At 48.7% G+C, this 57,671-nt stretch carries 57 protein-coding genes (1 of these 57 running past the window's edge); 52 read left to right on the top strand and 5 right to left on the bottom strand.

The features are described 5' to 3' along the window. The 9 genes from DXC51_RS17985 to DXC51_RS17945 all read left to right on the top strand — a co-directional run. On the top strand, positions 1-528 hold the 3' end of the coding sequence (locus DXC51_RS17985; protein ID WP_181970132.1) for an aminoacetone oxidase family FAD-binding enzyme. Its footprint begins 786 nt before the window's first position; only the last 528 of its 1,314 coding nucleotides appear in the window; its start codon lies beyond the left edge, outside the window; its stop codon occupies positions 526-528. Between the two features lie 38 nt (positions 529-566). Continuing rightward, positions 567-2,177 (top strand): NAD(P)/FAD-dependent oxidoreductase, encoded by a 1,611-nt coding sequence (locus tag DXC51_RS17980; RefSeq protein WP_117545085.1) that lies wholly within the window; start codon positions 567-569, stop codon positions 2,175-2,177. 36 nt (positions 2,178-2,213) lie between these two features. Next, complete coding sequence (proB, locus tag DXC51_RS17975) at positions 2,214-3,074, top strand: glutamate 5-kinase (protein ID WP_025490090.1); 861 nt, start codon at positions 2,214-2,216, stop codon at positions 3,072-3,074. A 97-nt stretch (positions 3,075-3,171) separates the two neighbouring features. Further along, complete coding sequence (locus DXC51_RS17970; protein WP_021633874.1) at positions 3,172-3,396, top strand: DUF896 domain-containing protein; 225 nt, start codon at positions 3,172-3,174, stop codon at positions 3,394-3,396. After that, positions 3,386-3,958 carry a 5-formyltetrahydrofolate cyclo-ligase gene (locus tag DXC51_RS17965; protein ID WP_181970131.1) on the top strand — a complete coding sequence of 191 codons (573 nt, stop codon included), beginning with the start codon at positions 3,386-3,388 and terminating at the stop codon, positions 3,956-3,958. The genes DXC51_RS17970 and DXC51_RS17965 overlap by 11 nt, the downstream gene beginning before the upstream one ends. Positions 3,959-4,135: 177 nt before the next feature. Next, a complete protein-coding gene (locus DXC51_RS17960; protein ID WP_117545117.1) occupies positions 4,136-5,377 on the top strand; it encodes a glutamate-5-semialdehyde dehydrogenase in 1,242 nt (413 codons plus the stop codon). Between the two features lie 15 nt (positions 5,378-5,392). Beyond that, the gene (pepT, locus tag DXC51_RS17955; RefSeq protein WP_117545083.1) at positions 5,393-6,634 is read left to right on the top strand and encodes a peptidase T; all 1,242 of its coding nucleotides are present in this window, start codon (positions 5,393-5,395) and stop codon (positions 6,632-6,634) included. 12 nt (positions 6,635-6,646) lie between these two features. Beyond that, positions 6,647-8,128, top strand: a complete 1,482-nt coding sequence (gene miaB / locus DXC51_RS17950) for a tRNA (N6-isopentenyl adenosine(37)-C2)-methylthiotransferase MiaB (protein WP_025490086.1) — start codon at positions 6,647-6,649, stop codon at positions 8,126-8,128. Continuing rightward, a complete protein-coding gene (locus tag DXC51_RS17945) occupies positions 8,113-8,439 on the top strand; it encodes a hypothetical protein (RefSeq protein ID WP_021633879.1) in 327 nt (108 codons plus the stop codon). Before miaB ends, DXC51_RS17945 begins: the two co-directional genes overlap by 16 nt. Positions 8,440-8,632: 193 nt before the next feature. Here the strand turns inward: DXC51_RS17945 and DXC51_RS17940 are convergent, their stop codons facing one another. Both DXC51_RS17940 and DXC51_RS17935 read right to left on the bottom strand, forming a co-directional pair. After that, positions 8,633-9,124: a DUF4190 domain-containing protein gene (locus DXC51_RS17940; protein WP_117545082.1), complete on the bottom strand. Its 492-nt coding sequence runs from the start codon at positions 9,122-9,124 to the stop codon at positions 8,633-8,635. Positions 9,125-9,207: 83 nt separating this feature from the next. Then, positions 9,208-9,666, bottom strand: coding sequence for a hypothetical protein (locus DXC51_RS17935; RefSeq protein ID WP_021633881.1), 459 nt, complete (start codon positions 9,664-9,666; stop codon positions 9,208-9,210). 146 nt (positions 9,667-9,812) lie between these two features. On the opposite strand from DXC51_RS17935, the gene DXC51_RS17930 reads away from it, so the two are divergent. The 29 genes from DXC51_RS17930 (at position 9,813) to DXC51_RS17785 (ending at position 41,197) form a co-directional block, all read left to right on the top strand. Further along, positions 9,813-11,123: a sensor histidine kinase gene (locus DXC51_RS17930; protein WP_117545081.1), complete on the top strand. Its 1,311-nt coding sequence runs from the start codon at positions 9,813-9,815 to the stop codon at positions 11,121-11,123. Positions 11,124-11,172: 49 nt separating this feature from the next. Beyond that, the gene (locus DXC51_RS17925; RefSeq protein ID WP_181970130.1) at positions 11,173-11,913 is read left to right on the top strand and encodes a LytR/AlgR family response regulator transcription factor; all 741 of its coding nucleotides are present in this window, start codon (positions 11,173-11,175) and stop codon (positions 11,911-11,913) included. A 723-nt stretch (positions 11,914-12,636) separates the two neighbouring features. Next, positions 12,637-15,285 carry a DNA mismatch repair protein MutS gene (gene mutS / locus DXC51_RS17915; protein WP_117545078.1) on the top strand — a complete coding sequence of 883 codons (2,649 nt, stop codon included), beginning with the start codon at positions 12,637-12,639 and terminating at the stop codon, positions 15,283-15,285. Positions 15,286-15,357: 72 nt separating this feature from the next. Further along, positions 15,358-17,517, top strand: coding sequence for a DNA mismatch repair endonuclease MutL (gene mutL / locus DXC51_RS17910; RefSeq protein ID WP_117545077.1), 2,160 nt, complete (start codon positions 15,358-15,360; stop codon positions 17,515-17,517). 24 nt (positions 17,518-17,541) lie between these two features. Continuing rightward, positions 17,542-18,501: a tRNA (adenosine(37)-N6)-dimethylallyltransferase MiaA gene (gene miaA / locus DXC51_RS17905; protein WP_117545076.1), complete on the top strand. Its 960-nt coding sequence runs from the start codon at positions 17,542-17,544 to the stop codon at positions 18,499-18,501. A gap of 158 nt (positions 18,502-18,659) precedes the next feature. Next, positions 18,660-19,955 (top strand): methionine gamma-lyase family protein, encoded by a 1,296-nt coding sequence (locus DXC51_RS17900; protein WP_117545075.1) that lies wholly within the window; start codon positions 18,660-18,662, stop codon positions 19,953-19,955. A 148-nt stretch (positions 19,956-20,103) separates the two neighbouring features. After that, complete coding sequence (locus DXC51_RS17895) at positions 20,104-20,343, top strand: DUF4321 domain-containing protein (RefSeq protein ID WP_025490080.1); 240 nt, start codon at positions 20,104-20,106, stop codon at positions 20,341-20,343. A gap of 90 nt (positions 20,344-20,433) precedes the next feature. Continuing rightward, entirely contained in the window at positions 20,434-21,135 is a 702-nt protein-coding gene (gene radC / locus DXC51_RS17890; protein WP_021633892.1) for a RadC family protein, read from the top strand. A 17-nt stretch (positions 21,136-21,152) separates the two neighbouring features. After that, entirely contained in the window at positions 21,153-22,163 is a 1,011-nt protein-coding gene (gene mreB / locus DXC51_RS17885) for a rod shape-determining protein (RefSeq protein ID WP_021633893.1), read from the top strand. Further along, positions 22,160-23,038: a rod shape-determining protein MreC gene (mreC, locus tag DXC51_RS17880; RefSeq protein WP_021633894.1), complete on the top strand. Its 879-nt coding sequence runs from the start codon at positions 22,160-22,162 to the stop codon at positions 23,036-23,038. The genes mreB and mreC overlap by 4 nt, the downstream gene beginning before the upstream one ends. A 14-nt stretch (positions 23,039-23,052) precedes the next feature. Further along, the gene (gene mreD / locus DXC51_RS17875; RefSeq protein ID WP_021633895.1) at positions 23,053-23,562 is read left to right on the top strand and encodes a rod shape-determining protein MreD; all 510 of its coding nucleotides are present in this window, start codon (positions 23,053-23,055) and stop codon (positions 23,560-23,562) included. Beyond that, positions 23,563-26,445, top strand: coding sequence for a penicillin-binding transpeptidase domain-containing protein (locus DXC51_RS17870; RefSeq protein ID WP_117545074.1), 2,883 nt, complete (start codon positions 23,563-23,565; stop codon positions 26,443-26,445). Between the two features lie 98 nt (positions 26,446-26,543). Then, positions 26,544-27,248 carry a septum site-determining protein MinC gene (locus DXC51_RS17865; RefSeq protein WP_025490078.1) on the top strand — a complete coding sequence of 235 codons (705 nt, stop codon included), beginning with the start codon at positions 26,544-26,546 and terminating at the stop codon, positions 27,246-27,248. Between the two features lie 46 nt (positions 27,249-27,294). Continuing rightward, on the top strand, positions 27,295-28,104 hold the full coding sequence (gene minD / locus DXC51_RS17860) for a septum site-determining protein MinD (protein WP_025490077.1): 810 nt from the start codon (positions 27,295-27,297) through the stop codon (positions 28,102-28,104). Then, positions 28,101-28,364, top strand: a complete 264-nt coding sequence (gene minE, locus DXC51_RS17855) for a cell division topological specificity factor MinE (RefSeq protein WP_021633899.1) — start codon at positions 28,101-28,103, stop codon at positions 28,362-28,364. The genes minD and minE overlap by 4 nt, the downstream gene beginning before the upstream one ends. A 52-nt stretch (positions 28,365-28,416) precedes the next feature. Then, positions 28,417-29,529, top strand: coding sequence for an FtsW/RodA/SpoVE family cell cycle protein (locus DXC51_RS17850; RefSeq protein ID WP_021633900.1), 1,113 nt, complete (start codon positions 28,417-28,419; stop codon positions 29,527-29,529). Positions 29,530-29,546: 17 nt separating this feature from the next. Then, the gene (locus tag DXC51_RS17845; RefSeq protein ID WP_021633901.1) at positions 29,547-29,942 is read left to right on the top strand and encodes a methylglyoxal synthase; all 396 of its coding nucleotides are present in this window, start codon (positions 29,547-29,549) and stop codon (positions 29,940-29,942) included. After that, positions 29,926-30,933: a D-alanyl-D-alanine carboxypeptidase family protein gene (locus DXC51_RS17840; RefSeq protein WP_021633902.1), complete on the top strand. Its 1,008-nt coding sequence runs from the start codon at positions 29,926-29,928 to the stop codon at positions 30,931-30,933. The genes DXC51_RS17845 and DXC51_RS17840 overlap by 17 nt, the downstream gene beginning before the upstream one ends. Positions 30,934-31,023: 90 nt before the next feature. Then, on the top strand, positions 31,024-31,446 hold the full coding sequence (locus tag DXC51_RS17835; protein ID WP_021633903.1) for a hypothetical protein: 423 nt from the start codon (positions 31,024-31,026) through the stop codon (positions 31,444-31,446). Positions 31,447-31,576: 130 nt separating this feature from the next. Then, positions 31,577-32,968, top strand: coding sequence for a biotin/lipoyl attachment domain-containing protein (locus DXC51_RS17830; protein WP_025490075.1), 1,392 nt, complete (start codon positions 31,577-31,579; stop codon positions 32,966-32,968). Positions 32,969-32,990: 22 nt separating this feature from the next. Then, a complete protein-coding gene (locus DXC51_RS17825) occupies positions 32,991-33,689 on the top strand; it encodes a YggS family pyridoxal phosphate-dependent enzyme (RefSeq protein WP_021633905.1) in 699 nt (232 codons plus the stop codon). Between the two features lie 35 nt (positions 33,690-33,724). Next, positions 33,725-34,231: a cell division protein SepF gene (locus DXC51_RS17820; RefSeq protein ID WP_021633906.1), complete on the top strand. Its 507-nt coding sequence runs from the start codon at positions 33,725-33,727 to the stop codon at positions 34,229-34,231. A 103-nt stretch (positions 34,232-34,334) separates the two neighbouring features. Next, positions 34,335-35,444, top strand: a complete 1,110-nt coding sequence (gene aroB / locus DXC51_RS17815; RefSeq protein WP_117531460.1) for a 3-dehydroquinate synthase — start codon at positions 34,335-34,337, stop codon at positions 35,442-35,444. Next, positions 35,437-35,958 (top strand): signal peptidase II, encoded by a 522-nt coding sequence (lspA, locus tag DXC51_RS17810; protein ID WP_035320607.1) that lies wholly within the window; start codon positions 35,437-35,439, stop codon positions 35,956-35,958. Before aroB ends, lspA begins: the two co-directional genes overlap by 8 nt. 14 nt (positions 35,959-35,972) lie before the next feature. Then, the gene (locus DXC51_RS17805) at positions 35,973-36,890 is read left to right on the top strand and encodes an RluA family pseudouridine synthase (RefSeq protein ID WP_025490073.1); all 918 of its coding nucleotides are present in this window, start codon (positions 35,973-35,975) and stop codon (positions 36,888-36,890) included. Positions 36,891-37,117: 227 nt separating this feature from the next. Then, complete coding sequence (locus DXC51_RS17800; RefSeq protein ID WP_025490072.1) at positions 37,118-37,765, top strand: DUF8052 family protein; 648 nt, start codon at positions 37,118-37,120, stop codon at positions 37,763-37,765. A 98-nt stretch (positions 37,766-37,863) separates the two neighbouring features. Then, the gene (locus DXC51_RS17795; RefSeq protein ID WP_021633911.1) at positions 37,864-39,552 is read left to right on the top strand and encodes a carbon starvation CstA family protein; all 1,689 of its coding nucleotides are present in this window, start codon (positions 37,864-37,866) and stop codon (positions 39,550-39,552) included. 180 nt (positions 39,553-39,732) lie between these two features. Next, positions 39,733-40,374, top strand: coding sequence for a cytidylate kinase-like family protein (locus DXC51_RS17790; RefSeq protein WP_025490071.1), 642 nt, complete (start codon positions 39,733-39,735; stop codon positions 40,372-40,374). A 130-nt stretch (positions 40,375-40,504) separates the two neighbouring features. After that, positions 40,505-41,197, top strand: a complete 693-nt coding sequence (locus DXC51_RS17785) for a response regulator transcription factor (protein ID WP_025490070.1) — start codon at positions 40,505-40,507, stop codon at positions 41,195-41,197. A 6-nt stretch (positions 41,198-41,203) separates the two neighbouring features. Here the strand turns inward: DXC51_RS17785 and DXC51_RS17780 are convergent, their stop codons facing one another. Further along, complete coding sequence (locus tag DXC51_RS17780; protein ID WP_049942383.1) at positions 41,204-42,157, bottom strand: sensor histidine kinase; 954 nt, start codon at positions 42,155-42,157, stop codon at positions 41,204-41,206. Between the two features lie 280 nt (positions 42,158-42,437). Between DXC51_RS17780 and DXC51_RS17775 the strand changes: the two genes are divergently transcribed. The 8 genes from DXC51_RS17775 to DXC51_RS17735 all read left to right on the top strand — a co-directional run bounded on the left by DXC51_RS17775 (position 42,438) and on the right by DXC51_RS17735 (position 48,916). Then, entirely contained in the window at positions 42,438-43,361 is a 924-nt protein-coding gene (locus DXC51_RS17775) for an ABC transporter ATP-binding protein (protein WP_025490068.1), read from the top strand. Beyond that, positions 43,345-44,148 carry an ABC transporter permease gene (locus DXC51_RS17770; protein WP_081745446.1) on the top strand — a complete coding sequence of 268 codons (804 nt, stop codon included), beginning with the start codon at positions 43,345-43,347 and terminating at the stop codon, positions 44,146-44,148. Before DXC51_RS17775 ends, DXC51_RS17770 begins: the two co-directional genes overlap by 17 nt. Positions 44,149-44,152: 4 nt before the next feature. Further along, positions 44,153-44,920: an ABC transporter permease gene (locus DXC51_RS17765; protein ID WP_025490066.1), complete on the top strand. Its 768-nt coding sequence runs from the start codon at positions 44,153-44,155 to the stop codon at positions 44,918-44,920. Between the two features lie 284 nt (positions 44,921-45,204). After that, the gene (locus DXC51_RS17755) at positions 45,205-45,522 is read left to right on the top strand and encodes a DUF3837 domain-containing protein (protein WP_117545073.1); all 318 of its coding nucleotides are present in this window, start codon (positions 45,205-45,207) and stop codon (positions 45,520-45,522) included. Between the two features lie 53 nt (positions 45,523-45,575). Then, complete coding sequence (locus DXC51_RS17750; RefSeq protein WP_025490063.1) at positions 45,576-46,577, top strand: asparaginase; 1,002 nt, start codon at positions 45,576-45,578, stop codon at positions 46,575-46,577. 93 nt (positions 46,578-46,670) lie between these two features. Then, positions 46,671-46,904 (top strand): hypothetical protein, encoded by a 234-nt coding sequence (locus tag DXC51_RS17745; protein ID WP_021633921.1) that lies wholly within the window; start codon positions 46,671-46,673, stop codon positions 46,902-46,904. A 211-nt stretch (positions 46,905-47,115) separates the two neighbouring features. Continuing rightward, positions 47,116-47,481 (top strand): YccF domain-containing protein, encoded by a 366-nt coding sequence (locus DXC51_RS17740; protein ID WP_025490062.1) that lies wholly within the window; start codon positions 47,116-47,118, stop codon positions 47,479-47,481. 16 nt (positions 47,482-47,497) lie between these two features. Then, positions 47,498-48,916, top strand: coding sequence for an MATE family efflux transporter (locus DXC51_RS17735; protein WP_117531453.1), 1,419 nt, complete (start codon positions 47,498-47,500; stop codon positions 48,914-48,916). 124 nt (positions 48,917-49,040) lie between these two features. Here the strand turns inward: DXC51_RS17735 and DXC51_RS17730 are convergent, their stop codons facing one another. Then, complete coding sequence (locus DXC51_RS17730; protein ID WP_021633924.1) at positions 49,041-50,222, bottom strand: VanW family protein; 1,182 nt, start codon at positions 50,220-50,222, stop codon at positions 49,041-49,043. A 236-nt stretch (positions 50,223-50,458) separates the two neighbouring features. Between DXC51_RS17730 and DXC51_RS17725 the strand changes: the two genes are divergently transcribed. Continuing rightward, entirely contained in the window at positions 50,459-51,178 is a 720-nt protein-coding gene (locus tag DXC51_RS17725; protein WP_051358289.1) for a response regulator transcription factor, read from the top strand. Further along, the gene (locus DXC51_RS17720) at positions 51,175-52,218 is read left to right on the top strand and encodes a sensor histidine kinase (protein WP_021633926.1); all 1,044 of its coding nucleotides are present in this window, start codon (positions 51,175-51,177) and stop codon (positions 52,216-52,218) included. The genes DXC51_RS17725 and DXC51_RS17720 overlap by 4 nt, the downstream gene beginning before the upstream one ends. A gap of 48 nt (positions 52,219-52,266) precedes the next feature. Here the strand turns inward: DXC51_RS17720 and DXC51_RS17715 are convergent, their stop codons facing one another. After that, on the bottom strand, positions 52,267-53,151 hold the full coding sequence (locus DXC51_RS17715) for an AraC family transcriptional regulator (protein WP_021633927.1): 885 nt from the start codon (positions 53,149-53,151) through the stop codon (positions 52,267-52,269). A 579-nt stretch (positions 53,152-53,730) separates the two neighbouring features. Between DXC51_RS17715 and DXC51_RS17710 the strand changes: the two genes are divergently transcribed. The 4 genes from DXC51_RS17710 to DXC51_RS29810 all read left to right on the top strand — a co-directional run. Continuing rightward, complete coding sequence (locus tag DXC51_RS17710) at positions 53,731-55,428, top strand: type 2 periplasmic-binding domain-containing protein (protein ID WP_025490057.1); 1,698 nt, start codon at positions 53,731-53,733, stop codon at positions 55,426-55,428. Between the two features lie 87 nt (positions 55,429-55,515). Further along, positions 55,516-56,466 carry an ABC transporter permease gene (locus DXC51_RS17705; RefSeq protein ID WP_243003223.1) on the top strand — a complete coding sequence of 317 codons (951 nt, stop codon included), beginning with the start codon at positions 55,516-55,518 and terminating at the stop codon, positions 56,464-56,466. 11 nt (positions 56,467-56,477) lie between these two features. Then, positions 56,478-57,395 (top strand): carbohydrate ABC transporter permease, encoded by a 918-nt coding sequence (locus tag DXC51_RS17700; RefSeq protein ID WP_025490055.1) that lies wholly within the window; start codon positions 56,478-56,480, stop codon positions 57,393-57,395. A gap of 51 nt (positions 57,396-57,446) precedes the next feature. Next, the coding region (locus DXC51_RS29810; protein WP_207660866.1) for a hypothetical protein at positions 57,447-57,671 on the top strand (225 nt) is incomplete at its 3' end.

Here is a 57,671-nt window from a genome sequence, read left to right as displayed (position 1 = left end):
GCTGCCGCGCTGGATGCCGGAAGGCAGGTGAAGGCAACCATCGATTTCCTGCCGGGATTCCGGGATAATGAGGCCCTGTGGCAGGAGCTGGTGGAAGAAAAATGCACGTCCTGCCGTCAAAGGAGTATGGAGGTGCTGTTTGGCGGCCTGGTGAATAAGAAGATTATCCAGACGGCGGTAAAGCTTTGCGGGCTTTCTATGGGAGACAGGGCGGAACGCAAAAATCTTCCTGCCATAAGGAAGGTTTTTGCGCTGCTCAGAAGCTTTGAAGTGCAGGTGACGGATACGAATCCTTTTGCCAATGCCCAGGTATGTGCGGGCGGCGTACCTCTGACGGAGGTGGACGGGCATCTGGAATCACGCATATGCCCCGGCCTTTATCTGGCGGGAGAGCTTTTGGATGCGGACGGAAGGTGCGGCGGCTACAATCTTCAGTGGGCATGGACCACAGGTTACATAGCGGGGAAAGATGCGGTTCTGTCACTGGGGAAACCAGCCGGCCAACGGAAAAAAGGAAAAAGAGAGTAACAGATTAAAAAAGCTGTTGCAGCAAAGGGAAAAACGGAATGATTCGAATACAACAGATGAAGTTAAAGCCGGGACACGCCCCGGAGGCCGTGGAGGAAAAGGCCGCCAGGATACTGCGCATCCCTGCGGGACAGATTGCCTCCTGCAGCGTGGCGAAGCAATCCATAGATGCCAGGAAGAAACCGGAAATATGGTATTCTTACGTGGTGGATATCACTCTGAAAAGCGGGGATGAGGATAAGGTTATCAGGAAATGCCGGAATGCTGATGTAACCCGGTTTACCCCTGTGGCTTACCATTTTCCCGGGCCGGGAACTGAAAAAATGCAGCACCGGCCGCTTATTATCGGTATGGGGCCGGCGGGGCTTTTCTGCGGCTATATGCTTGCCAGGGCGGGATACCGCCCCATCCTTTTAGAACGGGGCAGCGACGTGCAGACCCGTTCCAGGGATGTGGAAGCATTCTGGGCAGGCGGTCCATGCAGGCCGGATTCCAATGTGCAGTTCGGTGAAGGCGGTGCGGGAACCTTTTCCGACGGCAAGCTGAATACGCTTGTTAAGGATAAAGAGGGCAGAAGCGGCGAGGTCCTGCGGATTTTTGTGGAGCATGGCGCGCCTTCCGGTATTTTGTATGAAAACAAACCGCATATCGGCACGGATATTCTGTCCCAGGTGGTCAGGAATATGCGGGAGCAGATCCTTTCCTGGGGCGGTGATGTCCATTTTAACACCAAAGTGACCGAGCTGCTTTTGGATAAGGGCAGGGTCACCGGCGTAAAATGTGCCGGAGGACAGGTTTTCCCGGCGGAGCAGGTAGTGCTGGCCATCGGCCACAGCGCCAGGGATACCTTTGAAATGCTGGATCAGAAAAAGATACCCATGGAGGCCAAGGCATTTGCCGTGGGACTCCGAGTGGAGCATCCCCAGTCGCTTATCAATCTGTCCCAGTATGCCTGTGAATGGCCGGAGCACCTTCCTCCGGCCTCCTATAAGCTGACGGCCCGGACGTCCGAAAACAGGGGAGCCTATTCCTTCTGTATGTGTCCGGGCGGCTACGTGGTCAATGCCGCAAGCGAGGAGAAGCGGCTGGCGGTAAACGGCATGAGCTACAGCAGCAGGGATGGCAGAAATGCGAATTCCGCGATCATTGTTTCTGTAACACCGGAGGATTTCGGAGCCGAAGGGCCTCTTGCGGGCATCGCCTTTCAGCGCCGGCTGGAAGAAAAAGCATGGGAGCTGGGCGGCGGGAAAATCCCGGTACAGCGTTATCGGGATTTTGCGGACAGAAGCGGGGAAGCGAAGCGGGAAAAACATGTGGCGGCGGATTTTATGCCCTGCATCAAAGGGGAATATACTTTTGCCGATTTAAAACCTCTGTTTTCACCCTCCATCAGGAAAGCTTTTCTGGAGGGAATGGAAGCCTTTGACAGGATCATTCCCGGCTTTGCGGATGATGCGGTCTGCCTTTCCGGCGTGGAAAGCAGAACCTCGTCGCCTGTGCGTATTCACAGGGAGGCTGATTTTCAGTCGCAGGTCAGGGGGCTTTATCCCTGCGGAGAGGGTGCGGGATATGCGGGAGGCATTACTTCCGCCGCTATGGACGGCATGAAGATCGCAGAAGCTATTGCGAAATGCTATGAAATTATATAAAATGCTTTTTAGAGCATATGTACGGAGGATAAAATGATGGAGCAGTATCGTGAAAGGCTTAAGGATAAAAAAAGAATTGTTGTGAAAATAGGCTCTTCGTCCCTTCAGCATCCTGAGACAGGAGATCTGGACTATATTAAGCTGGAGGTTCTTGTAAGGGAGCTTTGCAATCTGAAAAACCAGGGCAAGGATGTGGTTCTTGTTACCTCCGGGGCCATTGCCCAGGGGAAAAAGGTAATGCATCTGAGGGAGGAGGACATCAACGAGCACAACCGGATTGCCATCAAGCAGGCCTGTGCCGCTATCGGCCAGTCGAGGCTGATGATGACCTATGAGCGTATTTTTTCCGAATATAACCAGGTAACCGCCCAGATTCTGATGACTAAAAATACGATAGTGGACGACCTGAACCGTTACAATGCCCACAATACCTTTTCCCAGCTGCTGCAAATGGGTGTTATCCCGGTGGTAAATGAAAATGATACGGTTGCCACCTATGAGCTGGAAATGGATAACGATACACTTTCCGCCATTGTGGCTGCCCTGATTGATGCGGATCTGCTGATTCTCCTTTCCGATATAGACGGGCTGTATACGGATGATCCCAGGAAAAACCCGGATGCCGAATTCGTGGAGATCGTGGAGGAGCTGAGCGATGCCTATATGGATATGGGGAAGGGAAGCACGGGAAGCAGCGTGGGCACCGGCGGCATGAATACCAAGCTAACCGCCGCCAAAATAGCCACCAAGGCAGGAGCGGATATGCTGATCGCGAACAGCAAGGATATTCGCATCATACACCGTCTCATGGACGGCAGGAATTACGGAACTTTGTTTGTGGCAAATAAGGACGAGGATTTTGACCTCCCCGGATTTGTAAGCAGGCTGAAAAAATAAGGACTGTGGCAGTTCGGACAGGGTCTGCGCATTTACTGCGCTGATCGTACGAAATGTATCGGCCAAAACAGGCTATACGGAAAGGAAAACGGCAGAAATGAGCGAACCGCTTACCATGGATGAGAAAATAAAACGAATCAACGAGCTGTATCATAAATCCCAGGCAGAGGGGCTGAGCGCTGAGGAAAAGGATGAACAGGCGCGGCTGCGTAAGGAATATATCAACAGTGTGAAGGCGAACCTGCGTTCCCAGCTGAATAATATCAATATTCAGAACGAGGATGGCTCCGTCATTAATCTGGGGAAAGAACATGCGGAGTAAAAAAGAATGCCGGAAGGAAGCGCTTGCCAGGCGTGCCCTGATGAGCGCCAAAGAGCGTGAGGCCGCCGGCAGACGGATCACAGACTTTCTCAGGGACAGTGAGGAATACCAACTGGCGGAAAAAATTCTGGTTTATGCTTCTTACCGGGATGAGGTGCCTACCTATGATTTGATAGAAGGCGCGCTGCGGGAGGGCAAACAGGTTTTTTGCCCGAAAATTGAAGGCCAGGCGGGAGCCAGAACAATGTCTTTTTACCGGATTATGGATCCGGAGGAGCTTCAGGACGGCTTTCAGGGAATCCCGGAGCCTGTGGTATTGCAGGGAAGGCATTATGAGACGGGAAAAAATTCCCGGGATTTGATCCTCATGCCCGGCACTGCTTTTGACAGGCAAAGGCGGCGGCTCGGATATGGAGGCGGTTTTTATGACCGGTTCTGCCGGAGGGCGCAGGGCGCGGTAAGAATTGCGCTCTGTTTTGACTGCCAGCTGCTGGAAGAGCTGCCCGAGGAGGAAACAGATATAAGGCCGGAACGGATCGTGACGGAATCGGGCTGGATATAGAATAAAACAGGCCGGATATAGAAAAAACGGACTGGATATAAAAAAACTGGCCGGATACAGTCATGCCGGATAAAGAAGAGGAATAGGCCGGGAGATGACACAGGGAGGGCGTGCCGCAGCGGCATGCTGATTTATGAGGTACCGCAGGCCTGCCTGCGGTATTCAGGAGGTATGGTTATGAATCTGACGGAAATGGGAAAAGCGGCGGCAGCTGCGAAATATGAAGTGCAGAAAATGAGCGCGTCTGCGAAAAATGCGGCCTTGCTGGCAGTGGCGGACGCCCTTACAGGAAACTGCGGAAGAATTCTGGAAGCCAACGGGCGGGATGTGAGCCGGGCACAGGAGAACGGAATGCATCCGGGCATGGTGGATCGCCTGCGGCTGACAGAAGCCAGGGTGGAAGCCATGGCGGAAGGGCTGCGCCAGATAGCCGGGCTCCCAGATCCGCTGGGAGAGGTACTGGATCGGTTTACCCGTCCCAACGGTCTGGAAATCGAGAAACGCCGGGTGCCGCTGGGAGTCATTGGAATCATTTATGAATCCCGTCCCAATGTGACGGCGGATGCCTTCGGCCTTTGCTTTAAGGCGGGGAATGCCTGTATCCTCAAGGGCGGGAAGGATGCCATTGATTCCAACACCGCCATTGCGGAAAGCATCCGCGCATCTCTTGCAGAATGCGGCGCCTGCGCCGATGCCATCCAGCTGATTACCGATACGGACAGGGAAACAACGGAGCGGTTCATGAAGCTGAACGGCTATGTGGATGTACTCATTCCCAGAGGCGGCGCGGGACTGATCCGGGCGGTGGTGGAAAACAGCACGATACCCGTGATTGAAACCGGCACAGGCAACTGTCATATCTACGTGGATGAATATGCCGATATCCAAAAAGCAATCCCTATCATCATAAATGCCAAGACACAGCGTATCGGTGTCTGCAATGCCTGTGAGTCCCTGGTGATTCACGAAAATATCCGGGAGAAGGTCCTGCCGGCCCTGGCGGAAGCCCTCAGAAGCGCATCCGTGGAAATCCGGGGGGACGAAAGGACACTGCGCAGTATCCCCGACGCGTCTGCGGCTGACGAAGAGGACTACGGAAAGGAATACCTGGACTATATTCTTTCTGTGAAAACAGTGGACAGCCTGGACGAGGCCATTACCCATATCAACCGTTACAATACGGGACATTCCGATTCCATTATCACGGAGAATGCCGACAATGCACAACGGTTTCTGAATGAAGTGGATTCCGCCTGCGTTTACGCCAATGCATCCACCCGGTTTACGGACGGCTTTGAATTCGGCTTCGGCGCGGAAATCGGAATCAGCACCCAGAAGCTGCATGCCAGAGGCCCTATGGGCCTAAAGGAACTGACTACCTATAAATACGTCATCCGCGGAAACGGACAGATCAGATAACAAAGGAGAAATTATATGAGCAAGGTTGTAGATAAATTTTTAACCTATGTAAAAATCGATACCCAGTCAGACGAAGAAAGCACCACCTTCCCAAGCACGGAAAAGCAGAAGGATCTGGCGCGCCTCCTGGTGAAGGAGCTTACTGAAATGGGCGCTGCAGATGTAAAAATGGATGAAAAATACGGCTATGTATATGCGACCATCCCCTCCACGCTGAAGGACAAAGAGAAAAAAGTGCCTGTAATCGGCTTTATTGCCCATATGGATACCTCTCCGGCGGTAAGCGGAAAGGATGTAAAGCCAAGAATTGTAGAGAACTACGATGGCAGGGATATCCTGTTGAATCAGGAAAAGGGAATTATCCTCCCTGTAAAGGAAAACCCTGAGCTTCAGGACTATGTGGGGAAGAGCTTAATCGTAACGGACGGAACCACACTGCTGGGCGCGGATGACAAGGCGGGAGTCGCGGAAATCATGACCATGGCCGAAACCCTGCTTAAGTCTCCTGAAATAGAACACGGCACCATCCGCATCGCTTTTACGCCGGATGAAGAAGTGGGAAGCGGCGTGGATTATTTTGATGTGCCGGGCTTCGGCGCGGATTTCGCCTATACAGTGGACGGCGGTGCACTGGGCGAACTGGAATATGAGAATTTCAATGCCGCAGGCGCCAGGCTTCACGTACACGGCTACAGCGTACACCCGGGCAGCGCCAAGAATAAGATGCTCAACGCCATTCTCCTGGCCCAGGAATTCCAGAATCTTCTTCCTGTGCATGAGAATCCCGCTTCCACGGAAGGATATGAGGGCTTTTATCATCTGGAGAAATTCAGCGGCGTTGTGGAAAGCGCGGTGGCGGATTACATCATCCGCGATCATTCCCGGGAAAAATTTGAGCAGAAGAAGGCGTATTTCAAAGATGCTGCGGCTTTGATGAACTTAAAGTACGGCAGGGAAGTCCTGACAGTGGAAATGACGGACAGCTACTATAATATGAAAGAAAAGATATACCCGGAAAATGCCCATCTCATTGATACGGCTGTGAAGGCGATGGAAATGGCGGAGGTGACTCCTGTAATTTCTCCCATCCGCGGCGGTACGGACGGCGCGAGGCTTTCCTTTATGGGGCTTCCCTGCCCGAATCTGTGCACAGGGGGCATGAATTACCACGGCAGATTTGAATATGTGTGCATCGAATCCATGGAAAAATGTGTGGAGATTATCCTGAACATTATTTCCCTGTATGCCGGCTGTTAAAGAGGAGCAAGGATGAAAATCGAAGAAATAAACGCTTTACTGGAAGATATTGACTTAAACGGACAGCCTCCTTCAGAGGAACCCGCCAGACAGTATTATTACCTGAAAAAATGCCGTAGCTATGTGGAAGCGGAGGAAAAGAAGCTGGGCAGGAAGCTGACGGCCTGTGTCACTACCTTTGGCTGCCAGATGAATGCCCGGGATTCGGAGAAGCTTTCCGGTATTCTGGAGCAGGCGGGTTATGTGCTTACGGACAGCGAGGAGGCTGATTTTGACATATACAATACCTGTACGGTGCGCGATAATGCGGACCAGCGGGTATACGGCAGGCTGGGTCATTTAAACAGTCTGAAAAAGAAAAATCCCCATATGAAGGTAGCTCTGTGCGGCTGCATGATGCAGGAGCCGGGAACCATTGAGAAAATCAGGAAAAGCTACCGTTTTGTGGATCTGGTATTCGGCACCCATAATATTTTCAAATTCGCGGAGCTTCTGGCTTCTGTATTCGAACAGAAGGCCATGATCGTCGATATCTGGGAGGGGACGGATAAAATCGTGGAGGATCTTCCGGTAGAAAGAAAATATCCTTTCAAGTCCGGGATCAACATTATGTTTGGCTGCAATAATTTCTGCAGCTACTGTATCGTTCCCTATGTAAGGGGGCGTGAAAGAAGCCGCAGCCCCAAAGATATTATCCGGGAAATAGAAGCTCTGGCGGCGGACGGCGTGGTGGAAATCATGCTGCTGGGCCAGAATGTGAATTCCTACGGAAAGAATCTGGAGGAGCCAATGAGCTTTGCCGGACTTCTGCGGGAGGTGGAAAAAATCGAAGGAATAGAGCGTATCCGCTTCATGACCTCCCATCCCAAGGATTTATCCGATGAACTGATAGAGGTGATGGCTTCCTCCAAAAAGATATGCCGTCATCTGCACCTGCCTCTGCAGTCCGGCTCCACCCGAATCCTGCAGGCCATGAACAGGCGCTATACGAAGGAACAGTATCTGGCCCTGGTGGAAAAAATACGCGCTGCCATACCTGATATCGCCCTGACGACGGATATTATTGTGGGCTTCCCCGGAGAAACGCCGGAGGATGTGGAGGAAACTATAGACGTTATTAAAAAGGTGCGGTTTGACAATGCCTTTACCTTTATTTATTCCAAAAGGACAGGAACCCCCGCGGCGGCCATGGAAAACCAGGTATCTGAGGAGGTTGTGAAGGAAGGGTTTGACAAAGTGCTGCGCACGGTGCAGGAAACAGCCAGAGAGCAGGTGAAACGCCTGTCGGGCCTGACGCTGGAGGCATTGGTGGAAGAGGTAAACGAACAGGATCCCAGTCTGGTAACAGGCCGGCTTTCCAACAATACGCTGGTTCATTTCCCCGGAGACCCTTCCCTGATTGGGAAAATTGTTTCTGTATATCTGAAGGAATATAAGGGCTTTTATTTCCTTGGGGAAATGGCGGGAGGTGTGCCGGAATGCCAAAAGGCCTGAAAATATGGCTCTGGATTGTACTCTTCATGGATATAATCACCTTTATATACTATGGCAGGCTGTTTCTGCTGGGACTTTCGGCGGCGGCCGCCTGCATGATACCGGAGCTGCTGCAGATAACAGGTGTGAGCATTCTGCTGTTTCATAAACGCAGACTGGGGTTTTATATTATCTGCCTGTCCGAGGTGGTTATTTTTGCGGCAAATGTCACGCTGTTTGACGGGGACATTGTTCTGTCCCTCATCAATTCCGTGGTGGTTCCGCTGGTTATTTATGCGCTGATGAAACCGTACTGGAATTGCTTCCGGTAGGGGAAAGCCATTAAGGCTTCTCTAATACTTTCCGAAACATAAAAATTGGCCGGAAGCTGATGCTTCCGGCTGTCATTTATTACCGGGATGCCTGACAGGTAAGAGGTTACTGTCTGGCAGTACAACACTTTTAAGCATGCCGGCTCTTTGATCCCACTGTGAAATTAGTATTCGCCAAATCGAAATATTTGTATTATAATACAAGAATATACAGCAGCGTGAATATGACGCTGAGTACCAGGCTGATTGCGGAAACGATTACGCCTGCAAGGGCAACTCCGGAATGCTGGCCTGTTTTCACCAGGCTGATAATGCCCATAATCAGCCCCGCGATGGTGCAGACAATCGGGATAACGAGAAGCCAGCAGAAAACAGCGCCCATAATGCCGAATACGAGAGAGCATACCGCGAGATTATCCTTTTTATGCTCCAGCTGGTTAATGACTACCGGTCCCTGGGGATAGACCTGTGGCTGCTGGCCATAGTTTGCTCCCTGATAGGGCGGGGGCACCTGCTGGCCGCCATAATTCGGGCCGCCGTAATTCTGGCCCGGGTAAGGAGTTCCCTGGGGGGATACATTCTGCTGATAGGGATTCTGTTGGTTCTGTTGGTAAGGATTCTGCTGATAAGGATTCTGCTGGTATCCCTGGTTATCATTATTGTTGGTATTATTGTAATTATCCATTTAATTACTCCTGTCTGTTTAAAGTGATTTAAAACAGGGCGGTACTCTTTATGAGAATACCGCCCCGCAGCTGTTTTACGTTATCAGGACAGAAGGAAGGCTACGCCGATTCCCAGTGCGATCTGAAGGATTGTGGCAACGATGAATGCGACAATCAGAACGCCGGTCTTTTTCTTAAGGGCCATATTGAAGTACATAACTCCGATCAGGATGCCCAGGCAGAGGCCAAGCCAGCTGTTCATAAGGAAGCCGAGAACACAGCTGATGCCTGCAAGCACGGATACATATACGGGAATGCTGGAGATAGGCTGATAAGGTTCTCCGCTTCCCAGGAAACGGCCGTTTACAGCCAGATCCACTTTATTTCCCATAACCACAAGACGGCACTGGGTATCTCCGAAATTAATTGCATAGTCAATCAGCTGGATGAACCAGTTGGAAGACTTCAACGGATATTTCTGTCCGTCAACGAGAAGATTGCGGCCCTTGTATTCGATGGTATGGTTTACACCATCGGCGGTTACTGTCCATTGTTTTTTCATTATGTAAATCCTCCTCAGTAATACGTTTGATGTTATGTATTATGAATAATACAGTGGACTTTGGCAAGGGAAAGGGAAAAAAATGCATTCCCAGGGGAAAATTTTGCAGAGAAATACAATTATAATATCAGGTGGGGAAATCAGTCATGGGACTTGAAGAGCTTGCCGTCATACTAATGACGAATTTGCTGGAATGCTATATATGGAATCTGTTCATGCGTAACTTCTTCGACTATAGAAGCATGCCCATACTGACAAGGAATATGGCCCGGTTCGGGATTGTAGCGGTGATGTCGCTGATTAACCTGGTGGGCAGTCCGCCGCTTAACCTGGCCGGTATACTGACAGTTTATACTGCGGCGGCATATATTCTGTTTGAGGGAAACCGGGGAAGGCTTTTTTATTTTAATATATTGGAAACGCTCCTGCTTCTGTTCTGCGAGGATGTGGTGGTAAGCCTGGGCGGCAACTCTGAGGGCGCTTTCCTGATTTTGGATATCACTGCGGGAAAAATAGCGATGCTTATGGTGGCCAAGCTTTTTTCCCTGCTGCTTGTCTACCTTGTAATCCGTCTGATGCAGGGAAAGCTGAAAAATAAGGAGGCCTCCGTGCCCCTTCCGTTTCTGCTGTGCCCTGTCCTGTCTATTATGCTGATACGGGTAGTCTGGCAGGTGACAATTTATTCAACGGCGGAAATTTCGGCAGGGGAAAGGCTGATGCTCATTATCATCTGTATGCTGGTGGCTGTTTTCAATATTGTAATCCTGGAGATTTACAACCGGAACGTTCAGATGCAGTCCCAGATAATGGAACAGCGGCTGATGCAGCTGCGGGTCAGGATGGAATCGGAAAACTATACGCAGCTGGAACAGGTTACGCAGAATTACAGGCAGATCCTGCATGATATTAACCGTTATCTGAATACTCTGAATTATCTGGCCTGTGAAAACAGGAATGAAAAAATGCAGGAGATTGTCCGTGATATCTGTGCGGATATTTCAAAGGCGGAGGAAACCCGGTATTCCTCCAACGGTATCCTGAATTTTATCTTAAATGAGAAAAAGCGCAGGGCGGATGAGCTTTCGATACGGATGGACATCCTGGCGGAGCCGGGATTTTACTGCGGGGAAATCAGGGATTATGACTGTATCAGCATTTTGAGCAATCTCCTGGATAATTCGCTGGAGGCTGCGGAAAAGTGCGGGGATGAAAACAGATATGTGGCTTTGCATTTGTTCATGGATACGGACAGAAATTATGCGGTGATCCGGCTGGAAAACGGCTGTGTCCGGATGCCGGTGTATGATCGGGGCGGCTTCAGAACGGGAAAAGAGAACAAAACGCGTCACGGTTTTGGAATAAAGCATGTTAAAGAGCTGGTGGCGGCTAATAAGGGGCTGATTGATTTTGAAGTGCAGGAGAACAGGTTCACGGTTACCGTATGCCTTCCCGTATGATTTTTCAGAAAAGTAAGACCTGTAAAATAAGAAGGAAATGGTGGAAATAATGGAACTGAAAGCGGCGGTTTGTGATGACTCTGCGGCCGATCGGTATCTGGTGAGCCAGATGCTGCGAAAGACGGCGGAGGATATGGGGATACCGGTTCGTATTTATGAGTATACGTCAGGGGAAGAACTGATGAAAGATATTTTCACGACGCATGATATTCTTTTTCTGGATATACAGATGCAGGGAATGGATGGCCGGGAAACGGCGGGAAAATTCCGTGCACAGAACAAAAATGCGGTGCTTGCTTTTGTAACAGGGGTGATTATGCCCACACCGGATATGTTCCGGGTTTATCCCTACCGTTATCTTCTGAAGCAGGAGCTGGCCGGCAAAGGCCGGGGGGATATGGAGGATATTCTTCGGGAGGCCCGGAGGCGTCAGGAAAGGGTTTATCTTAAGGCAGTATATAAGAATAAAATGATGCAGATAGATACTGACAGGATCCTTTATATTTCGCTTAGGAAAAGGGGCTGCCAGATATGGCTGGACCAGGAGCCGGAAGAGAACCCGGTGAACTGCAATTCACGTCTGGCTGAAATATATGAGGAACTGAAGGAACACGATTTTGTCTATGCGCATAACAGCTATATCGTAAATCTGAAGCATGTAATTAAAGCGGAGGGGAATGTGCTGGAGCTGGCGGACGGGACTGCCCTTACAATTTCCCGTTCCCGGAAGGAAGAATTCTGCAGAAGCTTTGCCAGGTATCTTGGCAGAAAATATAACAAAAAACAGTAATAAAAGATATACTTATACATATTTTTAACATTTATTCAAATTATAAAATGGTTTCTTTTGAAAAAACATATGTCCGTTACGCAAAGACACTACACTATAATAGTAAATGAAATAAAATTTATTTTTTGGCACCATTTTAGCAAAAACTATGCTATAATACAAAAGTCGCGTCCTGAATGTCAGGACATGACAACTTTGGGTTGGGAATTTGATGCCTGGCTTAAGGAAGACAATTGAGCAAATTGTATGCGATTATGAATTGTATGCAATAAATAAAAATTGTTTATTTGATATCATTCCCCAAAATGTATTATCTTTTTCCTGGCCAATGCATCAAGTTTCTCCCCAACAGCCCACATTTTTGATGCCAGGAATAATAAGGATTATTGTATCTGTTCAGTATCCTCACAGTTACAGATTATTTTTCAGCGCTGCCGGTATGGCAGCGCTTTTTTTCCCGCGGGGCGGGTTGGAGGAAGGAGAGACTTTGAAGCATAAGCAAGCCTCCGGATGCCCTGGCTTGTGCAGAAGAAATGTCGGGAATATTGTTGCCTGAATCCATATAAAGCCTGGCAGCAGTACCGTCGTCTGGACTGTTACAAAGCCTGAGAATACGCCGTTGGCAGGATTTTGTTAAGATTTACAATTTCGCCATTTTGTGCTATATTTTATAGATGTATGCTTTCGGATTTGAAATGGGAATTACAAAGGAGAAACTGAACAATGGCAGAATTAACGCCGATGATGCAGCAATACATGGAAACCAAAAAGCAATATCCGGACTGTATCCTCTTTTACCGTCTTGGAGACTTTTATGAAATGTTTTTTGAGGATGCCCTGACAGCGTCCAGGGAACTGGAAATTACACTGACAGGGAAGAACTGCGGTCAGGAGGAGCGGGCGCCCATGTGCGGGGTCCCTTATCATGCGGTAGAAGGATATTTAAGCCGGCTGGTGAGCAAGGGCTACAAGGTTGCCATCTGTGAACAGATGGAGGATCCCAAACTGGCCAAGGGGCTGGTTAAGAGAGAGGTGGTCCGGATTGTAACGCCCGGAACCAACCTGAATATCCAGGCCCTGGAGGAAAATAAAAATAATTATATTATGTGCATTGCCTACTTCGCCGGGAAAACAGGCATCTCCGTGGCGGATGTCACCACCGGCGATTATTATATGACCGAAGTGGAGGACAATAGGAAGCTTCTGGATGAGGTGATGAAATATTCGCCGTCCGAAATTATCTGCAATGATGCGTTTCTTGTAAGCGGCATGGAACTGGATGATTTGAAGGAGCGGCTGGGAATCGCCATTTATTCCCTGGAACCCCATTATTTCGACGACGATCTGTGCAGAAAATGCCTGATGAAGCATTTTGGCGTCAATTCGCTGTCAGGCCTGGGCGTGGAGGAATTCCCTAACGGGGTGATTGCGGCGGGATCGCTTCTTTCCTATTTATATGACACCCAGAAAATACCGCTGAGCCATTTTACCCATATTGAACCGTATCTGGTCAACAGGTATATGCTTCTGGACAGCTCCACAAGACGGAATCTGGAGCTGACGGAAACGCTGCGGGAAAAACAGAAGAGGGGCTCTCTTCTCTGGGTGCTTGATAAGACAAGGACGGCCATGGGGGCCAGGATGCTTAGAAGCTTCCTGGAACAGCCCCTGATCCATAAAAATGAAATGGAGGAACGGCTGGATGCCGTGGAGGCCTTCTGCAGCAATCCGGTGGCCAGGGATGAAATCCGGGAATATTTGAATCCTATCTACGATTTGGAGCGTCTGCTGGGAAAGGTGAGCTACAAGACGGCCAATCCCAGGGATTTGATCGCTTTCCGCAATTCCATGGAAATGCTCCCTCATATTAAAACCGTGCTGAAAGAGCTTCCGGGGACAGCCAATGAAAAAATAGAGCAGGAAATGGACGGCCTGGAGGATCTCTATCTTCTGATCTGTGACTCCATAGAGGAGGAGCCGCCTATTACCATCCGTGAAGGCGGAATGATCAAGGCAGGCTATAATGAGGACATCGATAATCTGCGCAGGGCGAAAACGGAGGGCAAGAACTGGCTGGCCGAGCTGGAAAATGCCGAAAGGGAGCGTACAGGCATTAAAAATCTGCGCGTTAAATACAACAAGGTATTCGGCTATTATCTGGAGGTGACCAAATCCTACCTGAACATGGTGCCGGAGGATTATATCAGGAAGCAGACACTGACCAACGCGGAACGCTATACCATGCCCCGGCTGAAGGAGCTGGAGGACACTATTTTAAATGCGGAGGATAAGCTCTGCACGCTGGAATATGATCTGTTCTGTGAAATCAGGGACCGGATAGCGGGAGAAATCGAAAGAATTCAGACTACCGCGAAGGCGGTGGCGAGGCTGGATGTATTCTGTTCCTTTTCCCTGGTGGCGGAGCAGAATCACTATGTCAGGCCGGTGCTGAACGAAAAAGGACAGATCAATATCAAGGACGGCCGCCATCCTGTGGTGGAAAAAATGATTGAGCATGATATGTTCATTCCCAACGATACCTATCTGGACAATAATTCCCACCAGATAGCCGTAATTACGGGACCGAACATGGCGGGTAAATCAACGTACATGCGCCAGACAGCGCTTATAGTGCTGATGGCCCAGGTGGGAAGCTTTGTCCCCGCAAGACAGGCGGCCATCGGAATCGTTGACCGTATTTTTACCCGTGTCGGGGCATCGGACGATCTGGCCAGCGGACAGAGTACCTTTATGGTAGAAATGAGCGAGGTGGCCAATATCCTGCGCAATGCCACCAGAAACAGCCTGCTCATCCTGGATGAAATCGGAAGGGGGACCTCAACCTTTGACGGGCTGAGCATCGCCTGGGCGGTGATTGAGCATATCAGCAACCGCAAGCTCCTGGGGGCAAAAACGCTGTTTGCCACCCATTATCATGAGCTGACCGAGCTGGAAGGCAAGATGAATAACGTGAATAATTACTGTATCGCCGTTAAGGAAAAAGGGGACGATATTGTTTTCCTGCGTAAGATTATTAAGGGTGGCGCGGATAAGAGCTACGGCATCCAGGTGGCGAGGCTGGCCGGGGTGCCCGATATGGTGATTGACCGGGCCAAGGAAATTGTGGAGCAGCTCAGCGATAACGACATAACGGAGAAGGTTCAGAGCATTTCCATAGTGGACGGGGGCGCGCCTGCCAGAAAGCAGGAGCATTATGACGAGCTGGATCTGGAACAGATATCCCTGTTCGATACGGTGACAGATGCGGATGTGCTGGACGAACTGAAAAACGTGGAGGTGAGTACCATGACCCCGCTGGATGCCCTGAATACCCTGTACCGCCTGCAGAACAAGCTGAAAAACAGATGGTAGGCAGCAGTGTCCCCGCAGGCTGCCGGGCAATTGCGGGCCAAGGCAGGACAGCGGTGAAGAAAGGAGACACAGATGGCGGAAATCAAACTGCTGGACAGCAGCACCATAGATAAAATAGCGGCGGGCGAAGTGGTGGAACGGCCATCCAGCGTGGTAAAGGAGCTGGTGGAGAACGCCATGGACGCAGGCGCAAAGGCAGTGACCGTGGAGATCAGGGACGGCGGCTGTTCTTTTATCCGCGTTACGGACAACGGGGGCGGAATTGAAAAGGAACAGGTGCGGAAGGCATTTTTCCGCCATGCCACCAGCAAAATACGTTCGGTTGAGGATCTGTACCGGGTAAGAAGCCTGGGGTTTCGGGGCGAGGCTCTTTCCAGTATCGCTGCGGTTTCCATGGTGGAGCTGATCACCAAGACGAAGGAAGAACTGACGGGAGTCCATTACCGCCTGGAAGGGGAAAAGGAACGGGATTTTTCAGAGGTAGGCGCACCGGAGGGCACAACCATCATTGTCAGGGAGCTTTTCTTTAATACGCCTGTCAGGAAAAAATTCCTGAAATCCCCGGCCACGGAGGGCAGCTATATATCGGATTTGATGGAGCATATGGCGCTTTCCAGGCCCGATGTGGCTTTCCAGTTCATGATGAACGGGCAGGTCAGGTTCCATACCTCCGGGAACGGAGATCTGAAGGAAATTGTCTATCGCATTTACGGAAGGGAGATTGTAAAGGAACTGATTCCTTTTTCCGTAAAAGAGGAGGGAATAGAAGTGGAAGGCTTCCTGGGAAGCCCTTCCGTGGTCCGCTCCAACAGGAATTTTGAATTTTTCTTTGTGAATGGAAGATACATTAAGAGCCCTCTGCTTTCCAAGGGACTGGAGGCAGGCTACAAGGCTTATCTGATGCAGCACAAATTCCCTTTTGCGCTGCTGCACATCAATATGGATACGGAACGGATTGACGTGAATGTCCATCCTTCCAAAATGGAAGTACGGTTCCATGATCAGCCAGGCCTGTATGCCTTTCTGGAAGAACAGGTGCGCACAGCCTTAAGACGCCGTGAAATGATACCGGATGTGACGCTGGATAACAGGAAAGAAAAGAAAAGGGCGGATGAGAAAAAGGCGGATGAGAAAAAGGAATCGCCCACAGTTCATACCGCTCAAAGCCAACAGGCGGCGCAGCCTGCACCTGCGGCGGAAACGGTTCAGGCACAGGTGGTTCAGGAAGCTGCTTCTTTAGAGCAGACGGCTCCGAAGAAGGAAAATGTGCGGGAAACGGCTGCATCGGCCTGCGAAAAAGCTCACAAAGAAGCACACAAAGAAGCGGGAACGGTTGCTTCGGAAAACGGACAGAAGAATGCGCCTGCCGGATCTGCGCGGGAAAATAAAGGCATGGAAGCTGCATCGGTCCGGCAGCAGGCACCCGATGCCGGATTAAATATATCAACAGAAACAGTTGCTGCGGCTGTCCCGGTTGAAGCGGCCGCAGAACGCGCCGCAGTCCCGCCGCCTTCCCGCCCAAAGCCGGAGGCACCGCAGCCTTTTGAGACACAGCGGCTTGGCCGCATGCTTCAGGAGGAAGAAGGGCAGTATACGGTAAAGGATGCCAGACAGATGGAGCTTTTCGAAGAAAAGCTGCTTACTAAAGAGGCGGTGCAGAGCTACCGGATATTGGGACAGGTATTCGATACCTACTGGATTGCGGAATATGAGGAAAAGCTTCTCTTTATCGACCAGCATGCCGCCCATGAAAAGGTGAAATACGAAGCCCTGATAAATAAGCTGGAAAACGGAAGCGTTGACAGCCAGATGCTCACGCCGCCTATCGTTTTGAACCTGTCGGCAAGGGAAGCCCATCTTCTGGAGGAGTATTCTTCCTATTTTGCGCAGCTGGGCTTCGAAATCGAGGAATTCGGCGGTAATGCCTATGCTGTGCGTTCCGTACCGTGCGATCTGTACGGACATTGTGAAAAAGAATTCCTGGAGGCAATACTGGATGAACTGGAGGAAGAACCGCCTCACGGCGCGCCAAAGGCAATCGCCGAAAAGCTGGCCTCCATGGCCTGTAAGTCTGCGGTAAAGGGTAACCACTCCATGTCACGGGAGGAAATGGCTTCGCTTCTTGAACAGCTGCTGCAGCTGGAGAATCCCTACCATTGCCCTCACGGCAGGCCTACGATTATTACCATGAGCAAATATGAACTGGAAAGAAAATTCAAGAGGATTATTTAAATTTACGCGGAGAAGGGAGTCAATATGGAAGAAAGGCAGAAAAAAGAACCTCTTATCATTCTGACAGGCCCCACCGCCGTGGGAAAGACGGCCCTGTCCCTGAAGCTGGCACAGAAGCTTCAGGGAGAAATTATCTCTGCGGATTCCATGCAGGTATACCGGCATATGGACATTGGATCGGCCAAAATCCTGCCCTCAGAAATGCAGGGCATTCCCCATCATCTGATCGATGTCCTGGAACCGGAGGACGAGTTTAATGTGGTTACCTTCCAGAAAATGGCGAAGCAGGCCATTTCCGATATCCGTAGCCGGGGGAAAATCCCCATTATTACAGGAGGCACTGGCTTTTACATCCAGTCGGTCCTGTATGATATTGACTTTACGGAAAATCCGGAGGATGACGCCTGCCGCAGGACGCTTGAGCAGACTGCGGAGGAAAAAGGGCCGGAATATCTTCACAAAATGCTGGCGGCCGTGGACAGGGAAGCAGCGGAGCAGATACATGCCAACAATGTAAAGCGTGTGATCCGCGCCCTGGAATATTATCTATCCACCGGAGAAAAGATATCTGCCCATAATGAGCAGGAACGAAAAAAACAGGCGGCATACAATGCCTGCTATTTCGTATTGAATGATAAACGGGAAGCCATTTATGATCGCATAGATAAAAGGGTGGACGATATGCTGTCCAAAGGGTTGCTGGAAGAAGTGCGCGGCCTGAAGGAGCGGGGCTGCAGCAGGCAGCTGGTTTCCATGCAGGGGCTGGGCTATAAGGAAATCCTGGGCTTTCTGGAAGGAGAGTACGATCTGGAAAGAGCCGTTTATCTGATAAAAAGAGATACCAGACATTTTGCCAAACGGCAGTTAACCTGGTTCCGCAGGGAAAAGGATGTTATCTGGGTGGAAAAGCCGGATTTTGCATCGGAAGAGGACATGCTTTCATTTATGCTGGAAAGCTGCGTGCAAAGGGGCCTGGTGGAGTAAGGAGGCCCGGAATGCCTGTGGTATTTCAGGTTTTGTATGGTAAGGAACAAGGAAACTGTCCAGCAGGCTGACGCTTTTGCTGTGAAGGAACTGAACAGTTATAAAATAAGAAGAAAAAATATCCGCCGCCGTAATTTGGCGGAAAGAAATGAGGAGACATGAAGGAAAGCAATATTTCAGATTTTTACCGGGAAATGGGAATCAGTGAACCGGTGCTCAGGTTCGGTGAGCAGGTGCTTAAGGAACTGAAGGGACGGTTTGAAGAAATAGATGAAACTGCGGAATATAACCAGCTGAAGGTATTAAAGGCCATGCAGGAAAATAAGGTGAGCGAGGCCTGCCTGCTGGGCACCACCGGCTATGGCTATAATGATTTGGGAAGAGAAACATTGGAGTCCGTATATGCCGCCGTTTTCCATACGCAGGATGCGCTGGTCAGGCCTCAGATTACCTGCGGCACCCATGCGCTTGCCCTGGCGCTCATGAGCAACCTGCGGCCCGGAGACGAGCTGCTTTCCCCTGTGGGAAAGCCCTATGACACGCTGGAAGAGGTCATCGGCATCAGGGAGTCCAGGGGCTCCCTGAAGGAATACGGCATCAGCTACCGTCAGGTTGATCTTCTGCCGGACGGGGGCTTTGATTATGAAAATATTGAAAAGGCCCTGAATGAACGCACCAGGCTTGTGACCATACAGCGGTCCAAAGGTTATCAGACAAGGCCCACGCTGTCCGTAAAGCGCATTGGCGAGCTGATCGCGTTCATTAAAAGCAGAAAGCCGGACTGTATCTGCATGGTGGACAACTGCTACGGAGAATTTGTGGAGCGCATGGAGCCAACGGATGTGGGCGCTGATATGTGTGTCGGCTCCCTGATTAAAAACCCTGGCGGCGGCCTGGCGCCCATCGGCGGCTACATCGCAGGCACCAGGGAATGCGTGGAAAATGCGGCCTGCCGCCTGACCTCTCCGGGACTTGGCAAAGAGGTGGGCGCGTCATTAGGTATCCTGCCCCAGTTTTACCAGGGACTGTTCCTTGCGCCGACGGTTACGGCAAGCGCCCTGAAGGGGGCCATTTTTGCCGCCAATATTTATGAACGTCTGGGCTTCGGCGTAGTCCCTGACGGGAAGGAGAGCAGGCATGACATTATCCAGGCGGTCACCTTCGGAAAGCCTGAGGGATTGGTTGCCTTCTGCGAAGGGATCCAGGCGGCCGCGCCGGTGGACAGCTTCGTGCGTCCCGAACCCTGGGATATGCCGGGCTATGACAGCCAGGTCATCATGGCGGCCGGTGCGTTCGTTTCCGGTTCTTCCATAGAACTGAGCGCAGACGGCCCCCTCAAGCCGCCCTATGCGGTCTATTTTCAGGGCGGCCTGACCTGGCCCCATGCAAAATTCGGCATATTAAAATCCCTTCAGCGCTGTGTGGAGGCGAAAGCCGTCCAATTGCCGCGCTAAAGCGATTCTTCTCCTGACGTATCCGCGGGGAACGTGTCAATCGCTGTCGAACAGGGCGAAATTTTTTACTTTTAGATTCTATACATGGATCTGGAAGTATGCTAATATAGGTAATGGCAACAAATACAAAGGATGAATGATGAAGAAAATGAAAAGTAAAAACGGATGGACCTGTCTGCTGCTTGTTCTGGCCGGAATTGTACTGGGAGGCTTCGTTGGAAGCCTGTTTCCCGCAAGCTTTATGAATTTCGGACAGACCTTCGGGTTTACAAGCCCGCTTATCCTGGATTTCGGGATACTGAGCATCACCTTTGCGCTGACGATCAAAATTACAATAGCAAGCATACTGGGGATAGTGATTGCATTGCTGATTTACCGCATTCTTTGAAAAGCTGTGGGCTTATGCTGTAAAAGTGAGTACATACAGGCGGCCGTACCCGTGAGGAGCGTTCGGAAACGTGAAGAAACGGGGAATTAAATGAATCAAACGAATCAAAAAGAACCATGCTATGAAGAGATGAAGCCCTATGAAAAATTTATGGCAAAGGGGCCGGAATATCTCTCCGAAGAGGAACTGCTCGCCATCATTATCAGGACCGGCACCAGAACCATGGATGCCCTGCAGCTGGCAAAGCAGGTGCTTGCCCTCAGCAAGGGCAGGGAAAAAGGGCTGCTCGGCCTGCAGCATCTGTCCGTCGGGGACCTTTGCAAGGTCAACGGCATCGGCCGGGTGAAGGCGGTGAAAATCAAATGCCTTATTGAGCTGTCACGCAGGCTGGCTATGGCGGATACTCGTGAGAGATTACAGTTTACCAAACCGGAAACTGTGGCAGACTATTATATGGAACGACTGCGGGGAAAGGAAACGGAGGAAGTGATTCTTGTGATGACAGATAACAAGAACCGCCTGATCTGTGACAGGACACTGTCCAAGGGCACCGTCAACTGTTCCCTGGTATCGCCCCGGGAGATTTTCCTTATGGCGATGGAATACCATGCTGTACATATCCTGCTGATCCATAATCATCCCAGCGGAGATGCCTCTCCCAGCAGACAGGATATTGAAATTACGAAACATCTGGCCCAGCTTTGCGGCATGATGCAGCTGCCCCTGACCGATCATATCATAGTGGGTGATAACTGCTATGTAAGCTTCAGGGAGTCCGGCCTGTTGAAATAAGGAAGGAGAAAATCATTTTGTCTACGAATGCTTTTGGAATCGATTTAGGTACGAGCAACATTAAGATTTACAGCGCGGCGGATGACAAGATCATGATTGAAAAAAACATGATCGCCGTGCAGAACAAGAAGACCGTTTTCGCTTATGGGGATTCCGCCTATGAAATGTATGAAAAGGCCCCCGGCAATATCCAGATTTCCTATCCGCTCTGCAACGGCGTTATCGCCGATATTAAGAATATGGAAACGCTGATCCGTTTTTTTGTGACGGATATGTCCGGAGGCAATATCAAGCCTGCCGACTTCTATATTGCGGTGCCTACCGATATTACGGAGGTGGAGAAGCGCGCCTTTTATGATCTGATCAAGGACGCCAACGTAAAGGCCCGTAAAATCATGGTGGTGGAGAAGGCGGTGGCAGACGGCCTGGGTCTTGATATCGACGTAAAGAATTCCCAGGGCGTCCTGGTAGTGAACGTGGGCTATGATACCACGGAGGTTTCCATCCTTTCCCTGGGAGGCATCGTACTCAGCCGTCTGATCAAGACGGGCGGTCTGAAGTTCGACGAAGCTATCCGCAGCGCGGTCCGCAAGGAATACGGCCTGCTGATCGGCGGAAAAACAGCGGAGGGCATTAAAAAGTCCCTGGCTGAGCTGGAAGAAGCGGGAACAGGTGCGGAAGTATTCGGAAGAGACATCGTGACCGGACTTCCCGTGGAACGGGAAATCCCTACGGAGCTGGTGGTTTCCTGCCTGGAAGAGCATTTTAATTCGATCATTGACTGTGTAAAGGTAATTCTGGAACGTACGCCTCCGGAACTGGGAGCGGACATTTACCGTCACGGCATTTATCTTACCGGCGGCGCATCCCAGATCAGCCATCTTGCGGATATGCTTGGCAAGAGCACAGGCCTGCGTGTCAATGTGGCGGAACGCCCCATTGAAAGCGTCGTTCTCGGACTTTCCAAGGTCCTGAACGAGGAAAACTATAAATCAGTTGCCTATGCAATTGAAGGGATGGGTAAATGAGTCCTGTAATCAAGAAGAAAAGAAACAAATTCACACTGCCCGGCAAGTATCTTCTTATGATTTTATCTGCGGTCTGTGTGATTCTTATGATAGTCACTTTCAGAACAGATCTGTTTGAAGGGCCTCTCAGGGCCGCCGCGGGCTATGTGGTGGTACCCTTTCAGAAGGGCATTGCCTCCGTAGGCGGATATATGTATGACCGGGCGGAGGAGATGGGGCAGCTGAAGGCTGTGCTGGAGGAAAACCAGAAACTGAAGGAGCAGGTGGATGAGCTGACAATGGAAAACGCCCAGCTCCAGCAGGATAAATATGAGCTTGCCAGCTTAAGGGAGCTTTATGATATTGATAAGGCAACCTCGGATTATGAGAAAATGGGAGCGAGAGTTATCGCAAGCGACTCCAGCAACTGGTTCTATTCTTTTACGATCGACAAAGGCTCCGACGACGGCATACAGGTGGACATGAATGTGCTCGCAGGCAGCGGCCTGGCGGGCCGGGTTGTCAGCGTCGGCCCCAATTATGCAAGGGTGCTTTCGATTATCGCTGATAATTCCAATATTTATGGAACCGTACTTTCCACCTCCGCTAACCTGATGGTTTCCGGAAACCTGCAGTCGGTGATGTCGGATGGGGTAATCCGTTTTGACCAGCTCTCCGATAAGGAAGACAAGGTATCGGAAGGGGATAAGGTAGTAACCTCGAACATAAGCAGTAAATATCTTTCAGGAATTCCCATCGGCTTCATCAGCTCCATCAATACGGCTCCCAACAATATGACTAAATGGGGCTATATTACACCGGCCGTGGATTTCCAGCACATTCAGGAGGTCCTGGTGATTATGGAGCTGAAGCAGCCGGTTCCGGATAAGGAATAGGGAGGAGGAAGCTTTTGAAAAGAAATATTATCTCCGTTTTTCTTATTCTGTTCTGCTTTATCCTCCAGTCCAGCGTGCTGCCTGCCGTTGCGTTCAGCGGTATCAAGCCGAACCTGCTCATCATACTGGTAGCGGCCTACGGCTTTATGAACGGTGAAAAAAACGGAATGCTGATTGGCTTTTTCTGCGGCCTTCTTGCAGACATTTTCAGCGGGAATGTAATAGGCCTTTATGCGCTGCTTTATATGCTGACCGGCTACGTCAACGGCACCTTCCAGAGGATGTTTTATCCGGAGGATATCAAGCTGCCGTTGATTCTGATTTTAGTAAGTGATATCGGCTATAATTTCGTATGCTACTGTCTGCTGTTCCTGTTGAGGGGACGGCTTGAACTGGGGTATTATTTCCTGCATGTGATACTGCCGGAAGCCGTATATACGATAGTGATAGCCTTTGCGGTATATCCGCTGCTTCTGCTGATACATAAAAGGCTGGAAGCCGCGGAAAAAAGGAGTATGGAATAATTGTTTGAGAGATTCAGAGACAACTTTTTTAACTTTATAAACTCCAGGCTGATTGTACTGACTCTTGTTGTGCTTCTTATGGGCGGCGTTCTGATTCACAGGGTTTTCGTCCTGCAGATTGTCAATGGGGAAAATTACCTGAACGAATTTTCCCTGAAGATCAAAAAGGAACGCTCCATTCCCAGCTCCCGGGGCAAGATTTTCGACCGGAACGGCAAGCTTCTTGCCTACAATGATCTTGCTTACTCCGTGACCATAGAGGATGTGTATGAATCAGATAAGAACAAAAACAAAAATCTGAATGCCACGCTGCTGGAAACCATCCACATTATTGAAGGCAACGGAGACAGCGTTATCAGTGATTTTAACATTTTTTTAGATAAAAACGGGGAGTATGCCTTCAGCGTGTCGGATACGAAGCTGCTTCGTTTCCTGGCGGATATTTACGGACATGCTTCCATTGACAGCCTGAAGGAAAAGGAAAAAAATGCCACGCCTCAGGATGTGATAGATTTTATGGCCACCAATTATGGTATTGGCGAACGGACGGATCCGGATGACAGAACCACCTTTGTACCCGGAAAAGGCTATACGAAGGAAGAAGTATTGAAGCTTGTCATTATCCGCTATGCCATGAGTGCCAACAGCTTCCAGAAATACATACCCACAACCATTGCCACGGATGTGAGCGAGAAAACGGTAGCGGCGGTCAAGGAGAACAATGATGCGCTGCTGGGGATTGATATTGCGGAGGATACCATAAGACGGTATGTGGACGGCACCTATTTTTCCCATATAATCGGCTATACCGGAAAGATTTCCTCAGAGGAGCTTAAGAGCCTGAATGAAGAAACGAGTCAGGGTGGGGATGATGAGGGACGGTATGAAATGAATGATACCGTAGGAAAATCCGGAATTGAAAAGGTGATGGAAACCTATCTGCAGGGTGAGAAGGGCCGGGAAACCATATATGTGGATAACCTGGGCAAGGAAATTGATTCGGAGGGACGGGTGGAGCCTGTCGCCGGTAATGATGTTTATCTCTCCCTGGATGCCGATCTCCAGGAGGCTATCTATAATATCCTGGAGCAGAGCATTGCCGGCCTGCTTCTTGAAAAAATTGAAAATATCAAGGAATTCAATCTGGCGCCCAATGCAAAGACCTCCGGTATAAGGATTCCGATAGATGATGTATATTTTGCACTGTTCAATAACAATGTAATCAATCTGGACCATCTGGCCTCTCCTGGGGCAGAGGAAAACGAAAAAGCGGTCTATGAGGCCTTCCGCCAGAAGAAGGAAAAGGTATGGAACTGGCTGACACAGGAGCTGTATCAGGACAGGACTCCTTATAATCAGCTGAAGGAAGAGTATCAGAGCTACGAAAGCTATATCGTAACCAATCTTCTTATTAATGATACCAGGGTCCTGAAGGTGGATACTTCCGATGAGGTTTACAGGACATGGACGGAAGAGGAAACGATTTCCCTGAGTGAATTCCTGGAATATGCCATTGCCCAGAACTGGGTGGACGTGAGCCGTCTGGATATGGATACGCAGTATGCGGATTCTTCTGAGGTTTTCGACCGTTTGGCGGAATATATCAGCCAGGAGCTGGAAAAGACATCCTTTTATAAAAAATTGTATAAATATATGATCCGGGATAATTCAATCAGCGGGAAACAGGTATGCCTGGTACTGATTGAGCAGCAGATTGTTTCTGTTTCTGAGGAACAGCGCGCGGCCCTGGAAAATGGCAGTGTTTCCGCATATCAGTTTATGCGGAAGCTAATAGAAAACCTGCAGATTACGCCTGCACAGCTGGCGCTTGATCCTTTTTCAGGCTCCTGCGTTGTGGTGGATCCCAATACCGGCGAGGTGCTGGCGCTTGTCAGCTATCCCAGCTATGATAATAATAAGCTGGCAAACGGTATTGATGCGGAGTATTATGCATCGCTTCAGAACGATTTGTCCCTGCCTTTGTGGGACTATGCGACGCAGATGCGCTCGGCGCCGGGGTCTACCTATAAAATGGTGGTTGCTTCCGCCGCGCTGATGGATGGTATCATCAATCTGTCCAGTACGGTAGACTGTGTGGGAACCTTTACACGGTACTCTGATACTGTGATGAGATGCTGGAACAGATCCGGACACGGCAATCTGAACGTAACCGAGGCAATCACGCATTCCTGCAACTATTTCTTCTATGAGATGGGCTACCGTTTTGGCCAGTCAGGAGATCCGGAGAGCGGTACAGACTTCAACCTGGCGAATGAACGGATGCGTGAGTATGCGGATCTTTACGGGCTGACGGAAAAATCCGGCATCGAAATTGAAGAATCCGCACCCCAGTTTTCCCTTGTCAACCCTTCCCAGTCCGCCATCGGGCAGGGCGAGCATAACTACACTACCGTGGGGCTTGCCAGATATGTGGCGACAGTTGCCAACAGCGGTACCTGTTATAACCTGAGCCTGCTTGATAAAGTAACGGATCGAAGCGGAAACCTGCTGAAAGATTTTTCGCCGGAAGTACGCAATACCATAGAAATGCCGACCTCCTACTGGGATGCCATTCACCGCGGTATGCGCGGTGTGGTGGAGGCCAAAAAGTATTTTGTTGATTCAGGCATCATTGCCGCCGGTAAGACAGGTACGGCGGAGGAAAGCAAGACACGGCCTCCGCATGCCGTATTCGTGGGCTATGCGCCCTTTGACAAACCGGAAATCGCCCTCGCCACCAGAATCGGAAACGGTTATTCCTCCGATTATGCGGCGCAGATTTCCTGTAAGGTAATGCAGTATTACTTTAACCCGGATAGGGAAGAAGAAATTATCAGCGGCACCGCAAACCATCTTGAGGCGGTTACCTCTGCAGGAGACTGATAACCGATGCGTGCCGGAACACACTGACGGGAGCAGGATTGAAGTTTTCAATTCCCCTTAAGCAAAGGTGTGCAAGGGCACACAGACGGGAGTAAGCGATGAAAAATGCCGTAATTGTTAAAAGCTTTCAGAGCGGGCTTATCCTGTATCTGGACAAAGAAATAGAATTCGAAGAGCTGCTGGAAGAAGCAGCGGCAAAATTTAAGGAATCGGAGCGCTTCTTCAAGGATGCCGCCGTGGCGGTATCCTTTGTGGGACGCAGCCTGACCCTGGAAGAGGAAACCAGGCTGGTGGAAGCCATTATGGATAATTCCAGCCTGAACATCACCTGCATTGTAGGCAGGGATGAAGAAACCGAGAGGTTTTATGCCAGGGCCCTGGAGTGCGTCGGAAGGAAGAAGGCGCAGGAGGAATCTGCCGGGCAGTTCTACCGGGGAACCCTGAGGAAGGGACAGATTCTGGAAACCGAATCAAGCATAATAGTTCTGGGAGATGTAAATCCGGGATCCAGCGTGATTTCGGCCGGAGACATCGTTGTACTGGGAAGCCTGCGCGGCAATGCCTATGCGGGCGGCAGCGGACGATCGGAGCATTATGTGGCAGCGCTTGAAATGGCCCCGCAAAAAATTAAAATCGGGGATTTCAAATATATTACCAATGAAAAAAGTAAATGGGCCTTCGGGTCCAAAAGGGAGGAACGGACAGACGGGAATCCCGGAGGAATACAGCCGCAGATGGCTTATGTGGAAAATAACAGCATAATCCTGAAACCAATTACGAATGAATTACTGAACGCCCGCTGAAAAAGGGACGCTCAGGGGACAAATATTTCTCACCGGAGGTATTTGCATGAGTGAAGTAATTGTTGTTACGTCAGGAAAAGGCGGTGTGGGCAAAACGACCACGTCCGCAAACGTAGGGACCGGCCTGGCTGCCATGGGCAAAAAAGTCGTTCTGATAGATACCGATATAGGTCTTCGGAATCTGGATGTGGTCATGGGGCTGGAAAACCGGATCGTATACAATCTGGTGGATGTGGTTGAAGGCAACTGCCGTGTAAAGCAGGCATTAATCAAGGACAAGCGCTACAGCAGCCTGTATCTGCTTCCTTCCGCCCAGACCAGGGACAAAACATCCGTCAATGAAAGCCAGATGATCAAACTGATTGAGCATCTGAAAAGCCAGTTTGATTACATCATTCTTGACTGTCCGGCAGGCATTGAACAGGGCTTTAAGAATGCCATAGCCGGCGCGGACCATGCGCTTGTTGTCACTACGCCGGAGGTTTCTGCCATCCGCGATGCGGATCGCATCATCGGCCTGCTGGAAGCCCATGAATTTTCAAAAATCGACCTGGTCATCAACCGTATGCGCTTTGATATGGTGAGAAGAGGAGATATGATGACGCCTGATGACGTGGTTGACATTCTCTCCATTCCTCTTATTGGTATTGTGCCGGACGATGAAAATGTGGTTATTGCCACCAACCAGGGCGAACCGCTTGTAGGGAACAACACGCTGGCAGGACAAGCCTATCAGAATATCTGCCTCAGAGTCCTGGGAAAGGAAGTGCCATTCCTGGATCTGGAACATCCGGTCTCCTTGTGGGCAAGGTTTACCGGAATATTTCATAAGAGTCAGGAGGGGCGGATATCATGAGATTACCTAATTTATTCAAAAAGAAGAGTTCCAGGGAAATTGCAAAGGACAGGCTTAAAATCCTCCTTATCTCAGACCGGGCTGGCTGTTCGCCTGAAATGCTGGATATGATTAAGCAGGATATCGCCAAGGTTATTTCCAAGTACATGAAAATAGACACAAACAATATGGAAATCCAAATCAGTAAATCCACCATCCGGGGCAGGGGCAAAAACCCGACCCTGTATGCGGACATTCCAATCCTGGATCTCCATAACTAGCTCGGATACACTGTCTGCCGTACATTTCCGGTGCGGCGGACCGGAGGAAAGAATGCTGAAAAGATACAAACTAAGAAATTACGACTTTAAACTGATTCTGCTGGTGCTTGCCATATCCATAATAGGCATTATGGCTGTGGGAAGCGCTAAGGAATCTCTGCAGAGCAAGCAGATTGCCGGTGTGGCGATGGGAATTGTCCTCATGATATTCATTTCATTGATTGACTATTCCCAGCTGCTTCGGCTATACTGGTTCTATTATATTTTTTCCATAAGTATACTGGTTGCGGTTTTGATATGGGGAGAAAAGGTGAACGGCGCCAGGCGGTGGATCGATATTCCGCATCTGTTTCAGTTCCAACCGTCAGAAATTGCAAAAATTTTATTGATTTTATTCTATGCACAGTTTATTATGAAATATAAGGAGAAGTTTAATACATTTAAAATACTTCTCTTGTGTGTGGTGTTGATGCTGCCGGCTATTATTCTTGTATACAAAGAGCCTAACCTGTCCACAACAATTTTGTACTGCATTATTTTCTGCGTACTGATGTTTGTGGGCGGCCTTAACTACAAAATAATAGGAGGAGTTTTAGCTGTGGTTGTGCCGTCTCTGGCGATCGCTTTTTATCTGGTGATGCAGCCCGGACAGCAGCTGATTGAGAATTATCAGCTGACCCGTATCCTGGCATGGCTGAATCCGGAGAAATATGCGGATGCCGAGGCCTATCAGCAGCTCAATTCGGTGATGGCTATAGGTTCGGGCCAATTATGGGGGAAAGGCCTGAACAACAATGTAATAGCGTCAGTAAAGAACGGCAATTTCATTTCAGAACCTGAGACAGACTTTATTTTTGCCGTAATCGGGGAAGAGATGGGGTTCGTGGGTGCCTGTATTGTGATCGTACTGCTCATGCTTATCGCATTGGAATGCATTTCCATTGCCAGAACAGCCAAGGATACCTCCGGAATGATAATTGCTTCCGGTATGGCCGCGGTGATAGGCTTCCAGAGCTTTATGAATATCGCGGTAACCACAATGATTATGCCGAATACAGGAATTCCGCTTCCCTTTGTCAGCAACGGTATGACGTCTCTGCTGAGTCTGTTTATAGGAATGGGATTCGTACTGAACGTTCGATTACAGAGAAAAAATTTATACTAGTATAGGAGAAGGTTGCTATGAATATTGCATTGATTGCGCATGACGCAAAGAAAAAGCTTATGCAGAACTTCTGCATTGCTTACAGAGGAATTTTGACTAAAAACGAGCTTTTTGCTACGGGTACGACAGGAAGGCTGATTGAAGAAGTGACCAATCTGAACGTCCACAAGTTTCTTGCCGGGCATTTGGGAGGCGAACAGCAGATAGGGGCACAGATTGAACACAATGAAATCGATCTTGTAATTTTCCTTCGGGATCCGCTGACACCCAAGTCCCATGAACCGGATGTCAATAATGTGGTGCGCCTGTGCGATATCCATAATATTCCGCTTGCTACCAATCTTGCAACTGCAGAACTGTTAATCAAATCACTTGACAGAGGGGATTTGGAATGGCGTGAAATGTACAAGTAATCTGAAGAAGAAATTCCTTGCCAGGGCAGCCTGTGTCTGTTTGCTGTTTTCGGTGTCCGCCGGGACGCTTGGCGGCTGCGGCAATAAGGAAATACCCTTTGCCTATAACCCCAATTATGAGGTGTCCAGCTATCGGGTTGTAAATGAAGTATCCAGCGTTGTTGCTTCTTCCTTTGCAGAGAACCTCTGTGTGGTGAACAGTGATGTGGGAACCGACAACCAGGCTGTTGACATGACGGAAGCCACGTCAGCCGGACTTTTTGATCTTAACAGCAATAAAGTCATGTATGCCAAGAATATTCACGAAAGGCTCCAGCCGGCCAGCCTGACCAAGATTATGACTGCGCTGGTTGCGCTTAAGTACGGCAATCCGGACGATTTAATCACGGTAACCGATGAAGCGGCCATTACGGAATCCGGCGCTGTTCTCTGTGGCTTGAAGACGGGAGATCAGCTGACCCTGAACCAGGCGCTGCATGCCCTGCTCATCCATTCCGCCAACGATGCCGCAGCAGCCATTGCTGTTCATATCGGAGGGAGCCTGGACGGCTTTGCGGAGCTGATGAACCAGGAAGCACTGGCAATCGGAGCGACAAACAGCCATTTTGTGAATCCTCACGGACTGACTGAGGACAATCATTATGTTACGGCATATGATTTGTATCTGATATTTAATGAAGCATTAAAGAATGACCTGATTAACGAAATCATTCATATGACCAGTTATGAAACGGTGTTTATGGACAAGGACGGCAAGTCCAAAACCTTTTCCTTTACGACCACCAATCAGTACCTGAAAGGGACTTACAAAGCGCCGGAGCAGGTTACTGTTATCGGAGGAAAGACGGGAACGACCAGCGCGGCCGGAAACTGCCTGATCCTTCTCTCCAAGGACACCTCAGGGAATCCTTATATTTCCGTAATTCTCCATTCTTCGGACAGGGCAGTCCTCTATACGGAGATGACAGAGCTTTTAAATGTAATTAATTAAAAAGGTTGTTTTTTAATCAGATATCAACTATAATAATATCATATTTAAAAGGCGTGTAAGAATCGCCAATTTACTTTAGGAGGGATTACAATGGTTCAGTTAATCGTAGGCAAGAAGGGGAAAGGCAAGACAAAACAATTATTGGATAAAGTAAACACCGAAGTAAAAGAAGTCTCCGGAAATATTGTCTATCTGGACAAAAGTACGAAGCATATGTTTGAACTGAATAACAAGGTAAGGCTGATTGATGTTTGTGAATTCATGGTGGAGAACAGCTCCGAATTTATCGGTTTTATCTGCGGTATCGTTTCCCAGGACCGTGACCTTGAAAAGATGTTTTTAGACAGCTTCCTGAAGATCGCCTGTCTGGGTGATGATGGTGATATCCTTCCGGTAGTTGAAAAGTTGGAAAAAGTCAGTGAAAGTTTTGGCGTTGATTTCGTTCTCAGTGTTTCTAAGGACGAGCAGGAATTGCCCGAAAGCCTGAAATCGAAGATTATTGTATCTCTTTAAAATAAAGGATAAAAGCCTCGGATGCTTTCCGGGGCTTTTTTAAACGGATTGTTGCCGCAGGGAGGCACCAGCGGAAGCAGCTGGAGGCACCGGCGGAGGAAATGAAAAAAGTGACCCGGAGGAATGTGGATTGGCTGGCAGGAATAACGGTAAAATCAGACAATACAGGAAACCGCTGAATATTAATCTGGGGATAATTATCTTTAGTGTTATTTTCATCTATATTGTTATCTGCGTTTTCCTTTACTTTACGGATAAACATATTATGGGGTACGAGGTAAAGACGGGTTCTCTTTCCGTCGGCAATGTATATCAGGGGATCGCGCTCAGACAGGAAACCATTGTCATGAGCACGGATTCCGGATACATAAATTACTATGCGAGGGAAGGGGAAAGAGTCGGTTCCGGCAAGCTGGTGTGCAGTATCGATGAAAGCGGCCAGCTCAAGGAGCTGTTCGATGCCAATAAGGCGGAGGATACGCAGCTGTCTGACAGCGATCTTTCCGATATCCGGAGTGAAATTACAGGCTATATGAACGGCTTTGACAGGAAACAGTTTTCCGGGGTATATGATTTCAAATACTCTCTGGAGGGTACAGCGCTGAAGCTTGCCAACATCAATGTGCTGCAGGATCTGCAGTCGCTGAATTCTTCCGCCTCTTCCCTGATAACGCTCTGCAGCGCGCCGGTTTCCGGCATTGTGGTTTATTCCACTGATGGTTTCGAGGCGGTTTCGGCGGATCAGATTACCGCTGATATGTTTGACAGGGAGAAGTATGAGAAGAAGCAGCTGATAAACAATGACCTTGTGGCGGCGGGAGATACGCTGTACAAGCTCTCCACGGATGAAAACTGGTCTATTGTCATCCAGATGGATGCGGAGCGTGCGCAGGAGCTTCTGGAGGAAGACTATGTACAGGTACGTTTCCTGAAAAACCAGTTCAGTTCCTGGGCCAAAGTGAATGTGCTCAATAATGCGGACGGGAATACTTACGTAAAGCTTGACTTCAATAATTCCATGATAACCTTCTGTGCGGACCGCTTTATTGATATTGAACTGGTTACCAAAGAGGAACAGGGGCTGAAGGTGCCCAATTCCGCCATAGCGGAAAAGGAATTTTTCCTCATCCCCAAGGATTATGTAACCAAAGGAAATAACAATGAAAACGGGGTTTTGAAGGAAACCTATACGGAAAACGGTGAAGTTACGACAGAGTTTATTGCCACCTCCATTTATTATGAAACGGATGATGATTACTACATCGACAATTCCATCCTGGAGCTGGGCAACAATCTGGTGAAGCCCGATTCTACGGACAAGTATACCATATCCCGTAGCGCTACGCTGATCGGGGTTTATAATATCAACAAGGGTTATGCCGATTTCAAGGAAATACAGATCCTGTCCCAGAATGATGAATATGCGATAATCAAATCCAATACGACCTATGGACTGAGCGCTTATGATCGGATTGTGCTGGATGCGGAGACGGTGAACGGGGACGAATTTATCAATGACTGACGTTAGCTGAAAGGAGAGGCATATGATTAAGGAGAATCTGAACAGAGTACAGGAGAACATCAGGAATGCCTGTGCCAGGGCGGGACGGAAGGAAGATGAGGTCACCCTGATTGCGGTCAGCAAAACCAAGCCGGTTTCCATGCTGGAGGAGGCCTATGCGCTGGGGGTCCGGGATTTCGGGGAAAACAAAGTACAGGAGCTGGTAGACAAGGCAGGGCAGCTGCCGGAGGATATCCGCTGGCATATGATTGGCCATCTGCAAAGGAATAAGGTAAAGTATATAATTGACAAGGTATACCTGATTCACAGTGTTGATTCTCTGCGGCTGGCGGAGGAAATCAGCAAGGAAGCGGTAAAGCACGGCGTTACGGCGAACATATTGATTGAGGTGAATGTGGCAGGCGAGGAAAGTAAGTTTGGCGTTTCGCCGGAGGATACGCCCGGACTTATTGAGGAGATTTCCAGGCTGCCTGCAATACAGGTTCGCGGGCTTATGACGATAGCGCCTTTTGTCGAAAAAGCTGAAGATAACAGGATAATTTTCAATGCATTACTAAAGTTATATGTTGACATAAGTAGAAAAAACATTGATAATGTACATATGGATTTTCTTTCAATGGGGATGACTGGGGATTATGAGGTGGCAGTAGAAGAGGGTGCCACCTTTGTACGCGTGGGTACGGGAATATTTGGTGAAAGATCCTACCGGATAACGGAATAGCTGTCCGGCAGTAATCATAAAGGAGATTGAGCACGATGGGTGTAATGGACAAGTTCTTGAGCTATATGAGACTGAATGGTGAAGATGATTATGATGATTACGACGAAGATGATTATGATGATTACGACGAACCTGTAGAGAAAATCTCGAAACTGACACCTAAGACGAAATCGGAGCCTGTTCAGGATGAGGAGAAGATCCGGAAGGTATCACCCAAGGTAACACCCATGCGGCAGCCCCACAAAACCGCAGGCAACGGGATGGAAGTATGTGTGATTAAGCCCACAACCATAGAAGACGCCAGAGAAATTACAGAAACACTCCTTGCAAACCGTACCGTAGTATTGAATCTGGAAGGGCTGGATGTGGACATTGCCCAGCGGATTATTGATTTTACATCGGGTTCCTGCTTTGCAATCAGCGGCAATCTTCAGAAGATTTCACATTACATATTTATAATCACGCCGGCCAGCGTGGACATTTCCGGGGACTTCCAGGAGATTTTCAGCGGTTCGGTGGATGTACCCGGATTTTCCAGTTAAGCCAGCGTAAGTTCAGTTTGTCAGCGTCGTCGCGAGGCGGCGCTTTTTTGAGGGCATAGAGACGTATTTTCAGAGATAATAAAGATAAAGGCGAGGTGGCATGATGGCAGAAAAAATGACGGTTTCTTATCAGAAGAAGCCCTGCTACGATATTGTGTTTGAGAGGAGCTTTGAAGGGCTTGCAGCGCAGCTGCAGGAGCTGCAGTGCGAAGACAGAAAGCTTTGCATCGTAACGGACTCTAATGTAGGGCCGCTGTATGCGGATGCGGTGCGTGAGGCAGTTGCCCCTGTATGTGCCGGAGTTGATATTTTTACATTTCCGGCAGGGGAGGAAAATAAGAACCTGGATACGGTAAAGCTTCTGTATTCCTTCCTGATAGAGAGGCATTATTCAAGAAAGGACTGGCTTGTTGCGCTGGGAGGAGGGGTAACCGGGGACTTAACGGGCTTTGCGGCAGCTACCTATCTGCGCGGCATTGATTTTATCCAGATCCCGACCACACTGCTTTCACAGGTGGACAGCAGCATCGGCGGAAAAACAGGCGTTGATTTTGATCAGTATAAGAATATGGTGGGCGCGTTCCATATGCCCAGGCTGGTATATATGAATCTTGCAACATTGGCGACGCTGGAGCCGCGTCAGTATTACAGCGGTTTTGCAGAGGCCATGAAGTCCGGCCTCATCAGGGATGCCAGATATTATGAATGGCTGGTTTCCAACATGTATGAAATCTGTGACAGAGATCCTGATACGGTGGAGGAGATGGTTCGCCGCAGCTGCGACATCAAGCGTAAAATTGTAGAGAATGATCCCACGGAAAAGGGAGAGCGTGCGCTCCTGAATCTGGGACATACTATCGGCCATGCGGTGGAAAAGGCCAAAAACTTTACATTGACCCATGGGGAATGCGTAGCGCTGGGCTGTGTGGCCGCCGCGTTCATTTCCTGGAAGAAGGAGCTGCTTCCCATGGAGGAATATTATGAAATCAGGGATATGTTCGTGCCCTTTAACCTGCCCATTTCTGCTGATGATTTGGACCGTGAGGAGATTTTGGAGCTTACGAAGTCGGATAAGAAAATGGAAGCGGGACACATTAAATTTGTCCTCCTTCAGAAAATCGGAAAAGCCGTGCTGGATACCACTGTAACCGAGGAGGAAATCCTGGCGGCGATAGACGAAATTAATTTTACGGAAGAGGATGCAAATGAATAAGATGAAAAAATTCTGGCTGCCGGATCTTCTGATTGTCCTGGCGGGCATTCTGCTGGATCAGTTTACCAAGTATCTGGCGGTCATATATTTGAAAGGGCAGGAAGCTGTTTCCCTGATTCCCGGCGTATTGGAACTGAGATATCTGGAAAACCGCGGCGCAGCCTTTGGCATGATGCAGGGAGGAAAAATATTTTTCCTGATCATCACGCCGATTATTCTGGCGCTGGTGGTTTATGCGATGTATAAAATGCCGTCTGTCGGCAAATACCGGATACTGCATATCCTGCTTGCCTGTGTGGCTGTTGGCGCCGTGGGCAACATGATAGACCGTATCAGGCTGGACTACGTGGTGGATTTCATCTATATCAGCCTGATAGATTTCCCGATCTTTAATGTGGCTGATATGTTTGTATCCATTGCCTGTGTGGTGGGCGCAGTCCTGATTTTGTTCAGCAATAAATATAAGGACGATGATTTCAGCTTCCTGTCATGGAAGAAGAAGGATAAAGAATAGACGGGGGAAGTGGAATGCCGGATCTGTTTCGGTTTCAGGTAACAGAAGAGTATGAAGAGGAAAGAATCGATAAGTATATGTCCATACTTATCGATTCTTTGTCGCGTTCCTTTATTCAGAAAATGATGAAGGAAGAGAAGGTGCTGGTGAATGGAAAGCCGGTGAAGGCCAATTACCGGCTGAAAACGGAGGATGAAATCTGCTTTGAGCTTCCGGAAGCGGTAGAACCGGATATTGAGCCGGAAAATATACCGCTGGACATTCTTTATGAGGATGCTGACGTGCTGGTGGTGAACAAGCCGAAGGGAATGGTCGTCCATCCGGCGGCAGGCCATTACAGCGGTACGCTGGTTAATGCGCTGATGTATCATTGTAAGGGCAGCCTTTCGGGAATTAACGGCTGTCTGCGCCCGGGAATCGTGCACCGGATTGATATGGATACCACAGGCAGCCTGATTGTCTGCAAAAATGACATTGCCCATGCCTCCATAGCCGAGCAGCTGAAGGAGCATTCCATTGTACGGCGCTACAGGGCAATTGTGTGGGGCGTAATAAAGGAAGAGGAAGGCTGCGTGGATGTGCCGATAGGAAGGCATCCTTCTGATAGGAAAAAAATGGCGGCAGGAGTCCGGAATGGGAAAGAGGCTGTCACGCATTATCGGGTTCTGAAGCGTTTCCGCAGCTATACCTATATCGAATGCAGGCTGGAAACCGGACGGACGCACCAAATCAGAGTGCATATGGATTCCATCGGGCACCCTATTCTGGGAGATCCGGTTTATGGGAACAGGAAGTGCCCTTTTCAGCTTCAGGGGCAGACCCTGCATGCCATGACCCTGGGCTTTATCCATCCGGTGACCGGAGAATATGTGGAAACCACTGCGCCCTTGCCCGGATATTTTCAGCATCTGCTTGACACTCTCCCAAAATAAATTTTTTGGGAGAAGCGGGAAATAAGCCTCTTTTTTAGCGTGCATCGTGCTGAAAACTAAATTTTTTATAAAATAAGTAAAGACTTTGTTAAAATTTTGTGCTTCAAAGTGTTGAATTATGGAATAAATTGTGCTAAATTATAAATAGTCCGTCAGCCCTTTACCGCATCATAGCGGTACAGCGGAAGAAGGCACAATCATATAACCACGATATAAGGGGTATCAACATGGAGATGGCACAATATCTTGACCGTTTACTGCTCAGGTATTCGGGCACGTTTGATATATATAAACCATACTTCATAGATGGCAAGGAGTACCCGGCTTACGGGTACTTTTTTTCACATCTGGAGAAGTATGTACTAGTACGGGAAGCCAATTTATGGGCTTCGGACAGTTATGAGCACATTCTGTTCATCACAGCGGATAAAATTACGGAAGAGCATGTGAAGGAAGCACAGGATGTGATTCAGAACTATATGGAGCCGAAGCTGGTGAGAAAGGGCGCCAGGGTGCCGGAGAAGGATCATATGTACAGCTTCCTGACGGTGATTCTGCTCAGCCAGTACCCGCCCGACAGGAATACGCTGAAAAGCGTAAAGAGATATTCCTTTGATAAGGGATACAGGTTCAACCTCAGAGGCTTCAGTACGGGGCATATGGCATTGGTCAGCATGGAAGATCGCAAGATCACATGCAACCGCGCAGCAGCGAAGAAGGTAAAGCTACTGAAGGAGATATTTGAGGAGGTTGACGCAGGAAAGCCCGGCTTTGGCGAGCTTTGTGAAAAGAAGGATGTGAAGCCCTTTTCACAGAAAGACCGTACCGGCGACGGAGAACGGGAGCCGGAGGACGGGGAAAAACAAGGGTTATAGGACAGACGCCGGCAGGTTCCGGAGTTTTCCGGGCCGCGGTTCTGTTTTTTATAACGTCACACAAGCCAAAATTTTTTAACAAACAGGAGGGATTTAGTGTGAGTGCAATTGTTCTTATTTTACTTGCTATTGTCATTTTTGTCGTAGCATACAATACATACGGCAAATATCTGGCAAAGGCGTGGGGCTTAAGCTCCCAGAATGAAACACCGGCCCATACCATGGAAGACGGTGTGGACTATGTTCCGGCGAAGACACCGATTCTGCTGGGCCACCATTTTTCATCCATCGCCGGCGCCGGTCCTATCAACGGACCTATCCAGGCGGCTCTGTTCGGCTGGGTTCCGGTATTTTTATGGATTGTTATCGGCGGTATTTTCTTCGGGGCTGTTCAGGACTTCGGCTCCATCTTCGTATCCATCCGTCATCAGGGAAAATCCCTGGGAGAGGTTATTGAGGAGAACATTGGCCATCGCTGCAAGGTGCTTTTCACCGTTTTTGCATGGCTCGTACTGCTGCTGGTTATCGCTGCATTTGCGGATATCGTAGCCGCCAGCTTTACCTGCGGCGAAGGTGTAACCGGGATATTCCCCGGTGCGGTTGAGGGTACTGCCAATGGTTCCGTAGCCATGGCATCCATCCTTTTCATTCCGCTGGCAATTATTTTCGGCGTCCTGGTTTACAGAAAGAATGCGCCGCTGATTGTTTCCACCATTGTAGGCGTGGTTCTGCTTGCTATCTGCATCGGAATCGGCCTTGTATGCCCGATTAACCTTCCCAAGAGCTTCTGGATTGGTTTTGTATTTATTTACATCTGTATTGCGTCCGTTACGCCTGTATGGATTCTGCTCCAGCCGAGAGATTATCTGAACAGCTTCCTGCTGTATTTCATGATGGTCGCGGCAATTGTGGGAATTATCGGAGCGCATCCTACAATTGTAACTCCCGCTTATGTGGGCTTCAAGGTAGGAAGCAGCTATCTGTTCCCCGTACTGTTCATCACCGTGGCCTGCGGCGCCGTATCCGGCTTCCATTCCCTGATTGGTTCCGGTACGACCTCAAAGCAGCTGGATCATGAACAGGACGCGCTGGCAATCGGATATGGTTCCATGTTAATCGAATGCGTCCTGGCAGTTATTTCCCTGATCGCTATCGGTACGCTTTCTGCAGACGGTTCCATCCCTGCGGATATGGCATCACCTACTGTAGTATTTGCATCCGCCATCAAGGGCTTTTTCGTAAAAATGGGCTTCAATGCCACTGCGGCTCAGGCAACTTATACCATCATCGCCCTGGCGGTGTCCGCATTTGCCCTGACTTCACTGGATACCGGTACGAGACTGGGACGTTTCATGTTCCAGGAGCTGTTCGCCGGAAACGGGGAAAAGAAGAACGTGCTCAGCAATATGTATGTGGCTACCATTATTACCGCTTTCTTCGGCTTCGTACTGTGCCTGGCAGGCTATCAGAATGTATGGCCGCTGTTCGGCGCCTGCAACCAGCTGGTTGCCGTACCTGCATTCCTTGCCATTGCGGTATATCTGGCTAAGACCAACAAGCCTAACCGGATGCTGTATTTCCCTATGGTATTCATGCTCGTTGCGTGTATTTCTTCCCTGATCCTTTCCTTTAAGAACAATGTTGTGAAGCTGATGGGCGGCACAGGCACTGTTATCAAGGAAGGCCTTCAGTGCGTAGTTATCATACCTATCGTTATTCTTGCTGTTATTCTCGTTGTAGAAGGCGGCAAGGTGCTTATCGATTATGAAAAAAAGAAAAAACATTAAAGAAACGGCACGGTTGGAATCAGGAAAAACAGCAGAATAATATGTGCTGAAATGGCGGAAACTCCGCGGTTGTGACAGACCGGGGAGTTTTTGCTTTTTATCATTGAATTTTTATCAGTTTTTCTTTATAATAGTATTTATAAAAGGTAGCTTGCTTACCTTGAACAAGGAGGTAGTTGTATGAATACAATCATAACAATAGGCCGTCAGTTTGGCTCAGGCGGACGTGAAATCGGCGAGAAGGTAGCAGAATATTTTGGCATCAAATGCTTAGATAAGGAGCTTCTGACAAGGGCAGCCAAGGAAAGCGGCTTTTGTGAGGAGATGATTAAGAGCCACGATGAGAGACCTACCAACTCCTTCCTCTATAACCTGGTAATGGATACTTATTCCTTCGGTTATAATGCGTCATCCTTTATGGATATGCCCATCAGCCATAAGGTATTTCTTGCCCAGTTTGATACCATTAAGAAAGCGGCAGAAGAGGGACCCTGCGTTATTGTAGGACGCTGTGCCGATTATGCGCTGCATGACTTCAAGAACTGCATCAATCTTTTCATTTATGGCGATGAGGAGACCAAGGTTAAGCGTATTATGAGCAAGTACAGCCTGACCGAAGACAAAGCAAAAGACATGATAGTTAAGAAGGATAAACAGCGTCAGAGCTATTATAATTACTATTCCTCCAAGAAATGGGGCCGTGCCGACAGCTATGATTTCTGCCTGAACAGCTCAGTGCTGGGTGTGGAGGGGACTGTGAAGCTGATCATCCAGATTATTGAAGACTTTGAGAATCAGAATAATCCGGGCGGCAAAGCCTGACGTGATGCACCGGCAGACCGGCTAATGTATGCAGGATTAAAAGCTATAATTAATGAGAGATTAACAGGAGGAAAGCAGAATTCCCGGGAAGGATGCTTTCCTTTTTGCCTGAAAAGGGGAAACAGGGAATATGCCGAACAGGATTCTTATTATTGATGATGATAAAGATTTGTGCAGGCTGCTTCAGGAAAGCCTCCGCCAGATGGATGCTGAGGCCGATGTCTGCTACAGCGGAAATGTAGGAATCTCATTCATGCAGAAAAGGGAATACCATCTTGTGGTGCTTGATATTTTTATGCCGGGGATGGATGGCTTTGAAACGCTTGAGAAGATACGCCTCCTGGGAAATGTTCCGGTGCTCATGCTGACGGCGAAGGACGACAATGCATCTAAGGTGAAGGGACTGCAGATGGGAGCGGATGATTATCTGACAAAGCCCTTTAATTTAGAGGAATTCAATGCCAGAGTACAGTCTTTAATCAGAAGATACCTTTATCTGAACGATCCGGAAAAGAGGACAGTCATTGAATACAAGGGCCTGTTAATTAATCTTTCGGAAAAACGGGTGGTCATAAACGGTTCAGAGGTGGCTTTGCCGAATAAAGAATTTGAACTGCTGGTATATTGCGCTCAAAACCCGAAAAAAATTCTCTCTAAAAAAAGGATTTTTGAAGCCGTGTGGAAGCAGGAGTATATGTATGATGATAATACCATAATGGCGACGATGAGCAGGCTGCGTAAAAAAATAGACGGTCTTTCTGCCCCTGACGAATATATTCAGACGATTAAAGGCATGGGATACCGATTTAATGCGCCCGTCTGATTCCGGTTAAAGCGGCGGTCCGGGCTTTAAAGTGTGAACAGGACCGAACGTAATAAGGAAGGTGGTCCGGACAAACGGTTCGCTTTTTACGGTGATATTGCCGCCAGATTTTATAACGAGCTGCTGTACGATATTCAGTCCAATCCCGCTGCCTCTGTCAGTCCGGCTTTTGTCACATTTATAAAACCGTTCAAAGATATGCTTTATATCAGAAGGGGAAATGCCGACGCCATTATCACTTACGGAAATCTCCGTCACATCCTTTTCTTTTTTCAATGAAATTCCGATCTTTGCTGCCTGACTGTGCTTCAGGGAATTTTGAATCAGATTGTTTAGAATCCGTGCATATGCTTTTCTGTCAATCGTTAATTCTATTAAGCTTTCCGGAATATCAATTTCATAGGAAATATGCTTTTCCTCAAAAATAACAATCCAATCCTCCAGAATATTACGGGTCAGCTCTGCCATATCGCAGGGAAGCGGCTCTAAAATCTCTTCGCCTGAGCTTAATTTGAACCAGTCAAACAGCGTATCCACATAATTTTTCAGGGCATACGCCTTCTGACGGGCTGTCTCCACATAGCTTTCCCGGGTTTCTGCATCTGTTATCCCTGTATGAACCGCGTCCAGGTATCCGATCAGTGTTGTGAGAGGGGTCCGGATGTCATGGGAAAGGCTGGTCATCAGAGCCTTCTCCGCCTCTTCGGCCTTCTGCAGCGCTATTATTGTATCCTGCGAATCCTGCAGCAGAAGATTGATTCCAAAGCCGATGTCGGCAAGGATGGAATCAGAATCCAGGAGTATCTTCCGGTTCCTGTTGCCTGCGTTAATTTCTTTAAGAATGCCATTGATATAATTTAGCTCCCTGTTCTGCCGCCTGATGTACACAAACAGTACAAGGCATAGGATAAGAGAGAGGATAAGCGCTGTTGTGATGATGATTAAAATGTATTTTTGCATATTGCTCCTGTATAATTGTGAATTCAGTTAAATTAGATTAAATAGTGTTTAGCGGATAGCCGTTGATAAAAAACAGTGAAAATTTTCACGTGCTGATGGGAAAATTATAACATAAATTTTTCAGGATTACAATTTCAAGACTGGTTAAGTTAAGCTGCTGATGAAATGGGTGAAATTTAAGGATGCTGTAAGATACCTGCGGTTGATATATGGTAAATTATAAGCAGCAGATCGGATGAGAAGCTGAGCAGGGAATAAAAAAGACGAGGAGATGAGTAATTTGAAGGATTATATTATCGAAACGAAGCATTTAACAAAGATTTATGGAGAGCAGAAAATTGTTTCGGATCTCAATATGCATGTCAGATACAAGAGTATCTACGGTTTGCTGGGTCGCAATGGAGCGGGGAAAACGACGACCATGAAGATGCTGCTTAATCTTACAAGTCCCACGTCAGGGGATGTTTATGTGTTTGGGAAAAAGATGAGGGAGGAAGAAAAAAGCCTGCTGCCGCGCATCGGAAGCCTTATTGAAGCACCCGGGTTTTATCCCAATCTGACTGGAAGCGAAAATTTACGTATTTTTGCAAAGCTCCGGGGAGTTACCAAATATAATGCGGTTCGGGAAGCGCTGGATTTGGTGGGGCTGCCCTATAATGATAAAAAGCTTTTTTCACAATATTCTGTGGGCATGAAACAGCGTCTTGCGATTTCGCTGGCCGTTATGCATGAACCGGAGCTTTTAATCCTGGATGAGCCAATCAATGGGCTGGATCCTATCGGGATTGTGGAGATACGCGACTTTTTACACGATTTATGTCATTCCGGCGGCAAAACAATACTGATTTCAAGCCATATCCTGTCGGAGATAGCCCTGTTAGCCGATGATATTGGGATTATTGATCATGGAGTCCTTCTGGAAGAAGAATCGATGGAAGAACTGGAAAGAAAAAATAACCGCCATATCCAATTATCGGTGACGGATGCGGCTGCTGCGGCCAGGCTTTTGGAGACGCAGTTTCACATCACTGATTTTGAAATCCTGGATGAAAAAAATATCTGGATATTTGATATTTCCGTCCCGTTAGAAAGGCTTAACCGTTCCCTGATTGAAAATGGAATTGATGTGTGCGAGTTATATTTACATGAAGATACTCTGGAAGCATATTTTACGCGGGTGACAGGGGGTGAAGGAATTGCTTAAGCTTGTCCGGTGCGAATTATGGAAATATAAAAGAAACAAGGTGATCCCCCTGCTGACAATGCTGGCCGTACTGTTTCCTCTGGCCCTGGTAATTATGACACGCTCAAGGATTGATGGAACGCAGGACTGCCGCGCTCTTTACAATTATTATGATTATGTTTTCGGCAGTAATATTGTATATAGCTTTATGCTGTTTCTGCCCTGCCTGATTGGGAGCGTGGGCGCCGTATTGTTTTTTGCGGAGCGTGACAATGACACCTTTAAAAATATTCGTTCGATACCCATTACCTGCGGACAATTAGTTCTTGTAAAGCTGGCCGTGCTGTATTTGTGGGCTGTATTTTATGCGATGTTAACCACAGTTTCCGTCACTGTTTTCTGCGCGGCGGTAAATTACAGGGCGGTATATGATTTCCCTTTTAAGCTGATGGTCAGTATACTGGCGGGCATCATGATTGTGAGCTTTTCGCTTCCTGCGGTGGTTATGGTTATTTATTTTAACCAGAACTATGTGCTGTCCATTCTGCTAGCTTTTTCCTATTCCATTTTGAACTGGTTTTTCCTTATTTTATTTGCAGGCCATGAAATGATAGTAAAGTTTCTGCCCCTTATCACAGGATTATTCTGGGTATCCTTTATTTTAGACTATAGAAAGAAGGCCCTTTTCGGAGACTATGTAAGTCCTGTGCATATGAGTGATCATCTGCGGGTGTTTGTCAGCCTGATGATTATTTTTACTTTATCGGTTACATTGATTCTGCGTTTTTATAAAAAATGGTCGAGGTGACAATATGGGGGTAATTATATATACGGAATTATTAAAAATCAAACGTGCGTCGATGCTGAAGGCGGGTGCAATTATTGTGGCGTTATCCTGCGTGCTTTCCGTCATACCGGTTTTTGCCAGAGACAGTACGGTTAAAAATTTTGCATTGCTGATGGGAAATATACTTGAAAACAATTGTATCTATTTTTCCCCGGTGCTGACTGTTTTATTGGGCAGCTACATGATGGAGAGGGAAACCACGGATGATACGTTGAAAAACATGCTCACGATCCCCGTCACCTTTCAAAGGATTTTATTGGGGAAGCTGATGGTATTATTGGTTGTGGTCAGCTTTTTTGGAGTGGGCAGCAGCGTTTTGGGGAGTCTTTTGGGAGCGGCGCTGAAATTACCTGGAATTGGCGCCGGGAGTGTCCTGATGTGGTCTGTACGGATTATATGCACAAATATTCTGATTTTTGTGGCAGTCCTTCCCATAACGGTTTTGGCTGCCTGCAAGGAGGGCGCTATGCTGGCCGGGACCGCGGCTGCCTTCGTTTACGGGTTCCTGGCCTCCATCGATTGGAAGCCGATGAATTATTATCCTGTTAAGGCGGTTATGATTCTGCTAAGGCCGGAATATGGGGATAAATATGACTGGCTGCATTATTCCAGGCCGATTGCGGCTGCGGTCATCGCTGCAGTGTTCCTGGCGTCATTTGTTCTGATAAAAAGGATGAAGCCGGCTGAAAGGAAAAACAGGGCATCGAAGGTGAGCAGAAAAAGAGGATGGTAGGGGAACTGTCCGGGTTTTCCGGGCTGCTGCGGCAGAGGAAAAGCGCAGCGGCCCGGCTGAAAGGAACGTGCCAGGATGAAAGAACGTGCCAGGATAAAGGAACATGCCAGGATAAAGGAACATGCCAGGATGAAGGAATATGCCAGGATAAAAAACGTGCCAGGATAAAAGACTGTGCCAAGATAAAGTACTGTGACTTGTAACGCGGATTCCGACATGTTATAATCACCCATGGACGAAAATGGGAGCGCACGCTTTTATACAGACGGAAAAGAGGGATATTTATGGTACCGGTTCTGGCCAGAATGTCAGTGGTCATTAAAGCACAGCATGAAACCTCCGTGATGACGGGGAACTATGAAATGGGTTACGTCTGCGGCCTGTTGTGCCGGCTGGCGGGCATTACGCCGCCTCCCCTGGAAACGCCGCTTAAGCTGCAGGAGAAGATGATGGCGGCCCTGGAAGGCTACAACGCCGCGGATGAGCGGGAAAAGAACATCATCCGGATGCTGAAGTATTATAAACCAGATGATAACATGGACGACCAGGTAAAGGAACTGTTTTTGATGGGACTGGAAGAAAACAGGCCCTGGCAAAGATAAGACAAAACGTTCTGCAGGGCAGTATCCGCCCCGCCGGGCGGAGGAGAATGTTAATGACAAAGAAAAAAATATTGCTGCTTACCACCGGAGGCACCATTGCCTCCCACAAAACAGAGCATGGGCTGGCGCCGGCGCTGACCGCGGAGGAAATTCTGGAATTTCTGCCTTTTATGGATAATGTGTGCAGCCTGGAGGCGCAGAACCTGTTTGGCATAGACAGCACCAATATGACCTGTGGGCACTGGATGCAGATCGCACATGCCATAGAGGAAAATTATGAAGCCTTTGACGGCTTCGTAGTCTGCCACGGCACAGATACCATGGCCTATACGGCGGCAGCGCTTTCCTATATGATACAGAACTCCGCGAAGCCCATTGTGCTCACCGGCTCCCAAAGGCCTCTGGAAATGGAGATTTCCGATGCCAGAATGAACCTGCGGGACAGTATCGCCTATGCTCTTGATGATGCGTCCAGCGGGGTGAGCCTTGTGTTCGGAGGGAAAATCATTGCCGGCACCCGTGCAAAAAAAGTGAAAACCATGAGCTATAACGCATTTGCCAGCATCAATTATCCGGAGCTTGCCGTGATGCGGGATGAACATCTGGTCCGCTACATTGAACCGAAGCCGTTTACAGAACCGGTTTCCTTCTGCCATGAGCTTAATCCCCGGGTATTTCTGCTGAAGCTGACGCCGGGCATGTCCCCGGTCATCCTGAAAGATATTTTCAGCCAGTATGACGGAATCATTGTGGAAAGCTTTGGTGTGGGAGGTATCCCGGACAGCCTGCTTCATGAATTTGTCAGGCTGATGGAAGAGTACGGCTCCAGCAAGGCTGTGGTCATGACCACGCAGGTCACCTATGAGGGAAGCAATATTGGCGTTTATGAGGTGGGCAAAAGGGTACAGGAGCAGTTCCCGCTGCTGGAAGCCTACGATATGAACTTGGAAGCGGTCCTCACAAAGCTCATGTGGATACTGGGGCAGAGACCCGGCAGCTTTGAAGCTGTCAGGGAGCTTTTCTACAAAACTGTAAACTACGATATTTACCGTTAATATTTTTCAGAAAAAATATACAGCTCTGTGAATATTTTCCATTCCTCCTTCATATACTTCTTAGTAAGAACAAAACATAACAGGAGGACAACCATGCCGAGAGGAAGAAAAAACAAATCTCTGGATGAAAGAATCCAGGACACGCAGCAGAGTATTTACAATCTGGAAGTAAGGACCCAGGAGCTTTATGAAGAACTGGAAGAGCTTCTGCGACAGAAAAAGAATGAAGAGCTTGAAAAACTATCGGATGCCCTGGAAGAAGCTGGTGTTTCCGTTGATGAAGTGCTGGCGCAGCTGAAAACAGATGTCCAGGAAAACATCGCCTGAAGCTTCGGACAGCAGCTTATCCGAAAAGGAGAGCAGAGTGTTTTGCCAAAAAGCAGAGCCTCTGTTCTTTTTTTGCTTAAAAGAATTAAATTCTTTCAGAGATTTTATGAAAATTTAATAAAGGATTTAAAAATTAGGGGCAAGAAAGAATTGCATCAAATGAATATCCATCATATAATAGAAATTAGCGCACTAAGAAAGGAGGACGGAAATGAGTGTATTAGGAAATCTTTTATGGTTTTTCTGCGGTGGTTTTTTCAGTGCACTGGGCTGGTTTATGGCCGGAATTCTCTGGAGTATTACCATCATCGGGCTTCCGGTCGGAAAGCAGTGCTTCAAATTTGCGGCCCTGGCGGCATGGCCCTTCGGCAAGGAGATAGTTTACGGAGGCGGCGCAGGCTCGCTGATTCTGAATATCATCTGGATGATTATTACAGGCATTCCCATGGCTCTTGAGTCGGTAATACTGGGCGTGCTGCTTTGCATTACCATTATCGGGATACCCTTCGGCCTGCAGCATTTCAAAATGGCCAAACTGGCTTTGATGCCCTTTGGCGCGCAGATAATTTATACATAATATACAGGGGGAACTGATGGAACAACAAAAGAGTGAAACAAAGACAAAAAAGAAATTTAATCTGGCGGCGCTGTTTGCGCCGACTGATATGACAGAGGGATCACCGGGGAAAAGAATCGTAGCCTTTGCCATACCTATGCTGATTGGAAATATTGCACAGCAGCTTTATAATACGGTGGACAGCATTGTCGTTGGCCGGTATGTGGGCGACAATGCGCTGGCGGCCGTAGGCAGCGCCAGCCCTATCCTGAACCTTCTGCTGGTTCTGTTCGTAGGAATTTCCGTGGGTGCAAGCATTATGGTTTCCCAGTATTTCGGGGCGAAACAGAGAGAGGAGCTGTCCGGCTCCATCGGCTGCAGTATCACGCTGACAGCCATATCCTCGGTCATTATTATGGTGGTGGCGCCCTTTGTGGTGAGGCCTCTGCTGCGGCTGCTGAATACGCCGGACAGCATTATGGACTGGTGCGCTTCTTACCTGATTATTCTGTTCGTAGGCATTGCCGGCATGGCTTATTACAATATTTTAAGCGGTATCCTGCGCGGGCTTGGGGATTCTGTTTCCGCGCTGGTGTATCTGCTGGTGGCCACGGTACTGAATATCGCGCTTGACATCCTTTTCGTTGCAAGCTTCCGCATGGGTGTTGCCGGCGTGGCCCTTGCAACTGCAATCGCGCAGGCGGTTTCGGCGATTATGTGTATGTTCAAGCTGGCCAACATGAAGGAAATTTTTGATCTGAAGCTTCATTATCTGAAGCCCGGGAAAAAGCATACAACGGATATGATCCGGCTGGGCCTGCCCTCCGGTTTTACGCAGGCGATTTTTTCCATGGCCATGATCGTCGTTCAGTCGCTGACGAACAGCTTCGGTGAAATGTTTATCGCAGCCAACGTAATTATTATGCGTGTGGACGGCTTTGCCATGATGCCGAACTTCTCCTTCGGCACAGCCATGACCACCTATGCCGGCCAGAATGTAGGCGCGAGAAAATATGACAGGGTGGAAAAAGGGGCGAAGGAAGGAACTGTTATTGCGGCCGCAGTTTCCGCCGTCATTACGGGTCTCATACTTATCTTCGGAAAATACCTGATGGGAATCTTTACGGAAACAGGCGAGCTGGTGAAGCTGAGCATGCATTTGATGCGTATCCTTGCAGTAGGCTATATCGCCATGGCTGTGACGCAGTGTCTGTCCGGCGTCATGAGAGGAGCGGGAGATACCATGACGCCCATGTGGATTTCCCTGATTACAACCGTTGCTATCCGTGTGCCTCTTGCTTATGGCATTGCCTGGATGACAAGAACACCTGAGCTTCCCAACGGGCGGAATGAATGTGTATTCATTTCCCTGCTGTGTTCCTGGGTTCTGGGTGCGCTAATCACTTTGATCTTCTATAAAAAAGGCGCCTGGAAGAAGAGAGCTTTGGAGAATTAGTTATCTTTCGTGGAAGACGGATGAAGAAAAAGGCAGGCCGGAAATTCATTGCGGGGATTTCCGGCCTGCCTTTTATTACTTATCAGCTGTTTATTAAATCTTAAAAAACCTTTCCTATGTGCCGCTATTCGTCCTCGGCTTCGGTTTTCTTCGGCTTGGGAGCCATATAAGAGGAATTGCCCACATATTCCGTGCTGACCTCCTGGCCGTCCTGATACGTGGTAAAATAGGTTTTTGCAGAAAGGCTTCCTGTGTTCTTCGCCCAGAGCTTGAAGGTGCGGCCATTCAAATCATGGTTCCATACCAGCACATTGATCGTCAGCTTTTTCCCTTCCGTATATGCCTGGAGGATAACGGGAGCGGAGTAGTTATTGCGGAAACGAAGATCCTTGGAACCAGAAGAAATCGCCGCATCCAGCCCGAGAGGAAGATAGTGCACAGGCATGCTGTGAGGATGGCGTTCCAGCACGACAAGGCCTGCATTCTTAACTGCATTGTAAACGGTGGAGGATACCTGGCAGATGCCGCCTCCAATAGCCATTACCGTTTCTCCGTTCAGATATGCGCCGGCTTCCCGGTAGCCGTTGGCGGAAGTCCTGGGAAGAATTGCCGTACTGACGGAAACCTCCTGGCCGGGCATTATAATCATGTTATTCAGATGTCCCGCGGCAACCTTGATATTGTTGATCCGGTTGGAGGAGCTGGTTGAAAAACTGGTGGTGCAGCTGCCGGCCAGCACGAAATCAGGGCTGTAGGTGAGCACGCCTTCATTGACAATGCTTGTAAGGTAGCCGGAGGTAAGATCCAGGGTAATGGGCTGCGGCGTTCCTGCGATAAACTGCTGCTGCAGTGTGGTTATCAGCCAGTTCTTCACATTGGCGTTGAGCTGGTAATAGGTCTGCCCGGAATTGTAGATATAGCTTCCTGTGCCTGTGTCAAAAATGGGACTGTCGCTCTGGAAAACCTGGGCTTTGAGCTGCTCATTAATAGCATTCAGGAAAACGTCGAGAACCGCCGTATCCCCCAGGATACACTGAGGGACGCCAAGGTCGTTGGACAGAAATACGGGATAATCCTTCATCATATTAATTCCCATTGCCCAGACCTGTCCGTCCAGGGTAAGTATGATATTCTGGTTCATCCATCCGGCATCAATAAAACGGCTGTCGGAAACCGTGGTGGTTATGCCTCCTGCGGGCAGGGCCTCGGCGGCATTTATCTGAAGCGGTTCTGTGACCGCTGTCTGCAGCGGCAGGGCAAGAAGCAGACATGTCAGCAGTATGGATATTCTTTGATGTTTTTTCATAGCTGTATACCATCCTTTCACAATCTGCCGGTTCCGGTTCGGAAGCAGGCAAAAAACATGCGTTTCCCCGGAATCAGTTAAGTACTAGGATATCATATCTTCCGCTGATTTCCAACCATTTGCAAAGAATTTATAAAAAAGTGGAAAAACAGCCGCCGACGGGTTATGATAAAAAAAGATACACAGCTGCGTTATTCCCCGTCAACTGTGTGATGGGACGCAGAACAGGAGGATTTATGTATAAGATTTTGATTGTGGAGGATGATGACACGATAACCGCCGTGCTGACCAGAACCCTGTTAAAATGGAATTATGAGGTACAGGCTGTTGTTGATTTTGGCCGTGTTGGGGAGCAGTTTGCACAGTTTTCCCCCGACCTGGTGCTTTTGGATATATCCCTGCCCTTTTTCGACGGCTATTACTGGTGCCAGGAAATCAGAAAGACAAGCCAGGTTCCTATTATATTTATTTCATCTGCGGCGGACGATATGAATCTGGTGATGGCCGTCAATATGGGAGCGGATGATTTCCTGGCAAAGCCCTTCCGTCTAGAAGTCGTTCTGGCCAAAATCCAGGCGCTTCTGCGCAGGGCGTATACCTTTGGCACGCGAAAGGACGTAATCCATGCCGGGGAAGCCACACTTTCCTTAAGCGACGCCACGCTTGCTTATAATGGACAGAAGCTGGAGCTTACCAAGAATGAGTTCCGCATTCTCAGCCTGCTAATGGAAAAGAAAGGCTGCGCCGTATCCCGGGATGAAATCATCTGTGCGCTCTGGGAAAATGAAGCCTTTATAGATGACAACACCCTGACCGTGAATATGACACGGCTTCGCAGAAAGCTGGAAGAAACAGGACTGAAGGGCTTTATTGAAACCAGGAAGGGCATGGGCTACCTGATCCCGGAGAACTACCGGCCTGAAGACGGCGGATCGGCGAAAGGGAAAAAAACATGAAGAGGGAAGTAAACAAGACTGTATCCGGGGAATTTTCCCGCGGCTGTTTTTCCGACTATATCAGGGAGCGGGTCAGCTTTATGCTATATCTTCTTCCCACGGTCTGCCTTCTTTTTATATGGTGGCTCTGTGATCTGCCCTGGCAGCCGGCGGTCTATCTGCTTCTGGTCCTCGCCGTGCTGTCCTCTGTCCTGATTTTCTCCGATTATAGCAAATACGTAAAAAAACGCAGGCTGCTGGAACTATATGCTTCACAGGCAGAGGCGGGAATTTTTTCCCCGGAAGAGGAAAGCCGCGGCCTGGAAGGGGCGTGGGCGCAGCTGGCCAGGGGCTGGCAGCAAAAATATGAACAGGAAAAGGAAAACGGCCGGGAGGAAAGGGAGAGAAGCAGCAAATACTATACGCTCTGGTCCCATCAGATAAAAACCCCGGTGGCCGCCATGCATCTGCTTTTACAGGAGGAGGAGCTGGATCGGCGTTCCATGGAGCAGGAGCTGTGGAAGGCGGAGCAGTACGTGGATATGGCCCTCCAGTACCAGCGCCTGGATAAGGACGGAAGGGATCTGGTCTTAAAGGAATACCCGCTTTCATCCCTGGTAAAAAAGGCTGTAAAAAATATGGCGTCCGTACTCATTTATAACAAAACAGCTATCCATCTGGAGGATATGGCAGCTGCTGTGCTCACAGATGAAAAATGGTTCCTATTCGTTCTGGAGCAGCTGCTTGGAAATGCGGTGAAATATACGGCAAAGGACGGCAGCGGCAGCATCCGGATTTACACAAAGGAGAGTGGGGGAGGAGCGTTCCTGGTTGTGGAGGATAATGGCATCGGTATCCGCCCGGAGGATATTCCCAGAGTATTTGAATGGGGCTATACGGGCTACAACGGCAGAAGGGAAAAGCGTTCCACGGGAATCGGCCTCTTTCTCTGCCGCAGGACCATGGATATGCTTGGCCAGACGATTGCCATAGAATCGGAGGAAGGAAAGGGCACCCGTGTTCTTCTGGGCATTTCCAGGAACAGATTTGATATTGAATAACAGCAATAAACAGGTTCAAAGGGAGGCGTCTTCCGATTTGGACCTGTTTTATTTATGGTAAAGCATTCTTTTGGAAAAGGCATTTCTGTATTCACTGGGCGTCAGCCCGGTCATCTTCTTATAAAATTTCATAAAGTTGTGGCTGTCGGCAAAGCCCAGCGCGACACTGATTTCCAGTATGGTCATGTTGGTATCCGTCAGCATGAAATTGGCCTCGTCAATCTTTGCCTTCATAATATATCTTTTTAAAGACATCCCCGCAATGGAACTGAACATATGCGACAGATATTTGTCATTGTAGCCGAAATGACCGGCAATATCTGCTACCCTGATATTTTCCTGAATGTGCCGTTTGATATAATCAAGGATGTCCTGGAACATCTGCCTCTGGTTTTTGGCAGGTATGCTCACATTCAGCTGCCGAATGTGCTGGTTGTGGATTTCGCACAGAATCAGGGTGGTCATGTAATTGATGGTCAGCCTGTCGTACTGGGAACGGACAGCGTCCTGCAGCTGTTTCATCAGCACAATTATTTTTTCCGTATTCAGCGTCCTGCAGTACTGCGGGATCAGAAGCCGGATATTATTTTCCGTCAGATACGAAAGGGTGTCGGTAACGCCATCCTCAGTAATTACGGGCGTCACCGGATGGGAGGATGTAAAATGCATCCAGTAAAAGCTGCAGTCCGAGGGCCTGAAGCCCCGCCGGAGGTTGGCGGGAGGCTGCCCCGGCGGAAGGAGCAGCGTTTCACCCGTATTTACGGTAAAATCCTGATTTTGATAGGACAGGTATAAAGGCCCCTTGGAAATGACAAAAAGTTCGTAATCAATCAGCTCCATCGTTTCATGCATCCAGTTAGGAGACAGTGCCTCAAACTTCCCGGTGAGTACGTATTCCAGCGGGTTGTCAATCGTAAATTCATAAGCCTTCAATCAATAGCGTACCTCCCCTCCGTTTTCATTCTGAATTTTGACACCAGAGGTGTATCTTTTGGCCCCGCATTTCAGGGGAAAAAATCCGGATCAGTTTATTAAAGTGAAAAACCTGTCGGCCAACAAAACACTCTCTGTAAAATTCCGGGAAATTCGAGTTTTATACTAATGGTAAAATATGGAAATTAGTAAATTGTGCATAAAATAAGTATAATTAAAGGCTCTAATTTGTACAAGGTGTATAAAGGTTAGGTTAAGTGTAAAAAGGTTGTGAGTTTAAAAGGCAAAGCAGTAAGCCACAACCTTTTTACACTTAATGTATCCTTATGACATTTACGAAACCGGTATCAAATTGTAAGATATACCCATAAATTTCCGCTGAAGAAAATAAAAAATATAAATATTCACTAAGCATTATCCGATACACTATGCAAATAGCAGCAAAAGCTACAGCATTTTAAGATGGATGACTTTTGGACATCTGTCAGTATTTTGGACCGGGAGTGTGTGCAGGCCCGGAAATCAAAGGGAAATAACACGGTTACCGTGAAATTTCAAATAAAGATTGGAGGAAACAGAATGAAAAAGAAATTAATTGCGCTGATGCTTTCAGCGGCAATGACGGCAGGAATGCTGGCAGGCTGCGGAAGTACAAGTACCACAGGCAGTACCGATGCAAATGCAGGGGCCGCCGACACAGGAGCGGCAAAAACGGAAGAAAACGCATCTGCGGACGCAGGCGCTTCCACAGGAGAGACGGTAAAGCTGACCGCTGTCATCATTTCCCATCCGCTTACCAAGGATATCACGGAAATGAAGTGGGTATCCGAAATTGAAGAGAAAGCAGGAGTGGAAATCGAATGGGAACAGATCAGGGCTGACTGGGATACGGTGAAATCCACCCGTTTCGCAGCCGGGGACATTCCGGATCTGCTCTTCAGCGCCACATCCGATTCCGATTATACCAAATATGCCGGGCTGTTTGCGGACCTGACGCCTTACCTCAGCAAGGAAACCACCCCCAATATCATGGAAATGTTTGAAGAAGAGCCGGATACCAAAACACTGGCTACCACAATGGAAGGAAAAATTTTCGGACTTCCCAAATTCCAGGGCAAATGGCCTTCCACCAATACCGTTATGTTCATCAACAAAAACTGGCTGGAAGCGGTAGGTAAAGAAGTTCCCACCACCTTCACGGAGCTGAAGGATGTCCTGATGGCCTTTAAAGAGCAGGATGCCAACGGCAACGGCGACCCTGACGATGAAATCCCCATGGACTTCAACGCGGGCGCAAACAACGGCTGGTTCAACAGCGCTTATTCCATGACAAACCTGGTAGGCTCCCTTGGAATCCAGCTGACCAACTGGGGAACAGACGCTTACTTTGCGGAAGACGGACAGATTAAATGCTATGCAGTTGACGACCGTTATAAGCTGTTCATGAAGTACGTAACTGATCTTTATGCCAACGGCCTGATCAATACCAATGCCATTTCCAACGACTATTCCGCATTCCAGTCCCTTTCCCGCGGCAATGAAAATGGGGACGCCCTGGTAGGCTGCGTATTCGGCTGGGAAGAAACAGACAAATTCGGCCCCAACCTTTACAGCCAGTATGTACCGGTTCCCGCGCTTGATTATGATATCGACTGTGAACCCGGCACCTATGATACCCGCTGGAGGGATGACTACACAGGACTTAATATGTCCGGCAACAGAGTATGTGTCAGCGCCAAATGTGAGAATATGGAAGCTGCCGTAAGATTCCTCGACTGCTTCTATGATCCGGCCGTTTCCGTTCAGGGCCTGTTCGGCGGTATTTCCGACGGCTGTGTGGAGCAGACCGGCGACAACAGCTTCAAGGTTCTTGACCCGCTCGATCCCGACACGGATCCCGGTACCTGGAAATGGACAAGCACCATGGCGGACAATGCGCCCATGTATATCAGAAGAAGCACGGAAATCGAAATGGCACAGGATATGACCTTTGCCCTGGAGGAAAGAAAAGTATACGATGATGTGATTGCCAAGGCAAGCGAATCCGATACCTATCCTCAGATGTTCATGAAATATTCGGAAGAAGATCAGAATACCATGGCGCTCACCCAGGCCAATATCAACAATATCATTGATAATTACTGGTCTCTTTGGATGACCGGCGAATCCGATATCGACGCTGACTGGGATTCCTACGTTAAGAGTGTCAATGATGCAGGACTGCCTCAGATACTTGAAATCCGTCAGAAGGCTTTCGACGCATATCTGGGAAAATAATGCTTCATACCAAAAAGCAGAGCTAAACAGGGCAGTGGGATGTGGAATTTCCGCATCCCACGTTCTGTCTAAAGGAAGGGAGATCGTATGAGTGCTAAACAAAAAAAGAATGCTGTAACCGGCCAGAGCCGGGGTTTTGGAAAATATATACAGCATAACTGGCAGCTGTGGGTCATGCTGTTCCCCGCCATGCTGTATATCCTGATTTTCTGTTATGTCCCCATGTACGGGATCCAGCTGGCGTTCCGGGAATACAGCTTTACTGCGGGCATCACGGGCGGAAAATTTGTGGGACTGAAATATTTTAAGCAGTATTTTGAAAGCCCCATGTTTTTTACCACGCTGAAAAATACCTTTGTCATTTCCGCCACCAGTATTCTTGTGGGCTTTCCCGCGCCGATTATCCTGGCTATGATCATCAATCAGATCCGCAGCCCCAAATGGAAAAAGACGGTGCAGACTACCGTATATATCCCGTACTTCATTTCAGTGGTCGTCCTTGTTTCCATGCTGAATATCATGTTTGCAAACGACAGCGGCGTAATCGCCAACTTTTTGAAAAGCCTTCATATCGTATCCCGGAACACCAATATTCTGGGAAAGGAATCCTGCTTTGTTCCCCTGTATGTACTGTCCGGCGTCTGGCAGACCATGGGCTGGAACAGCATCATCTTCATCGCCGCCCTGTCTTCAGTGGATACCCAGCTGTATGACGCCTGTAAAATTGACGGGGCGAACCGGTGGCAGACGATGATACATATTGATTTTCCGGCGATTCTGCCCACTATCATGATCCTGTTGATTATGAACATGGGAAATATTCTCAACGTAGGCTTCGACAAGGTTTTCCTGATGCAGAACAGCCTGAATCTGGGAGCCTCCCAGGTTATTTCCACCTATGTATATACGGTGGGCATCAAGTCCTCACAGTTCAGCTTCGGCGCGGCTGTCGGCCTGTTTAACACGGTAATCAACTTTGTATTCCTGCTGGTAACCAACTATGTTTCCAAACGGTCCACCGGCACCGGTCTGATGTAGGAGGAGTAAAAATGGCAGATAAAAAAATAAGACCTGCAAAAAAAGTGAAAAGGGATTCCAGCTGGCAGGACAGGCTGTTTGGCGCAGTTGTTATCATCCTCAGCATATTTGTTTTTGTCGTCATAGCCTATCCGCTGTGGTTTATTATCATTGCCTCCATCAGCAATTCCAATCTGGTCAATCTGGGGAAGGTGACCATATGGCCGAAGGACATCCTTTTTTACGGCTATCAGCAGATTGCGGAGGATGCGCGTATCTGGACCGGTTATGCCAATACCATACTCTATGTGGTGGCGGGAACCATCCTGAATATGGCGGTCACCATGCCGGCGGCCTATGCGCTTTCCAGAAGGGATTTCAAGGCAAGGAACAAGGTGATGTTCTATTTTGTGTTCACCATGTTCTTCAGCGGCGGGCTGGTGCCCCTTTACATGACGGTAAGCTCGCTGGGACTGATTTCCACAAAAACGATTCTGATTATTTTCGTGGCGGTCAATACCTATAACCTTATTATCGCAAGAACCTTCATAGAAACCTCCATTCCGGAGGATCTCTACGAGGCGGCCGTGCTGGACGGATGCTCCCATTTCAACTATTTTGTCAAGGTGGTGCTTCCGCTGTCCAAAGCGGTTATTTCCGTGCTGATTCTGTATTATGCCGTATTCCACTGGAACGATTTCTTCAATGCGCTGCTGTTTAACAGCAATTCCAAAAACGCGCCTCTGCAGATTATACTGCGGGAAATCCTGCTTTTGAACCAGGCGTTCTCCAGCGGCGTGGGAAGCGTACAGGGCGGCTATGCCCAGGGCGCTGCGGATCAGGTGAAATACGCGGTAATCATCGTATCAACGCTGCCCATCCTGTGTGTGTATCCCTTCATCCAGAAGTATTTTGAAAAAGGCGTGATGATCGGAGCGGTAAAGGGCTGATTTTTATAAAAAGAAGGGAAACTGCCGCCCGGGCGGCAGGAAGGAAAGGGTATGGAAAAGTTAAGGGATTTCAGATATCAGGGAGTGGAATTAAAGAACAGCTTGTGGGAGCGCCAGAGAAGGGAAACCATAGAAACCTACCTGGCGATTCCCAATGATTCCCTGCTGCATATTTTCAGAAAAACAGCCGGCCTGGACGCTCCTGGGGAGAGCCTGATGGGCTGGTATGGAAACGGCGCTTCCACTTTTGGCCAGAAGCTGGGCGCCTTCGCCAAG

This window comes from Eisenbergiella massiliensis, assembly GCF_003435485.1.
Note: the sequence above shows the minus strand (reverse complement) of the source record. Positions and strands in the feature narration are given on the sequence as shown.

What these genes read in the sequence shown, in the direction of transcription:
- DXC51_RS17980 (WP_117545085.1), top strand. Translation starts at nt 567, where the DNA reads ATGATTCGAATACAACAGATGAAGTTAAAGCCGGGACACGCCCCGGAG.
- proB (WP_025490090.1), top strand. Translation starts at nt 2,214, where the DNA reads ATGGAGCAGTATCGTGAAAGGCTTAAGGATAAAAAAAGAATTGTTGTG.
- DXC51_RS17970 (WP_021633874.1), top strand. Translation starts at nt 3,172, where the DNA reads ATGAGCGAACCGCTTACCATGGATGAGAAAATAAAACGAATCAACGAG.
- DXC51_RS17965 (WP_181970131.1), top strand. Translation starts at nt 3,386, where the DNA reads ATGCGGAGTAAAAAAGAATGCCGGAAGGAAGCGCTTGCCAGGCGTGCC.
- DXC51_RS17960 (WP_117545117.1), top strand. Translation starts at nt 4,136, where the DNA reads ATGAATCTGACGGAAATGGGAAAAGCGGCGGCAGCTGCGAAATATGAA.
- pepT (WP_117545083.1), top strand. Translation starts at nt 5,393, where the DNA reads ATGAGCAAGGTTGTAGATAAATTTTTAACCTATGTAAAAATCGATACC.
- miaB (WP_025490086.1), top strand. Translation starts at nt 6,647, where the DNA reads ATGAAAATCGAAGAAATAAACGCTTTACTGGAAGATATTGACTTAAAC.
- DXC51_RS17945 (WP_021633879.1), top strand. Translation starts at nt 8,113, where the DNA reads ATGCCAAAAGGCCTGAAAATATGGCTCTGGATTGTACTCTTCATGGAT.
- DXC51_RS17940 (WP_117545082.1), bottom strand. Translation starts at nt 9,124, where the DNA reads ATGGATAATTACAATAATACCAACAATAATGATAACCAGGGATACCAG.
- DXC51_RS17935 (WP_021633881.1), bottom strand. Translation starts at nt 9,666, where the DNA reads ATGAAAAAACAATGGACAGTAACCGCCGATGGTGTAAACCATACCATC.
- DXC51_RS17930 (WP_117545081.1), top strand. Translation starts at nt 9,813, where the DNA reads ATGGGACTTGAAGAGCTTGCCGTCATACTAATGACGAATTTGCTGGAA.
- DXC51_RS17925 (WP_181970130.1), top strand. Translation starts at nt 11,173, where the DNA reads ATGGAACTGAAAGCGGCGGTTTGTGATGACTCTGCGGCCGATCGGTAT.
- mutS (WP_117545078.1), top strand. Translation starts at nt 12,637, where the DNA reads ATGGCAGAATTAACGCCGATGATGCAGCAATACATGGAAACCAAAAAG.
- mutL (WP_117545077.1), top strand. Translation starts at nt 15,358, where the DNA reads ATGGCGGAAATCAAACTGCTGGACAGCAGCACCATAGATAAAATAGCG.
- miaA (WP_117545076.1), top strand. Translation starts at nt 17,542, where the DNA reads ATGGAAGAAAGGCAGAAAAAAGAACCTCTTATCATTCTGACAGGCCCC.
- DXC51_RS17900 (WP_117545075.1), top strand. Translation starts at nt 18,660, where the DNA reads ATGAAGGAAAGCAATATTTCAGATTTTTACCGGGAAATGGGAATCAGT.
- DXC51_RS17895 (WP_025490080.1), top strand. Translation starts at nt 20,104, where the DNA reads ATGAAAAGTAAAAACGGATGGACCTGTCTGCTGCTTGTTCTGGCCGGA.
- radC (WP_021633892.1), top strand. Translation starts at nt 20,434, where the DNA reads ATGAATCAAACGAATCAAAAAGAACCATGCTATGAAGAGATGAAGCCC.
- mreC (WP_021633894.1), top strand. Translation starts at nt 22,160, where the DNA reads ATGAGTCCTGTAATCAAGAAGAAAAGAAACAAATTCACACTGCCCGGC.
- DXC51_RS17865 (WP_025490078.1), top strand. Translation starts at nt 26,544, where the DNA reads ATGAAAAATGCCGTAATTGTTAAAAGCTTTCAGAGCGGGCTTATCCTG.
- minD (WP_025490077.1), top strand. Translation starts at nt 27,295, where the DNA reads ATGAGTGAAGTAATTGTTGTTACGTCAGGAAAAGGCGGTGTGGGCAAA.
- minE (WP_021633899.1), top strand. Translation starts at nt 28,101, where the DNA reads ATGAGATTACCTAATTTATTCAAAAAGAAGAGTTCCAGGGAAATTGCA.
- DXC51_RS17850 (WP_021633900.1), top strand. Translation starts at nt 28,417, where the DNA reads ATGCTGAAAAGATACAAACTAAGAAATTACGACTTTAAACTGATTCTG.
- DXC51_RS17845 (WP_021633901.1), top strand. Translation starts at nt 29,547, where the DNA reads ATGAATATTGCATTGATTGCGCATGACGCAAAGAAAAAGCTTATGCAG.
- DXC51_RS17835 (WP_021633903.1), top strand. Translation starts at nt 31,024, where the DNA reads ATGGTTCAGTTAATCGTAGGCAAGAAGGGGAAAGGCAAGACAAAACAA.
- DXC51_RS17825 (WP_021633905.1), top strand. Translation starts at nt 32,991, where the DNA reads ATGATTAAGGAGAATCTGAACAGAGTACAGGAGAACATCAGGAATGCC.
- DXC51_RS17820 (WP_021633906.1), top strand. Translation starts at nt 33,725, where the DNA reads ATGGGTGTAATGGACAAGTTCTTGAGCTATATGAGACTGAATGGTGAA.
- aroB (WP_117531460.1), top strand. Translation starts at nt 34,335, where the DNA reads ATGGCAGAAAAAATGACGGTTTCTTATCAGAAGAAGCCCTGCTACGAT.
- lspA (WP_035320607.1), top strand. Translation starts at nt 35,437, where the DNA reads ATGAATAAGATGAAAAAATTCTGGCTGCCGGATCTTCTGATTGTCCTG.
- DXC51_RS17805 (WP_025490073.1), top strand. Translation starts at nt 35,973, where the DNA reads ATGCCGGATCTGTTTCGGTTTCAGGTAACAGAAGAGTATGAAGAGGAA.
- DXC51_RS17800 (WP_025490072.1), top strand. Translation starts at nt 37,118, where the DNA reads ATGGAGATGGCACAATATCTTGACCGTTTACTGCTCAGGTATTCGGGC.
- DXC51_RS17790 (WP_025490071.1), top strand. Translation starts at nt 39,733, where the DNA reads ATGAATACAATCATAACAATAGGCCGTCAGTTTGGCTCAGGCGGACGT.
- DXC51_RS17785 (WP_025490070.1), top strand. Translation starts at nt 40,505, where the DNA reads ATGCCGAACAGGATTCTTATTATTGATGATGATAAAGATTTGTGCAGG.
- DXC51_RS17780 (WP_049942383.1), bottom strand. Translation starts at nt 42,157, where the DNA reads ATGCAAAAATACATTTTAATCATCATCACAACAGCGCTTATCCTCTCT.
- DXC51_RS17765 (WP_025490066.1), top strand. Translation starts at nt 44,153, where the DNA reads ATGGGGGTAATTATATATACGGAATTATTAAAAATCAAACGTGCGTCG.
- DXC51_RS17755 (WP_117545073.1), top strand. Translation starts at nt 45,205, where the DNA reads ATGGTACCGGTTCTGGCCAGAATGTCAGTGGTCATTAAAGCACAGCAT.
- DXC51_RS17750 (WP_025490063.1), top strand. Translation starts at nt 45,576, where the DNA reads ATGACAAAGAAAAAAATATTGCTGCTTACCACCGGAGGCACCATTGCC.
- DXC51_RS17745 (WP_021633921.1), top strand. Translation starts at nt 46,671, where the DNA reads ATGCCGAGAGGAAGAAAAAACAAATCTCTGGATGAAAGAATCCAGGAC.
- DXC51_RS17740 (WP_025490062.1), top strand. Translation starts at nt 47,116, where the DNA reads ATGAGTGTATTAGGAAATCTTTTATGGTTTTTCTGCGGTGGTTTTTTC.
- DXC51_RS17735 (WP_117531453.1), top strand. Translation starts at nt 47,498, where the DNA reads ATGGAACAACAAAAGAGTGAAACAAAGACAAAAAAGAAATTTAATCTG.
- DXC51_RS17730 (WP_021633924.1), bottom strand. Translation starts at nt 50,222, where the DNA reads ATGAAAAAACATCAAAGAATATCCATACTGCTGACATGTCTGCTTCTT.
- DXC51_RS17725 (WP_051358289.1), top strand. Translation starts at nt 50,459, where the DNA reads ATGTATAAGATTTTGATTGTGGAGGATGATGACACGATAACCGCCGTG.
- DXC51_RS17720 (WP_021633926.1), top strand. Translation starts at nt 51,175, where the DNA reads ATGAAGAGGGAAGTAAACAAGACTGTATCCGGGGAATTTTCCCGCGGC.
- DXC51_RS17710 (WP_025490057.1), top strand. Translation starts at nt 53,731, where the DNA reads ATGAAAAAGAAATTAATTGCGCTGATGCTTTCAGCGGCAATGACGGCA.
- DXC51_RS17705 (WP_243003223.1), top strand. Translation starts at nt 55,516, where the DNA reads ATGAGTGCTAAACAAAAAAAGAATGCTGTAACCGGCCAGAGCCGGGGT.
- DXC51_RS17700 (WP_025490055.1), top strand. Translation starts at nt 56,478, where the DNA reads ATGGCAGATAAAAAAATAAGACCTGCAAAAAAAGTGAAAAGGGATTCC.